Origin of the sequence: Neptunomonas japonica JAMM 1380 (genome assembly GCF_016592555.1) — a bacterium.
Taxonomy (GTDB): Bacteria; Pseudomonadota; Gammaproteobacteria; order Pseudomonadales; family Balneatricaceae; genus Neptunomonas; species Neptunomonas japonica_A.
Window position 1 is genome coordinate 460,171 of sequence record NZ_AP014546.1, and the last position, 56,696, is coordinate 516,866.

Genomic DNA, 56,696 nt, shown 5'->3' on the forward strand with positions numbered 1-56,696 from the left:
CACTTACCGTTAACAGACTCAGAGGATACATCAGCAATCATACCCTGCTGAATTCTACCTAGTTGCTCTACTGGTATAATGACTTCTACATGAAGAGGAGATAGTTGGGCTACGCGAACAATAGGCTGGTCATCTACATATTCACCCATTGTTTTAAAGCGCTCCATTATAACGCCAGTTATAGGACTTTTAATTGAGTGGCGTGCTAAGACTTCTTTTGCACGCACTAGCTCCAAGCGTGCTAGTTTTTGATTATCCATTGCTTGGCGTAGTTGAATCTGTGTGAGCTTTGTTTCGGTTTGAGTTTGATCCATGTCTTTATTTGAAATGACATTTTTTGAAAATAAATCTTCAATACGCTGGTACTGACGCTTACCGAAAGCTGCATTAGTACGGCGAAGGTCAATTTCAGCCGTGAGTGCTGCTTTTGTACGCGCTAATTCTAACGCTGCAGTATTGATTCCTGATTCTAATTTGGCAACGATATCCCCAGCTTCAACAAAATCACTTCTGTCTACAAATACAGTGCTTAGTACGCCAGGAACACTGCTACCTAAATCGGCTACCATGCTTGGGTTTATCACGCAGTCTAGTGGTTCTAGTATTTGAGGTGTATGAGTTTCATTCCCTAAAGTAATGCTGGAAAGTAATATACAGAAAGTAAACGTGAAAACCTGATAGCTATATCGGTGTAGCGTTTTAGTCATGCACTGCCTTCGGTTGAGCGTTAAACTGATTCTTTATCAGTATGTTATTAAGTATCGTATGGTTTGTGGATTAATCCAGCTTATCGGTTAGTTCATTAGTATTGGCTCTTATATTGATAGGCGACTTAATAAAAGTTGTTGAGTGCTGCGCGTCCATTGTTTCCATAAAGGTTCTGATCCGTGGTTTAGGCGAATGTAAACGCGGCCTCCAATGCCTGCTGTTTTTGTTCCTTCAGGTAGACTGAGGTCTAGCTGGAATATCTTTTGGGTTGCTGTTAAGCCGCTTTGGTCATTGGTATCGACAGTAATATAACCGCCTCCCAGTGCTCCTAACGCCGCGCTAGGTAGCTGTTTACTGCCGGCTGGCACTTCTCGTAGTAATGTTGCTTGTATAGGTGTACCAAGTTGGTCTGCTAGCATTACTTGGATGGAAATAGGTTTGTCACGTAACAAGCCTGCGCTTTTTTGAGTGATAGCCGCACGTATGGTTGGTTTTTTATCTTGTATGACATAACCCAGTATTTCACCGTGGCGTATAAATTTTCCGCGTAGCTCATGTGGATTGTGCAAAATAAAGCGACCATCAAGTGGACTACGCACTTGAAGGTTATTAATACGACTAGCGATTTCTTTTAGTTCAGCTGTCACCGCATTGATGTCATCAGTTACCATCGCTCCGCGGATTCGGCTACGTTGTTGTGCCGTAAACTGTTGTGTCTGTAGCTCGGATAAGCGTGCTTCTAGTGCTTTTTGCTGAGTAAGTAAGGTCTCGTCTTCTAATAATAAAAGCAGTTCACCTGATGAAACTTGACTGTTTGATGAAACTAACACTTCTTTTACAAAGCTGTCAGATGTACTGTGGATGTTGCCTTTCTCATTGAAAGTTATAACCCCTTGCGCTTGTGTTACCAGAGGCATAGGTACTATTAATGAACCAAAACATAATACTAGAATGGCTCCTAAAGCAACAAAACCTCGAATACGACGAGCTTCTAATCGCTGGCTAGTGGCTAAAAATAACAAGGTGAATATAAGCGGTTTGAGTAGCTGCATGAAAAGAGCCCAGCATGCCAAAATGACCCCAACGATAAGGAACTCTGTCGATAGGTATAAAGCAATGCTGACTAAAACAGTTAAACGATAGATAGGTGACGCAAGCCCGTAAAAAGCAAACCATGCGTGCTCCCCAGCGGCGGTTACAGGTGATCGAGTGTCAGATAGTCCTAGAATGTGTTTCTGCATGAGGTATAGGTAAAACCGGGCCGAACGTGAAGCAAGATTAGGGATTTCAATTTGATCTTCTAAGATGTAATAACCATCAAATTTTAGTAAAGGATTGCCATTGAAGAGTAGGGTAGACACGCTGCCAAGGATAGCGATATTTAGTGCAGCATCATGAATGGTGCCGGGTTCTGTTAGTAACCAAATGAATAACCCTAATGCCGCCAGTAGCATTTCTACAAAAATGCCGGCAGCCCCAACCATCACTCTTCTTTTCTTGTCACGAAAAGCTGATGCGGCGGATGCGTTTACATAAGGAACGGGCATGAAAACGAGTAAGGTGATGCCTGTTTCGTGCACCTCTCCCCCCCAGGCTTTAACAGCCATGCCATGTCCTAACTCATGAAGTATTTTGATCGCAGGGAATAAAATCCAGAATGACACAACTTCTGAGGTACTTAACGACTTTGCACCGATAGCGGCTGTAATTAGCTGGGCGTTAGCTACCGCTAAAATACTAGCCAGTAACATAATTCCAATCCATACATATAAGCCTGCACGGGAAAAAATTATGCGAGATAAAGGTGCTAAATGAGTCAGCATCTGGTCGGGATCAAAGATAGGGATGCGCAACGATAATGGATTATTGAGGGCTTTTTTTCGTGAATGCTGGGCTTGAGTGTAACGGTTAATAATGTCTTGGGCGCTGTGCGGAAGCCCATCGCGTAGTACTTCTGCGTTGTGTAATAGCGCTAAAATTTGCATTATGTCTTCAGGTTTTAGCGCTTGGTCTTGATGTTGAGGTGTGTTGGCTAAATGCAATATTTCTTGGATGCTGAAGTCGCCATTTAAGCGTCCTATGACCTGAAAGGCAGATGCATTGAAACGATTAAAGTTACCTGATGACTCATCATGCAAAATATACCAACGTTCGCCTCGGTAATATTGAACACGAATGCGTACATCTTTTCGTAAGCGTGGCTTCAGCTCTGCTATATGCTCCCAGAGTGATGGTGCTGGCTGGTCGAATGTAGGGTTAGCAGTCATCTGTTAAAAACCTAGAGACCACGCCCATAAGCGCAGTCTATCTTTAAGTGATTTAGTCCAGACGCTTAATATACTAGCGCGGCCTGTAATGATTTTTGCAATGCCTTGCATTCCTGGTCGCATACCGGGAGGGATGTCAGAAATTTCTGCTTCAACGTGAAAGTTATTGCTGCCGTGTGCAACAGAGGCAATAGGTAAGATACGTGAGATTTTTAATTGGATGAATTGCTCTGGTAGTCCTGTTAATCGTAGTTTTCCTAGCTGTTTTGAAGAGAGCGAGGCAATGTCGTGTTCATCAACTTGTAAAGCTACTTTGTAGCTATCTATTGGCACTATTTCAAATAAAAGCTGCCCTCGTTCAATGGGGGCTCCTAAAGCTCTATTCCAGTCGCCACTGACGAGTAGGCCATCAAAAGGGGCTAGTAACTGTGTATGTTGTAATTGCTTATTAACTTGATTTAGTTGAGCATCTGTTTGTGCAATACGGGCACTTAGCACGCTTCCTTGAGCCCTGTTTCGAGTGGCAAGAGCTTCTTGGTACTCTTTGGCATGTTTTGCGCGTTCAGTGAGCCATTTTTCTTGCTCAAGCAGTAAGTCTCGATTGTCCAATGTAGCGATAATTTGTCCTTGTGCAACACTGTCGCCCGCTCTAGCATTTGCCGTGGCAATATAACTGCTAAAAGGCGCAACAATGGATTGTTGGGTCGCTCCTTCAATCGTTGCTTTAGCCGAAACAATTTGTTCCGTTTGGATGAGCGTTAGTAGTATCGCAACAATAATGCTGACTATTATTGTTGCTTTGAAACGAAGATGACTAATGCTACCTAGCTTCTTGATATTTGCTTCTTTGCTTTTCCAAGAGCGTTGATCGTTATGCTGCCTGAGGTTAATTATGGGGGCTATATGCTCATTAATAGCGGTTATCTGATCAAAAAAAGTGTTGTCGAAACTGCTATTCTTTTCATTGAATAGAGTTAGCACGCCTATTTGTGTTTCACCGTATAATAATGGGGCAGAAAAAACGCAACCATTACTGTCGTTGAGCAGCTGTTGAGTATGAATGTGCGCTGATCCAGCTCCATTGTTGGTCTTGTTGGCTATAAATATGGGCTTGCTATATTCAATGCATTCCTCCATTGCGAACTCTATTTGGCTGATTCGATTGATGCGTCGATCAAATTGCAATTGATGAGATATGCTAATGATTTGAACCTGTAGGCCTTTTTTTAAACCTAGAATGACTCTTGAGCAATCAAAGTGATCAGCTAATAAATTACAGAAGTTATACCCGGAAACGGCAAGTGGTTCACTACGTGAAAACAGTTCAACAGAGCTTAAGGCAAGTGTCGAGGTGTGGTGACGGTCATTGTAGGCTTGCTCAAGCGCTTTTTCTGCCCAGACAGTGCCCCATTGCAGTAATTGTAAAACAGCTTGGCGCTGTTGGTCTGATCTGATTTCTAGTGCAAGCACCACGGCGCCAATGATTCTGTCTTTTTGTAGTAGGGGGTAGGCAACATAATCAAACACCTTGGCGTCGTCACTTACTTCTTTTTGAGCAATACCTGCTCCACCTTTAATGGCTTTTAAAGCAATGATTTGTTGAGTTGATGATACTTGGCTAGTAGAAGGCCATATTGCTAATGGTGTTGGGTGGTTGATAGCATTTTTTTCAGATAAATACACCGCGCCGCTATTTACATCAGAAATCATCCTGCACTGCCAGTCTAACCAGTGATCAACTTCATGAGGAGTTTTAGGCGGTGTAGGTGTGCCACTATTGTTTGAATTAGGCATCGCTTAACCAATAAGCTACAACAGCTGATGCATTGCCCTTAGAGGGTAATAAGTGGGTGATGTTTTTTGATAAATGTGATGATGTAATCACTATTTTTCTCACTGGGGTTACTTCTTGGAAGTTATGTTCTTCCTAGCGTGTTTACAGGCTTTTAAGTCTGTTTCTATCCATGTTTATAGAAAAATTATAGACCATGAATTACACATGTGAGGTGTTTATTAGTAAGTAGTTATTAATAAAAAAATAACGGGTTGATGAAAGATTTTCATTGTTATAAAAGATGAATATTAGCTTAATAATATGAGATTTTTTGATTTAATTTGTTTGAAAATAAAAAAACTACCAGGTTATCAAAGCTATGTAATGAAAAGTATCTATGTGATTATGTAAATAAGGAGGGCTTACCAGTGACCTAAGGCACCGGTAAGTAAAAGCTAAAACGTAAGTATATTTTCTGAGTATTGGAACTCTCTTGTGGCGTGTTCAACCCATTCATCTGGAATGCCTAGAATTTTTAGTGACCCTTGCCAAGCTGATTGTGCAATAAATTCTGCGACGGCAGAGCCTGCACCACCTTGTATTGCATGATCTTCAATACTGATAAAACTCTGATGTGTTTTCATCAAAATACTGAGTAGTTCCGTATCTAAAGGTTTCACGAAGCGCATATCTACCAGTGTATGTTGGCCTTTCTTAGCTAGTTCTTTTGCTTCAGGAAGTAGCGGGCCAAAGCTAAGTACTGCAGTGCCGGACGTTCCTGATACTAATAGCCTTGCTTTTCCTATTGGTAGGGTTTCATCGTTACAGATGGGTTCTGGGCAGGATCCGCTTCCGCGAGGGTATCTCACTGCAGCGGGCCCCTTGTATGCATAGCCAGTGTTAAGCATTAGCCACTGTTCTTGCTCATCTGCTGGGGTCATTATGACGAGACCAGGAATACAACGCATGGCGGCAATATCAAAACTGCCTGAGTGAGTTGCACCGTCTTCCCCAACTAACCCGGCACGATCCACGGCTAATAAAACGTCTAAAGACTGAATAGCAATATCATGTACTAGTTGGTCATAAGCACGCTGTAGAAAAGTAGAGTAGATGGCTACGACGGGCTTGATTCCTGTGCAGGCAAGACCTGCAGCAAAAGTTAGAGCATGCTGTTCTGCAATGGCTACGTCAAAATAGCGTTCTGGGAACGTCTGTGAAAACGCAATCAAGTCTGACCCTTCACGCATGGCAGGTGTAATACCTACCAATTTTTTATCTTGTTGCGCTTTATGTAGTAGCCAGCGACCAAAGTGGTTTGCAAAAGTAGCTTGCTTAGGTTTTTGGGGCGCAGTTATAGGCTCAAGTTTAGTGATGGCATGATAACCAACAGGGTCTGCTTCTGCGGGTAAAAAACCTTTGCCCTTAAGTGTGGTTATATGTAAAAACTGTGGCCCAGGTTTATTTAGAGCGTCTTTTAATGCGGGTAGTAAAGCCTCAAAGTCATGACCATCAATAGGTCCTTGATATTCAAAAGCCAGCGCCTCAAATAATGCTGCCGTTATTTTGCTGCGATTTCCTTTGGTTAGCTTAAGGTTTTTAGCTAAATAAGTGGCTAACCCACCCTCATTACGAGATATCGACATATCATTGTCGTTGAGGATAACTAATAAGTTGGCGTTTGTATGTGACGCATGATTAAGCGCTTCAAAAGCCATACCGGCTGTAAGGGCTCCGTCGCCAATAACCGCGACTGTTTTGCTTTGTATTCCATTCAATTGATCGGCGACCGCCATACCAAGTGCGGCGCTAATTGATGTGCTTGAATGCCCTGTGCCAAAGTCATCGTATGAGCTTTCCTCACGACGAGGAAAAGGCGCTAACCCATCCTTATGGCGAATAGTCAGCATTTGCTCACGACGGCCTGTAAGGATCTTATGTGGATAGCATTGATGCCCAACATCCCAAATCATGTGGTCGTTGGGTGTGTCTAGTAGATAATGTAACGCAATAGTTAGTTCTACTACACCCAAGCCTGCACCAAAATGTCCTCCTGTTTGCCCCACGCTATAAAGCAAGAATGCGCGTAATTGCTCAGCTACTTCTGATAGCTGCGTGTCAGATAGGCGGCGAAGATCCGCTGGAAAATTGATGCTGTCCAATAATGGAGTAACAGGACGTGCAGTAGGAATATTAGTAAACATCAGTGGGACCGGTTAACAATGTAGTCAGCCAATTCCCTTAGCAGTTTTCCTTGTTCGCCAAAGGGTTGCATGGCGTCTAGTGCTGCTCTGTGCAGGCTATCTAGTTTTGCTTTAGCGCCTTCCATGCCCAGAAGTGCAGGGTAGGTAGGCTTGTTTTGTTCCAAGTCTGATCCTTGCGGCTTACCGAGTGTTTGTGTGTCACCTTCAATATCGAGGATGTCATCTTTTACCTGAAAGGCCAGCCCAATAGCCTCTCCATAAGCGAGTAAGGCTGTTTTCGTTTCTAGGTTTTGGCACTCTGCCGATAAGTAGCCCAGTTCAATTGCAGCATTAATCAATGCTCCCGTCTTATGAGCATGCATCTGTTTTAGCTGCTCAAGTGCTAGCGGCTTATCCACATGGCTCAGGTCGAATGCTTGCCCGGCCACCATGCCTTTGTCTCCACTGGCTCTTGCTAATACAGAGATCATTTGCAATTTAGTGCTTGTATTCGCTGGGTTGTTTGTAGAGCTAAGCAGTTCAAATGCAAAGCATTGCAGGGCATCGCCGGCAAGAATAGCAGTGGCCTCATCAAAAGCGATGTGACAAGTAGGTTTGCCACGCCTTAACTCATCATCATCCATCGCTGGAAGGTCATCATGTACTAAGGAGTAACTATGAACGCATTCAATAGCGCATGCGGATGAATCTGCATGAGTTATATCGCCGTTAAGTAGCTGGTTAACCAAATAGACGAGTAATGGGCGCACTCTTTTTCCGCCATTAAATAATGCGTATCGCATGGCATCCTGCAAGAGAGGTTCTATACTGTTGTGCACGAGCGAGTTTTTGAGCTGCTCATCTACACGATGGTGATATGTCTTAATGGCGGTCTGCAATGCCACGGGATTATTCCTGTTCTATGTTGAAGGGCTCAGTTTTATGCTCATCGTTTTGGGATGTAAGTATATGGACCTTTTGTTCGGCTTGGTCGAGCATTGTCTGACATTCGCGAGTGAGTTTAATACCTTCTTCGAAGGCATTAAGGGAGGCTTCTAATGTTAAGTCGCCGTTCTCCATTTGAGTAACTAAGGACTCTAAGTCTGCTAGCGATTGTTCGAAATCAGGTGTTTTCTTTTTGCGAGGCATCATGAAATCCCATACTGGACGAGCCGTAAAATAATCGAATTGATACCGAATTTAAAACTAGAGGTAAATCAATTCATAAAACTGCCGACATACACTTATACTTAAAGTTATATCTGTAGAGTATACCAGTCATCTATTCTGGTATTATCCTCTAAAATATAACAGACAAACAGTCATTAGCTTGATGTAAAAGGAGATTTGTGTGGATATAGCGACACTCGTCGGGTTGGTAGGCAGCCTCGGTATTGTTATCGCTGCCATGATGTCGGGTGGTGATATCGGCACCTTTGTGAACGGACCTTCTATGCTTATTGTTATTGGGGGAACGATTTTAGTTGCCTTGATGAAGTTCACACTAAGTCAGTTTCTTGCAACAGGTAAGGTTGCAGCTAAAGCTTTTATGTTCAAGTCGGTGAGTCCTGAAGATATTATCAACGAAACTGTTGAGCTAGCTGATGCAGCACGTAAAGGCGGTTTGCTTTCTCTGGAAGACAAAACGGTTAGCACAGATTTTATGCAACGAGGTATTCAGCTACTGGTAGATGGTCATGACCCTGAAATAGTACGCACGCTGCTTAATAAAGAGATGAAGCTAACATCGGATCGACATGAGTTTGGCAGCGAAATATTCAAAGCGATGGGCGATGTTGCTCCCGGCATGGGGATGATTGGTACACTTGTAGGTCTTGTGCAGATGCTTTCAAATATGAGTGACCCTAAGTCGATCGGACCTGCGATGGCTGTGGCGCTTTTGACAACGTTATATGGTGCCATGATAGCAACGATGATCGTTCTGCCGATGGCTGATAAGTTGGGTGTGCGTAAAAATGAAGAAGAACTTAACCAAGCACTAACAATTGATGGTTTATTGGCGATTCAAGCGGGCCAGAATCCACGTGTTATCGAACAAATGCTCAGAAACTACCTGCCTGAGAAAAAACGGGTTGTGGCCAGTTAGAGGATTTGAGTTATGAGTGATGAAGAACAAGAGTGCCCCCCTTGCGTTGCCGGTTTGCCGGGGTGGGTTGCAACGTTTGCAGATTTGATGTCACTGCTGATGTGCTTCTTTGTACTACTCCTCTCTTTTTCAGAGATGGATGTGTTGAAGTTCAAGCAGCTAGCAGGCTCAATGCGTGAAGCGTTTGGTGTACAAAACGAGATCAAGGTAGAAGATATCCCTAAGGGGACCTCTATTATCGCTCAAGAGTTTAGTCCAGGGCGCCCTGAGCCGACTCCACTGAATGAGATTCGTCAGATGACGGTCAATAATGATATGAATACCTTAGATATTCGATCAGAAGTAGGCGAGGCTGAGAATCTAGATAAAAAAGAGAGCGAGGCTGAATTGTTGGAGAAAATACAACAGCAGCTAAAAGATGAAGCGCAAGAGCAAGCAGTAAAATTTGCGACAGCGCTAGCACAAGAAATTGGTGACGGTAGTGTTGAAGTAGAAACAGACGAGCGCAAAATCATTATTCGCGTTAAAGAGAAAGGCTCTTTTTCTTCAGGCTCCGCTGCTTTGAAGTTTGAGTACATCCCGGTAATGGCAAAAATACGTGATGTATTGCTTGATGTTGAAGGGGCTGTTTCTATCGAAGGGCACTCTGACAATGTGCCTTATTCTGGCAGATCATTCCAGTCTAATTGGGATCTATCGGCAGCTCGTGCTTTGGCCGTTGCCAATGAGCTATTTGATGATCCTCGTATTGATCAGTCTCAATACCAGATTATTGGGCATGCAGACAGTAAACCGTTGGTACCGAACAACTCGGCCGTAAATCGTGCAACTAACCGACGTGTAGAAATTGTTCTTCAAAAGGGCAAAGATAAAGAGCTACTCGAAAAAATTCAGGCAAGAGGTCTGGGAGATTCAGAAGGTGAACGTTTAGCGCCTAATGAGATTTTTTAGTGCTAGATTTGCTTAGATAAAAAAAACCGCCATATGGCGGTTTTTTTGCTCTAAGAATTACTTAGAGTTGTTTAGCATATGATCGATAGTTGCTGTTAGTTCAACATCTGTACAATCCATGCACGTACCCTTTGGTGGCATAGCGCCAATACCTGACTTAGCCGTCGCTAATAACGCATCAGCGCCTTTAGCTGCACGCGGAGCCCATGCTGCAGCGTCGCCTAGTTTTGGTGCGTTAGCAATACCAGAAGCGTGGCAAACGAAACATTTAGTTTTATATACTTCTTCGCCAGTACGTTCAGCGTTTGCAGCAGCAGGAAGCATCAATGCAGCAGCTGCTGCTAGAATCAAAGCTTTTTTCATAGTAATACCCTTATTGGTTCACTTGTCATTAGAAGTAAGATTATTAGTATAATGGACGGCAGTTTAGGTCGTTCATCCTACTTAAGTAAATAGATGAAGTGGTATTAATATGCCATGAATTGGTAGTCTGATGGAAGAAAGCTATGAATAACATGATAAATATCAAGCTTTAGGTGGAAACCATAATCTATGCTGCATAAGGCGATAGATGAGCGCCTTATGCTTGCGATAATAACTTTAGAGGCGCATCGCGTAACGAGCTTGGTTGCGTTGGCTTAACAAGGCTTTTTGTTCAGAGTTATTATCAGCCATAACTTCATGCATAGCTTTTTCAGTAATATCAAGCGGGGCTTTTAATAGTTTTTTTGCATCATTTATTGAATAGCCGCGTTTCAGTAATTGCTTCAGCTGAACGCCTATATGATGGTGTTCCATCGTTTGTTCCTCATTTAATTAACCATCACATAGTGCATGATAATTGTGACGCTTTTATGTCAGAGAGTTGCTCGAAAGTTATTCTTTTCTTAGTACGTACGCTTAATAAAGTCGATATGCTCTTTTGTAGTGCGTTAGCAGCATCGTTGTTTTTAATGTGAACTTTTATTGTGCAGCTTCGTATTTTTTTGTCGATACTATTTACTGATAAGTTATTGAAAAACTTAGGGATTTTAAAACTGGAATGGCTTGTGCAGTAATGGTTCTCATAAATCATCTGAAGGAGCATACAGTGAACACATTTAAAAAGACTTTATTAGGGGCGGCATGTGCTGTTGTTTTCTCGACTGCAGCTCAAGTTGCACAGGCTGAAGAAACTATTAAAGTGGGTATCTTACACTCGCTATCTGGCACGATGGCGATCAGTGAAACAACACTAAAAGATACTATGTTGATGCTGATTGATGAGCAAAATGCTAAAGGTGGGCTGCTTGGCAAAAAGTTAGAAGCGGTCGTTGTAGACCCTGCATCAAATTGGCCATTGTTCGCTGAAAAAGCGCGTGAGCTAGTCTCTAAAGAAAAAGTGGATGCTGTTTTTGGTTGCTGGACTTCCGTATCTCGTAAGTCGGTGTTGCCTGTTTTTGAAGAAACTAACAGCTTGCTGTTTTATCCAGTGCAGTATGAAGGCGAAGAGTCATCTAAAAATGTATTTTATACCGGTGCAGCGCCTAACCAGCAGGCGGTTCCGGCGGTTGATTATTTGATGGATCAAGGCGTTGAACGCTGGGTGCTCGCAGGTACCGATTATGTTTACCCACGTACCACTAACAAGATCCTTGAAGCTTACTTGAAAGCGAAAGGCGTTGCCGCTGAAGATATCATGGTTAATTACACCCCGTTTGGGCATTCAGATTGGCAGTCCATTGTTTCTGATATTAAAAAATTCGGGTCTACAGGTAAGAAAACCGCTGTAGTTTCAACGATTAATGGTGATGCTAACGTTCCTTTTTATAAAGAGCTAGGCTCACAAGGAGTAGCTGCTTCTGATATTCCGGTTGTTGCTTTCTCTGTGGGTGAAGAGGAACTATCGGGTATCGATACAGGCCCATTGGTAGGGCATTTGGCAGCATGGAACTACTTCATGAGTGTTGATAGCGAAGCTAATGATGAGTTTATTGATAGCTGGCAGACCTATATTAAGAATGAAGACCGTGTGACAAACGACCCAATGGAAGCACACTACCTTGGTTTCAAAATGTGGGTTGAGGCTGTGAAAAAATCAGGTACAACCGAACCCGCTATTGTGCAGGATTCTATTATCGGGGTGTCTGTACCCAACCTGACAGGTGGCTACGCTACCATGATGCCTAACCATCATATTACTAAGCCAGTATTGATTGGTGAGATTCAGGATGATGGTCAGTTTGAAGTTGTTTGGAATACCGCAGGTACGGTTGCCGGTGATGCGTGGTCTGATTTCTTGGAAGGTTCTAAAGATCTCATCTCTGATTGGAGAGCGCCGCTTTCTTGCGGTAACTACAACGTTAAAACCGCTAAGTGTTCTGGTCAGAATTTTTAATCTTGGCAATTTATTAGCCTGATTAAAGAGTGACCCAAAGAGCCTGCCAGATTGTGACTGGTAGGCTCCTTCTGTTGTACCTCGCGAGAGAATTTTTTATGAAGCCCTTTAGCTTTCGTGCGTCTTATCGATATTTTTTAAGTAGTCTATTTGTCATCCTTACCTTGTTTTCTGCGCCCGCTATAGCGGTAATTGATAGTTCGCTTGGAGGTGCAAGCGCGTTATTAATGAGCAAGGCATTTGATAATAAAAGCCGTGGGTTGGATCTGTTGGTGGAAACATCACACCCGCGCACCAGTGAAATTTTGCAGCTTTTGTCAGACAGCCAGCTTTATTACCATAAAAAAGATAAACGTTTATTTATCATCACTCACTACGTCACAGGAAAAGTTGCAAAAGACCTGCAAGGAAACGAGCAGGTTATTAAGAAAAAACGCGATTTTAAGAAGGTGACGCTGAATAACAAAATGCGAGGTCAAATTAATCGCATCCAAGCTGAGTTAGGGTTAAATGCCGATAACCCGCAGCAGCGTGAAGCAGCGGTGCGAGATCTGCTTAAAGATATTACGCCCGGTACAGTAGCAACGCTTAAAACACGTTTTTTAATCGAAGAAAGTAAAAATGTGCGTGAGATGATTAATATCGCATTGGCTATTAATGATCTTAAAAGTAGCGATGATGTTCTGTTGTCCAATGCGATAGAACAACTAGATGGCTCATTAGAGCAAGAATCACGCAGTGCTTTAGTGGCGTTTGTTTCTACAGCCCAAAGCCCGCTGCTTAAAAAGCAGGCACAAATTGCACTTAAAGGCATTGAAGATAAGGTGCAATACTACGGTTGGCTAGAGACTCTCTACTTTGGGTTGAGCTTAGGCTCCGTATTGGTGTTGGCAGGTATTGGCCTTGCGATCACTTTTGGTGTCATGGGCGTTATTAACATGGCACATGGTGAGCTGATTATGATTGGCGCTTATACCACCTACGTTATTCAGTTGTTGATGCCTGATCATATCGAGTGGTCAATTTTAGTGGCTATTCCTGCTGCGTTTGTTGTCTCTGGTTTGGTCGGTATTGCCATAGAGCGAGGTGTGATTCGTTTTCTTTATGGCCGCCCGCTAGAAACCTTGCTCGCTACTTTTGGTATAAGCCTGATTTTGCAGCAGGCGGTACGTTCGTTGTTCTCTCCGCTTAACCGTAGTGTAGAAACGCCCGATTGGATGAGCGGCCTTATCCAAATTAATCCGGTGTTTTCTTTAACGCTCAGTCGGCTATATATCATTCTGTTTTGCTTGGTGGTGTTTGTCGCCTTGTTGCTGGTGTTGAAAAAAACCGCATTGGGTTTACAGGTGCGTGCCGTCTCGCAAAACCGTGCAATGGCACGCTCTATGGGAATTCGTTCAAATAGAGTTGATGCACTCACCTTTGGGTTGGGTTCAGGTGTTGCTGGTATCGCCGGTGTGGCGCTATCTCAGTTAACCAACGTAGGGCCAAACATGGGGCAGGCTTATATTATCGACTCCTTCATGGTGGTTGTTTTTGGAGGAGTAGGAAACCTATGGGGGACGCTGGTTGCAGGGTTAAGTTTGGGGGTTGCTAATAAGGTGCTGGAACCTTGGGCCGGTGCTGTGCTTGCTAAGGTGTTGATGTTGATTTTCATTATTCTGTTTATTCAGAAACGCCCACGTGGGTTATTCCCGCAACGTGGCCGTGCGGCGGAGGGTTAGGTCATGGGAGTGTTGAATATAGTCAAGAACGACCGTGGCGGCCAGATTATGCTGGGCGTATTGCTGGTGATCACCATTCTGGTGCCACTGCTTAACCTATTTGTGCCCGAGACGAACCCACTGCATGTGCCAACCTATACCGTTACCTTGATGGGTAAATATCTAACGTTGGCGTTGTTAGCCGTTGCCGTTGATCTGGTGTGGGGCTATTTAGGAATCCTTACGTTAGGGCACGGTGCATTTTTTGCGCTGGGTGGCTATGCCATGGGTATGTATTTGATGCGTCAAATTGGTGATCGTGGAGTCTACGGCAACCCAGAGTTGCCCGACTTTATGGTGTTTCTGGATTGGCAGGAGCTGCCATGGTTCTGGCAAGGTTTTGATCAGTTCTGGTTTGCGGCCATTATGATTATGTTAGTGCCCGGCGTGTTGGCATTTATCTTTGGTTGGTTAGCGTTTCGCTCGCGTGTTTCGGGTGTGTATCTTTCCATTATCACGCAGGCGATGACCTATGCGCTGATGCTGGCATTTTATCGTAACGAAATGGGCTTTGGCGGTAACAACGGACTTACAGACTTTAAAGACTTGGTAGGCTTTTCGCTACAAGAAGATACCACGCGTATTGGGCTGTTTGTTCTATCGGCGGTGGCCTTGGCGGTTGGCTATCTTATATGCCGGCATTTAATGAACAGCCGTTTAGGGCGTGTTTGTATTGCTGTGCGTGACGCCGAGTCGCGAGCCCGTTTTATGGGTTATCGAGTAGAGAATGTAAAGCTGTGGATCTTTGTTATCTCTGCCATGTTGGCGGGTGTGGCTGGCGCACTGTATGTGCCGCAAGTCGGCATTATCAACCCCAATGAATTTTCACCGATTAACTCGATTGAGATTGTTGTGTGGGTTGCTGTGGGTGGCCGGGCTACCTTGTACGGTGCAGTTATTGGTGCATTGCTTATTAATTATGCAAAAACATACTTTACGGCTGAACTACCGGATGTGTGGTTGTTCGCCCTAGGGGGCATATTTGTCTTGGTAACACTGTTACTTCCTAAGGGGGTTACTGGGTTTGTGGCAGGGTTGAAGCAGCATAAGGAGGTGTCGGCATGAGTATTATTTCTGCCTTTGAGCAAGCGGTAGATCGTAACCATGTATATCCGTTTCTGGTGCCTAAACAGGCACCTAAGCTCGATGTGTCGCACAATGTGCTGCTTTATCTTGAAGATATTACGGTGAGCTTTGATGGTTTCAAGGCGATCAATAATCTTAATCTTTATATCAATGATGGAGAGCTGCGCTGCATTATCGGCCCTAATGGTGCGGGTAAAACGACGATGATGGATATCATTACCGGTAAAACGCAACCTGATAGCGGCTCTGCTTGGTTCGGGCAAACCATCAATTTACTAGAGATGGATGAGCCAGCCATTGCGCAAGCGGGTATTGGCCGAAAATTTCAAAAGCCCACTATCTTTGAAGAACTCACTGTGTGGGAGAACTTAGAGCTGGCGATGGCTGATGATCGCAATGTCTGGTCGATTTTGAATGCGCGTATTAATAGCGAACAGAGTTCTATGCTGTTGGAAACCATTGAATTGATAGGCTTGCAGGCAAATACCAAGATGTTGGCAGGTAAGCTATCGCATGGACAAAAGCAGTGGCTAGAGATTGGCATGCTACTGATGCAAAAACCCCGTTTGTTATTGGTGGATGAGCCGGTGGCTGGCATGACGCATCAGGAGATGGATCGCACCGCTGAATTGTTAAGTTCGCTGGCTGGACGCCATTCTGTTGTGGTGGTTGAACACGATATGGATTTTGTACGCAATCTAGCAGGTAAAGATCGTACCGTTACTGTGTTGCATCAGGGTAGCGTTCTGTCAGAAGGAAGCATGAACAAAGTACAGCAAGACCCTAAAGTGGTCGAAGTCTATCTGGGAGAGTGATTGATGCTGAAAATAGAGGGTTTGAATCAGTATTACGGCCAAAGCCACACGCTCTGGGATGTTGATCTGCATATACCAGAAGGGCAGTGCACCGTATTAATGGGCCGCAATGGCGTAGGTAAAACCACCTTGCTGCAATGCATTATGGGACATCAGGCTGTAAAAAGTGGCAGCATGATGTTGGATGGGGCTGATCTACTAAAGGCTTCAGTTGAGCAGCGCCCTCGTGTTGGGATTGGTTATGTACCGCAAGGGCGGCAGATTTTTCCTCTGCTTAGTGTTGAAGAAAATCTGCAAGTGGGTTTGCCAGTACGTGCACGCAATGATCGCAAAATCCCTGAATATATCTTCGAGTTGTTTCCGGTATTGGCTGAGATGATGCACCGCCGTGGTGGAGATCTATCTGGTGGACAACAGCAGCAGCTGGCTATCGGCAGGGCACTGGTGGTTAACCCAAAACTTCTGATATTGGATGAGCCTACCGAGGGTATTCAGCCCAATGTGGTGACCGAAATAGGCGATATAATTCGTAAGCTCAACCGTGAAATGGGGCTAACAGTATTGTTGGTGGAGCAAAAATTACCTTTTGCACGCAAAGTAGGCGATCGTTTCTGTATTCTTGATCGCGGCCGCCATGTGGCGGAAGGCGAAATGGAAGCGCTGGATGATAAACTCGTAGCGCAGTACCTCACCGTATGAATGCGCCAGCGAGTAGTCTCAATGTACCCGAATCGGCTATGGGTTGGAAAGCGAGGCTGCATTTGGGATATCAGCTGCGTCACGGTAAAGCGCGGTTAGTAGACCGCATGCAGCGTGGCCCACTTGCGGTACAGCGTCCTCTCTATCCTGAGGGGGCTCCCTGCCATACCTATCTGCTGCACCCTCCCGGTGGTGTTGTTGGAGGGGATCAACTAGATATCCGAGTACATACGCAGCAAGGTGCCCATGCGGTTATTACCACGCCCGGTGCCACAAAATTCTATCGCTCAGACGAGAAAATGGCCTACCAGTTTCAGACGCTGAGTGTTGAAAAAGACAGCACGCTAGAATGGTTACCGCAAGAGAATATCTGTTTTCCTGGGGCGCATGCACAGATACATAGCGATATTTATCTTGAGCAGGGAAGCCGCTTTATCGGCTGGGAGTTTCAATGCTTGGGACGACCTGCCAACAATGAAACCTTCAACCACGGAAGTATTGATGCCAAAACACGCGTTTATATTGACGGTGAAATTAGCCTGATAGATAACCTCACCACGCATGCGGATGCTCTGATAAAAAGCACTACAGGTTTACGTGGTCATGCCATGAGTGCCACGCTGATAGCAGGCACTATAGATAGTGATTATCTTGAAGTGGTGTGTGATGTTCTCGACAGCTTTGGTCCACAACTCGCTGTAGGGGCTACCTGTGTAGATGGCCTGCTGGTAGTGCGAATGCTCGGCAACAATACTGAAGATATCCAAAATGTACTGATTCCCGTATGGAAAACGCTACGTGAACAATGGCTGGAAATCCCTGCCTGCTCTCCAAGGATATGGGCTACTTAGGCCTTTCTTTTGACTGACCTCTTTTCGACATCATGAATATGCTTTTATGCACTGATTAGTCGCATCTAGTGGTGTCGTTATGCGCTTTTTTGGTGCTTTATCCTCAGTTTCTCCTGCCCTAAAACGCAGCAAACGCATGTTTACTGTGCTGGTACGTAACTTGCTATTTACCTGTGACACCCTTTTGGTTTCGATGTCGGAGGTATTGTCGAGCATGGAGTTAGTACCGCGTGAAAAAGATAAGTTGCTGTTATTTACCGCAGGCTTGTTGGCTGAACGGCGCAAAGCACGTGGCCTTAAGCTTAATTACCCTGAATCGGTGGCGTTTATTAGTGCGGCGATTCTTGAGGGGGCACGTGATGGACGTAGCGTGGCTGAGCTGATGGATTATGGGCGCACCTTATTATCGTTGGATGATGTGATGGAAGGTATCGCTGAGTTGATCCCAGAGGTGCAAGTAGAAGCCACATTTCCAGATGGCACCAAATTGGTGACAGTCCATGACCCTATTGTTTGAGTGTAAGCGTGCGGGAGGTTTGTATGATTCCAGGTGAGCTAGTAACCCCAGCGGGTGATATTGAAATAAATGCAGGTCGTGAGGTTTGTAGGGTACGGGTGGCTAATACCGGTGATCGCCCCATTCAAATTGGCTCTCATTATCATTTTTATGAGGCTAACAATGCATTGAGTTTTGAGCGCGAACAAACACGTGGTTTTCGTCTGAATATTCCGGCGGGTACGGCGGTACGTTTTGAGCCGGGGCAAACACGGACGGTTGAGTTGGTGGCCTATGCTGGCTCACGTATTGTCTATGGTTTTCAGGGCAAAGTGATGGGGCCACTGTGATGCCTCACTATAAACAGATAGCAGCGAGGAATAACTGATGGCGACTATTTCGCGGCGTGCTTATGCTGAGATGTTTGGCCCAACAACCGGAGATCGAGTTCGCTTGGCCGATACCGAGTTGTGGTTGCAGGTAGAGAAGGACCTAACTACCTACGGTGACGAGGTAAAGTTTGGTGGCGGTAAAGTGATCCGTGATGGCCAAGGGCAGAGCCAGCGCTGTAGCGCCGAGACGGTTGATCTGGTGATTACTAATGCCGTGATTGTTGATCATTGGGGCATTATTAAAGCCGATATCGGTATTAAGGCTGGGCGCATCACTGCGATAGGTAAAGCCGGTAATCCTGATGTGCAACCCAATGTTGATATTGTGATTGGTCCGGGCACGGAGGTGCTTGCGGGTGAAGGTTCGATAGTTACGGCGGGTGGTGTTGATTCACACATTCATTTCATCTGCCCGCAGCAGGTTGACGATGCATTGATGTCAGGCGTGACCACTATGCTGGGTGGCGGTACAGGCCCTGCAACGGGCACCAATGCGACAACATGCACGCCGGGGCCGTGGAATATTCATCGGATGCTGCAGGCTGTGGATAACTTGCCAATGAATATTGGCTTCCTTGGAAAAGGAAATAGCAGCCAGCCAGAAGCATTACGTGAGCAAATAGCCGCCGGTGCTATGGGGCTTAAGCTGCATGAGGACTGGGGAACAACCCCTGCATCGATTGATTGCTGCTTGACGGTTGCTGATGAGATGGATGTACAGGTAGCTATCCATACCGACACATTAAACGAGTCTGGTTTTTTAGAAGATACATTGGCGGCGATGGATGGCCGTGTGATTCATACCTATCACACTGAAGGTGCGGGTGGGGGACATGCCCCTGATATTATTAAGGCTGCGGGCTTTTCTAACGTGTTGCCATCGTCTACGAACCCAACACGCCCTTATACGGTTAATACGGTGGATGAACATCTGGATATGTTGATGGTTTGCCATCATCTTGATCCCAGTATTGCCGAAGATGTTGCGTTTGCGGAGTCCCGTATTCGCCGTGAAACGATCGCCGCAGAGGACATCCTGCATGACTTGGGCGCATTTTCAATGATCGCCTCTGACTCTCAGGCGATGGGGCGTGTCGGCGAGGTTATCACTCGTACTTGGCAAACCGCCCATAAAATGAAAGCTCAACGGGGAAGCCTTAAAGGTGACCCTGCTGAGCACGATAATGGGCGTATTAAACGCTATATCGCTAAGTACACCATTAACCCTGCACTCACACATGGGGTCTCGCATGAGGTGGGTTCGGTCGAGGTTGGCAAGTTGGCCGATTTAGTGTTGTGGAAACCTGCCTTTTTCGGCGTTAAACCCAGCGCTATTCTTAAGGGCGGTTTAATTGCTGCCGCGCCGATGGGCGACCCGAATGCCTCGATACCTACACCGCAGCCTGTGCACTATCGCCCCATGTTTGGCTCGATGGGTGGTGCCTGCCATGCGACTTCAATGTTGTTTTTATCACAAGCGGCGATTAAAGAAAAAGTGCCAGAAGCGTTGGGGCTACGCAGTTTAATTGGGACAGTAAAAGGCTGTCGCACGTTACAAAAAGCCGACATGGTTCATAACAGCTATCAGCCGGATATCAGTGTTGACTCCCAAACTTACGAAGTAAAAGCGGATGACGTTCTACTGACCTGTGAACCTGCAACCGAGCTGCCGATGGCGCAGCGTTACTTTCTGTTTTAGGGGTGCCAATGTTACAGCTAACGACGTTGTTAAAGTGTGTTAAGCCCCACCAAACCACATTAAGCCTACCAATTGATAAACGTATCAAAAGCCGCTTAAAAGTGAGGCTGGATGATGGGCGTGAAGCGGGTCTGTTTTTGCCACGCGGCTTGATACTGCGTGATGGCGATCAGGTAGAGAGTGAAGAGGGTGTCGTGGTGATGGTGTGTGCAGCAGATGAGCATGTCTCCACAGTGCATTGTGATGATCCTTTGCTGTTGACTCGCGTTGCTTATCACCTAGGTAATAGGCATGTGTCACTGCAGGTAGCCGCAGGCTTTGTGCGTTATCAGCACGACCATGTGCTTGACGATATGGTGCGAGGTTTAGGCGGTACGGTAGTGGTTGAACAGGCTCCATTTGAGCCAGAAGCCGGGGCATACCACAACAGCAGCCATGGTGGACACCACCATGTGCATGAACACTGAAAAGATAAAGGAGTAAAAGATGAAGGTAGTAACATCTAAAGCAGTGGCTCTAGCCGCTCTTGCAGGCGTAAGCGCATTTAGTTCGTTAGTTCAGGCGCACGATGAAACCACAAATACAAGTGTGCAGGCCTTGTTAGCTCACCAGCTTGCAGCTCCGGATCACGTACTTATGTTTGTCGCAGGTTTGGCATTGGTTGTTTCCGGTGTTGTTTATGGGCCGGGATTGTACCGTCGTATTCGACAAGATAAGCGATAAGCAAAGTGATAACACTGCCATGCTAGCTAATTTACGTTTGTATCAACTTATAAGCCCTTCCTTACCTGTGGGCGCTTTTACTTACTCTCAAGGTTTAGAGTGGGCGGTTGATGCACGTTGGGTAACGTCTGAAGCTGAGCTGGAATCCTGGGTGTCTGGCATGCTGCATCACAGTATAGCTACGTTGGAATTGCCTGTTTTGTTGCGCTTACGAAAAGCCTTTGTGCAGCAAGATGCGGATCAGGTGAATCATTGGTGCCGTTTTCTGCTGGCAAGCCGAGAAACCTCAGAGCTACGTAAAGAGGAGCGTCAACGTGGGCAGGCCTTGGCGGTGCTGTTACCTAATCTGGGCGTTGCCAGTGGTGTAGAGTTTGATGAAGCTATTAGATCTACACAGGTGGCGGGATTTGCGCTCGCCGCGCAGCATTTCAATATTGCATCGGAGGATGCGCTGGAAGGTTATCTGTGGAGTTGGCTGGAAAATGCAGTGATGGCAGGGGTTAAGTTGATTCCTTTGGGGCAAACTTCAGGCCAGAAATTGCTACTAAAGCTCAGTGAGCAAGTGCCGGAATTACTTGTCAGAGCTGTAGAAATTGAAGATCAGCAGATAGGTAGTTCTACACCGGCTCAGGCCATCGCGAGTAGCCGCCACGAAACACAGTATTCACGATTGTTCCGCTCCTGATAACGGGAGTCTTTATAGTTCTGGAGTTGATAATGAGTGATGACTACAAAGCCCCCCTACGTATAGGTGTGGGTGGCCCGGTTGGGTCGGGTAAAACAGCTTTACTTGAAGTCTTGTGTAAAGCGATGCGAGATCAATACAACATCGCTGTAGTGACTAACGATATTTACACGCAGGAAGATGCGAAAATTCTTACCCAGTCAGGTGCGTTGGAACCTGATCGTATTATTGGTGTTGAAACCGGAGGCTGCCCACATACGGCTATTCGCGAAGATGCCTCCATGAATTTGGCAGCGGTAGAAGAGTTAGCAAAGCGCCATAAAACGTTGGATGTGGTGTTTGTGGAGAGCGGTGGGGATAACTTAAGTGCTACTTTCAGCCCTGAACTCGCTGATCTGACTATTTATGTTATTGATGTGGCAGAAGGTGAAAAAATTCCGCGTAAAGGTGGCCCCGGTATTACCCGTTCAGATCTGTTAATCATTAATAAGATTGATTTGGCGCCTTACGTAGGGGCCGACTTGGGTGTAATGGAGAGTGATACACAACGTATGCGCCCAAATTCACCTTATGTGTTTTCAAATTTAAAAACAGGTGTGGGCTTACCTGAAATCATCCGTTTTGTGATTGATCAGGGTATGTTGGATACAGCTGGATAAGCTACGGCGGTGAAGTATCGTAGTAAAATTAAGCTGTTATAAACTTGGCCTATGTTGTTATGCCACTATTGGTAATATGATAGCGGGTATCAACAAAAGGCAGAGGGTAGCAAGGTAATGGAAACGGGTATTCTGATCGGTGGCTGTGAGAGCGGTAAGGTATTTTTGAACCCTCGTTATGCTAATCGCCATGGCTTGATTGCGGGTGCAACGGGTACAGGTAAAACTGTGACCTTGCAGTGCCTTGCCGAAGGCTTTTCTGATCTGGGCGTGCCGGTGTTTCTTGCCGATGTTAAGGGAGATTTATCTGGGCTTAGCCAAAAAGGAAGCCCTCATCCGAAGGTGGATGAGCGCGTTGAAAAAATCCAGATAGATAGCTTTATTCAACGGGGTTATCCGGTGGCGTTTTGGGATGTTTTTGGCGATCAAGGAACACCCGTTCGCGCGACGGTATCGGAGATGGGGCCGCAGTTACTCTCTCGTCTGCTAGACCTTAACGAAACCCAAGAAAGCATCCTGACGCTTATGTTTGAGTTTGCTGATGACGAAGGGCTGCTACTGGTTGATCTAAATGACCTACGTACCACATTAGAGTTTATTGCCGCACATGGTAAAGAGATCAGCACGCGTTTGTCTGTCTCTAAAGCGTCAGTTAATGCGATTTTACGCCGCTTGTTGATGTTAGAGAGAGAGGGCGGAGATCTGTTCTTTGGAGAGCCTGCGTTAGTGCTTGAAGACTTGATGCAAGTGAGCCGTGATGGCCGCGGTATGATTAATGTGCTGGCGTCAGATAAGCTGATTTTAAGCCCGCGTGTGTATTCTACTTTTCTGTTGTGGTTGTTGTCTGAGCTATTTGAAAACCTGCCAGAGGTGGGTGATGCAGATAAACCTAAGATGGTGTTCTTTTTTGATGAGGCGCATCTGCTTTTTAGCAACTCATCTAAAGTGTTGGTCGAAAAAGTTGAGCAAGTAGTACGTTTGATACGCTCAAAAGGGGTGGGTGTTTACTTTATTACTCAGAGCCCAAATGATCTTCCAGAAGGTGTTTTAGGCCAATTAGGTAACCGTGTGCAGCATGCATTACGGGCTTTCACACCTAAAGATCAGAAATCTGTTCGTGTTGCTGCGCAAACCTTCCGACCTAACCCTAAGTTGGATACGGCGGAAGTCATTACCAACATGGGTGTGGGTGAGGCCTTGGTGTCTGTGTTGTTAAAAGACGGTGTGCCGAGTATTGTTGAACGCACGCTGGTTCGTCCTCCCTGTTCACGTATGGGGCCTGCTACCGATGATGAGCGCCAAGCTGTTATTGATACCAGTAGTATGCACCGTCGTTATGCTGTGGCGTATGATCCGCGTTCGGCGCATGAAATATTGCTGGAGCGTACGGATGCACGTTTAAAAGCCGCAGAAGATGAAGAGGCGCGTGAAGCTCAAGAGAAAGCAGATGCCAAAAACAACCGCAAAAGCCGCTCCTCGGGAAGGAATCGACAGTCAGTGACTGAAGCACTATTAAAAAGTGTGGTGCGCAGCATTGGCAGCAGTGTTGGGCGTAGTGTCGGTAAAAGTTTATTGCGGGGTATTTTGGGCTCTTTCATGAAGTAAACCGCTTATGCGGATCGCCTTCGCTAATGCGCAGGCGATCCTCTGTTTTCTTATTCAAACTCCATCGCTTCAAACACCCTGCCTGCATTTTTTGCGGCGAGTTCTTCGAAGGTGGCTAGGTGCTTATAAGGTGTTTGGTCTATCTGGTAGGCATCCTCTAGGCTGCCTCCGTCCTCAATTAACACCGCTACTTTACCTCGAATATACTCTAGGTAGCCGCGTGTCCATTGGTCAACTGTTGCAAAGTCGGTAGGGCCGCCGTGCCCTGGGATTATGATTTTATCTTGGGCGAACGCTGTAAACGTTGAGTTCCATGTTTCTAGCCACGAGGCGGTGTCTGTATCAGGAAAGATGGGGAGTAGGCGCACATGAAAGGCAATATCTCCCGCGATCAGCACATTACGTTGTGGAATATAAATTGAGATGTCGCCGGGAGAGTGGGCGGGCCCAAAGTGAATTAGCTCGGCGCTGATACCGCCCAAGTCCAGTATCATTTTATCGTCAAAGGTTTGGTCTATTGCTACAAGGCTAGACCCCTCAGCACGCTCCTTAAGGATTTTCTGCAGGCTCGATAAACCATCAAGCCCATGCGATTCAATCTCTTCAACGGCTTCGCTATGGGCTATTAAAACAGCTCCTTGCTCTTTCCAGTAGTTGTTACCTAGCATGGCGTGCGATTGTCCGTTTTCATCAACAACATACTTAACGGGTTTATCCGTATGTTGCTTTATCTCATCATGAAGGGCTTTGGCGAGTAAGTAAGAGGCACTGCCATTGACGACCAAAACGGCATCTTCGCCAATCACGAACGACAGGTTGTTATTGTGGCCTGCGTTCTCAAAACTGTAGTACTGGGTTTGGCCTATGGCTGACCAAACGTTATCAGCCACCTTTACGGGTTTGTCGTAAAGCAGTGATTCAGGGTAGCGATCCGCTTGAGTTTCTGTGCCAGCAATACTGCTGGCGGTGATGAGTAGGCCTAAGCTCAGGTGTAAGCTCAAGGATTTGACTGTTTGCAACATAACGAAAGCCTTTTGATTTTATTATTTAACAGGTTGTACATTAGTTTTTGCTAATAATTGGGTTAAATAAGGTAAAAGGCAAGCGTTTTGATAAATCCTAGACCTAATGTAGATGTTGTTTAGTCTATAAGCTTCGTTGAAAAACGCTTGATAGTGAGATCCATCAGTTCTTGGTATCTGGGTTTTAGATACTTCCAGTTGAATGCATCAATAGCAGGTGCTGTGGGGAGTGCGTTGTTCTCTTTATGTATGGCAAGTTGCTTAAGCATGCTGACAAGAGCTTTTGTTTCTTGGTTATCAGCCTTTTGTTGGTCTTGCGAGCAGTAGCGATACTGCTCACTGAATAGTTCTTGATAAGCTAACCGATTGGGTACTACAGGGAGTGCGCCTGCTGCTACGCCTTCAAGTACTGCGATACCTTGGAAGTCATGTAAGGCGGTTGATAGTACAACATCGGCGTCTTGTAATAGCTGGCGGTATTCTACGGCGGATTCTATAAAGCCACAGTGTCTCAGTAACGAAGGGAATTGTGCTTTTATGTTGTCAAAGGCCTCTGGGTAGCGCCGAAACTGCTGACCGACAATGGATAAGGAGACCTTGATGTTCTCGTTATGAAGTGTTTTTAGTGCACCATAAAGAAGCTCCGGGCCTTTATCAAATTCCCAGCGGTGGTTCCAAACAATGTGTAGAGGGCCTGTGTGCTGTTGTGTTGTTACATAGCAATCATCGTTAAGTGGTACTGCTAATACGCTGGAGTTTTGTTGAAGGTGTGCTGTTAATCCTGCGGGTACTTGATCGGGTAGTTTTTTGAGGAGGGCGCTGGCTCCTTCAATAAACGTGTTCCGGTTGTAGTGGGTGTTAAAGGCAATATGGTCCGCGGCCAGTGCTGAGTATAAGTTTAATATCTTAGGCTCAACGCTCCTAAACTCTTTGCCTGATTCTGGGTAAGCAAATTGATTCTCATGAAAATATAATAGTGTTGGGATTTGGCCGAGCGTAGGGACAAACCCTCTGAGACTGGATAGGTCGGTCATCGAGGTAGCGATGATCAGGTCATAAGGTTGCTGCAACAGATGAGCGGACTCTCCAAATGCCCAGCTGAGACTATTGCCTCGTAAGCGCCATGAAAAATACCTTGCAGGTAAGCTCAGCACTGTCCATTGGTGCTCAGGAAAGTGGCTGACGAGGCCTTTACGCCAGTATTGGTGGCTGTCAGCGTCATAGGCTGATAAAAGAAGAATACGCATTATAACTTAACCAAGGACACGCCTTTTACTTGAGCAAAGAGCTGATCACCAATAGTGAGTGCTAGCTGGTCTTTAGAGCGGCGCGTGATACGTGCCAAAATTTGGCTATGTTGGCCCAGCTGTAAGCGCACATTGCATTGCGCGGTACTGGCTTGATCAATTTCTAGGATAGTCACAGGCAGGATGTTAACAATAGTTGTGTCGTTAGCGGGTGTGCGTGTCAGGCTAATGTGGCTGGCACTCAGGTGAATGCGTTTGCGGGTGCCTATGGCTCCAATACTTCCAGGAACCGTGACGGTTCCACCATCAACGCTGAATTCGGTTAGGTCATAGTCTTCATCATAGTGACTAACGACAGCATCGATGAGCGAGCCTGCATTGCTAAAACGAGCCAGTGGTGCGCTAAGGTCGAGTAACATCTCTTTTAATGGGCCTTGAGCGCTGACCTTTCCCTTTTCGAGTAACACGATATGGTCTGCCATGCTTTTTACTTCAGAAAGCGCATGTGTCACATACACAATAGGGATGGATAGGCGTTCATGTAACTGCTCGAGGTAGGGAATGATTTCTGCTTTGGTGCTGTAATCCAAGGCAGAGAGTGGCTCATCCATTAAGAGTATCTCAGGGTTGGAGAGGAGCGCCCGGCCAATGGCGACCCGCTGTTTTTCGCCACCGGATAATTTATCAGGCATACGCTGTAACAGGTGCGAGATCCCGAGTAACTGGCTGATCTCATCTAATGACAGCAGCCCTTCCTGTTGAGTACGTCTTTGCCCGAACAATAAATTTTTGGTGACATTTAGATGAGGGAATAGGCTAGGTTCTTGAAAAACATACCCCACCTTGCGCCGATGGGCCGGAAGGTAATATCCTGCTTCTTGCCAAACATCATCGTTAATTCGTAGCTGTGCGTGCTCTGCTTTGTGCAACCCGGCAATGCATCTTAACAGCGTGGTTTTGCCACAGCCAGAGGGGCCAAAAAGTACGGTAACACCGCTCGCCGGAATTTTGATATCGACATCCAGCGTGAAATGCTCAAGCGGTGTTTGGAAGCAAACGTGTAGTTGCTTGTTCATAGACCACCTGCTTTTCGGCTATTGCGCTCTAGCAGTGTCATGCTCAGGATGACAATAAAAGAGAAGCACAGCATGCTACCGGCAATTAGATGAGCTTGCGCCCACTCCAGCGATTCAACATAGTCGTAGATAGCGATGGACAGTACTTTGGTTTCGCCAGGGATATTGCCACCAATCATCAGTACTACACCAAACTCACCCAAGGTATGTACAAACGACATGATCGAGCCGGTGAGGAGTCCATTCCTTGAAAGAGGCAAAACGACAGAGAAGAAAGTGTCCAGTGGTGATGCACGTAATGTGGCGGCCACCTCTAAGGGGCGGTTGCCGATTGACTCAAACGTATTGCGCAACGGTTGCACCATAAACGGCAGTGAAAATATGACTGATCCTATGACTAATCCACTGAAGGTGAAAGTAAGTGGCCCGCCAAAAAGTGAAGAGAGAACGTTACCTAAAGGGCTATCTGGTCCTAGTGTAATGAGTAGATAGAAGCCTAAAACGGTAGGGGGCAATACCAAGGGCATACTGACCAAGGTTGCTATCATATCTTTAAATAGACCGCGTGAGCGCGCAAGCCACCACGCCAAAGGTATCCCTATTATAAGTAATATGATGGTGGTTAGGGTGGCGAGTTTTAATGTCAGTAAAATGGCATCTAACATCGGTTATTTAATCATCTTGTAATATAGCCATATCGTTGGATAACTGATTTTGCTTCATCGCTACTTAAAAATCGATAAAAAGCATTTGCGGCCGGGTTATTAATGCCATGCTTGAGCAATATGGCACCCTGCTGAATAGGTGAATAAAGTGATTGAGGAACCTGCCACGTGAATCCTCGTTTGTCTAATACGATTTGTGCACGTGCAACAAAAGCAGCGTTGACGTTGCCGCTTGCTGCAAATTGATAGGTCTGAGCAATATTGTCGCCCCGAATGAGTTTCCATGAGCTGTGTGTGGTCTTGAGATTATCTAATACTTCTTGAGCTGCTTTACCATAAGGAGCAGTTTTAGCATTAGCTATAGCGAGGCGTTTGACAGTATCGCTGTTTAGAATATCCATTCCATCAACTACACCTGAAAGATCGCGGCTCCATAGTACAAGCTGCCCTGTGGCATAGGTGAATGGTGGGGTGTTTGTATAACCTTCAGTATAGAGCTTATGTGGGCGCTCCATATCCGCCGCTAACAAGAGATCAAACGGGGCGCCATGGCGTATTTGGATGTAGAGCTTTCCGGTAGATCCTGAACTGATTTGCACATCGTGTTTGGTCCTTTGTGTAAAAGCAGCTGAGAGTGCTTGAGCGGCAGCTGTAAAGTTAGAGGCTACGGCGATACGTACATTTGCGGCGAGTACAGAACTAGATATAGCACTCAGTAGTAGTGTGATAACAAGTGCTTTCATAGTCTGGCCTTCAGTGTAAAGATCCTTAATATAATCACTTGAACAATAAAATCCACTTATGTGCTGCGTTCAGTGTACTTTATTGAGAACATCAATCTACTTACGGTCACTTTTTTGTCATAAAGGTGTGAGACATTGGGGCTACGAATTACTTTGTTGCACTGCAACAAAGTTGTTGACAGGGAGCTAAAACTGTATAGAATGATCATCATTGTGCAGTGCACCATTACTTATTAATTAATTCGGGGATATACCATGACTAACACTATCGATATGCAGAAACCACTTGAAGCTGTTAAAACTCTTATGACTCTTCAGGCTGCTACAATCAATCAGTCTGTTGAACTGCAGAAAAAAGCAGGCGAAGATCTAGCTTCTTTCTTCAAAACTGAAGTAGAAAAAGCTAAAGAACTTAAGACTCCAGAAGATGTTGTTAAATTCAACGTTGCTGCTAACACTGCTTTGTTCGAAATGCTAAAAACTCAGGGCGAAGCTTTTACTGCTCTAGCAACTTCTGCTAGCAAGAATGCAATGGAAGAAATGCAGAAAATGGCTAAGTAATTAGCGATTTTTAAAAAAGACCGGCTTAGGCCGGTTTTTTTGTATCTACAGATAGGCTTTTTTTATTCCTTATTTTCGTTATGGCTTTCACTGTAACGTATGGTATTTCTTCCTGACTGCTTAGCCGAATAGAGTGAGTCGTCCAAACGTTTGAGCATGGAATGATAGTTTTCATCTTTGCCAAATTCAGCGACACCGGCACTCAATGTGATTTGCTTTCCGGTTAAAAAACGTTGTTGAGCTAAGTGCTCACGGATTTTGTTGGCGAGCTTAAGCGCTCCTGCTAGGTTAGTTTTAGGACACACGAGTAAAAATTCTTCGCCTCCCCAGCGGCCTAATAAGTCCGCATCTCGGGTAGCACGTTCCATTTCACTACTGACACGCATTAATACCTCATCACCCATCTGGTGCCCATATACATCGTTGATCTCTTTAAAGTAGTCAAGATCAAATAACACCATGGAGAAGGGCTCTTGATAACGTTTTGATGATGCAATGACTCTTTGTATTTCTTGGTCGAGTAAATAACGATTAGGGAGTTGTGTTAGTTGATCAGTCATGGCTTGCTTAGAAAGTTTTTGATTTAGTTCTTCTAGTTTTTTGTTGTACTCAGTAATGACGCGATAGCGGTAAAGTACTAAAAAAATCAGCACTGAAATAGCCGCTAAAGTGCTCCATATCAGGTTGTAGTCGAACCCTTTTTCATACTTGATACCAATCCAATGGTTTTGGATTTTTCGTTTATCTTCTTCAGAGATGCTTTGTATAGCCTTGTTAAGAATAGGCACCCATTCAGGCCAGTCTTTGCGTACACCTATTGCCAAGTCAAAATCGATAGGCAGTGTGCTAGAAATTTTTATATTAACGTAATGTTCTTTACTGACATTGTGTGCGATGACTTCGAGAGAGTCGATATAACCAAATACCTTCTTTTCACTAAGTTTACGTAAACCTTCTTTAATAGAGGCCACATCAATAATATTTAATTGAGGGTAGTGTTGCTTTACTAAGCTTGCGGCGGCGCTGTTTTTAATAATCGCTATGGGGTTATCTGTAATACTGCTGAGATCAGAGATAAAAAACTGGTCTTGGCGGGTGGCCAGCACTATGGGAGATGTGAGTACTGGGTGTGTAAAGGTCAGAAATTCAGTACGTGCTTGCGTTGGTGTTATTGCCGTAATAATGTCACAGGACTTCTCTTTCATAAAAGTGATTGATTCACTCCACTCAGAGGTAGGTACAAGAGTGAAGTTCGTAGAAAGCCGTTCACTAATGATGGCCATAAGGTCGGCCGTAACGCCCTGATATTTTTGCTCTGTATTGATAGATGTGAATGGTAACCAATTGGGGCCTACACACATACGAATATGAGGTGCTTGATCAACTACATATCTTTCATAGGCGGAGAGTGTAAGTTCGTTTCTGTTTCTCTCTATTGCTGATACGGTCTGAGCACTAAACCATTTAGTTTGTATGTGTGTTTTCTCATGTGGGCTGAGTGTGGACAGTGCTTTATTTAAGATTGAAATAGCGGCGGGCCAATCTTTTCTTACACCGAAAACCAAATCTAATTTCTGGGGTAGATGAAAAGCAATATGCAGGTATGGCATGCCTAGTTTGTTAGCTAGATATAGTGTTGCTCCGTTGCCAAAGGTTGCATCAGCAGCACCTGTGGATATGGCAGAAAAAAGCTCTTCAACGGTATCGACATAAAGAATATGTGAGTTTTTGTACTGCTCAGCTAATTTGATGTCAGCAAGGTTACCTTTTTGGATAACCAGTGTTTTGTTTTGCAGATCTTCTGGTTTTTCTATGGCGTGCGGGTTGCCCGTAGAGACAAAAACAGATTTTTGTAATGTTAAGTAAGGGGTACTAAAATTGAGGTAGGATGCCCTCTCTGTAGCTGCCGTTCCTGTACTAAGGCCATCAATCTCGTGAGATTTAGCTTTGGATTGCATCTCGCTCCATTTGCCGGCTGCTAATGTGAACTTAGCACCGGTGAGCTTGTTAATCCTTTCCAGTATTTCTGCATCATACCCAGACATTTTCCCACTAGGTGATACGATGACGTAAGGCTCCCATGATTGGTCCGTACCAAGAACTATGGTGGGGTGCTCGCTTATAAAAGATTTTTCTTCAGTGGATAATGTGACTTTTGTGGTTTGGGCGAAGCTATTTACAGCGAATACAAATAACACGCACGCTGCCCATAGGCAGGAGAGTAATGTATTCCTGAATCCTTTCATAAGCGGTGTATTACTCATTTGAAACCAATTTTTATTATTATTCGTTATGTATAACTGTAGTGTAGTTTGAAGATTAGATGAAATAGATTGTTGTAATAATGCAGGGCTTTAAAAACGCATCCGCACCTCGATTCACGAATTGCGTTTTTAAGAATAGGTCGAAATAAAAGTGCTAAGCGTTGCGTGGGTTGCTCGCTTCTACGGCTGGGTATGCACTTTTTTCTACAAGAAATCCCGATAAATGTGGGTATACAGAAAGGTCGCATAACTCTCGAAAGTTAACCCAATCCAGGAGACAGAATAGACAAATGGAAGGGTAATCCCATTCAGGTAATTGCCCATCGATTAAGGCTTGTTCTAATAATGGCATTGTCCTTTCAATACGTTCTTTTTGTAGATTAAGAATAAGAGCGTCCGCTTCGGTGTCTATATTTGAGCGAGCCGCCATTAACAAAACGACAAAAGAGTCATTCGCTGCATCAATCAGAGTTAGTAAGTTTTCCTGATCCCAGCTAAGGGGTTTAGTTGTTTGCTTTTCGGTTAAGTAACGATGAATCGCACGTGAGTCGTAAACCTTCTGTTGTGCATCAACTAGCACTGGAACTTTCATCGCAGGGGTGTAGGTAGCTAATGCTTCACGACCTTCAGGAGAATAAATATTCAGGTTAATAAACTCGTAATCTTGGCCTTCCAAAAACAGACGGATACGACGCGCATAAGGTGACATTCCTGAACCAATAAGTTTCATATTTTCTCCAAAATGAAGCTTTGACAATGATAGTGAGCTGTACGGTTAATAACTTCTCTTTTCACTTATAACCTAAAAATGGCATTTCTGGAACGCTCATTCTAAAACACAGCTAATAAAAGAGCGTACAGCTGCTTCTACATTGTTACTTGAGCCAGCCTCCTGTTGCTTGCAGTGGCTGGGAGCTATCAGCTGCGGTTAGCCATACGACCAGTGCTTGGCGTTGTGATATATCGAGTTTCGATAAAGGTATGTTTACACTTTGTGCAGGAAGCTGTACTTGCTCCTTTTGAACGGCCACAAAGTTGTGGAGCATATTCTTGCCTTTATTTTCGCCTGAAGTCACTTGTGAACGTTGATCAAACGTCATCAATACAAGGTGTGCAGTTACATCGGCAGGCGCACTATTACTATCACCTTTATAGTTAATAGAAACCTGCTGGTTATCGTTTACATTGACGGATAAATGGCCCCCTTTTCTAGCAGGAGCGGTGGGCAGGTCTTGCCCTAAGAAAAAACCGCGCCACTCTTTCCCGTCCACAACCCAACCAGGTGTATAGATGCTGTTAATAGCTCCTGCTTTTTTAAGTCGATATTGGCGTTCGGTAAATAGGGGTTGGGCATACGTATCTTTCCAGCCAATGTAATCCCAATAATCCACATGGAATGCCACGGGGAGGCGTTTAGTCCATAATTCTGGGTCTTTGAGTAATGTGCTTAAATTACGATCAGCGGGAGGGCAGCTAGAGCAACCTTCTGATGTGTATAACTCAATAAGTTGCGGCACATCGCCTGATTGCTCAAAAAGCTGTGAAGCAGAAGCGCTGATAGGAAGTGCCGCACTGGCCATGAGAATAAGGCCAGCATAAATGGAAGGGTGAGTCATAGTGTGCTCTCGCGGTTGTATCAACAAATTAAAGCATATTTTTATATATGCCTTAAGACAGGCGATAAACAAGAGAGTTCAGCTAGGCACTGATATCTATTGTGCTTATTTGAATTGTTCATTCATTCTTTCAGTCGTCTAAACCCAAATGCTTGTTGAACGATTTGATAAAATGAAGGCCCACAGGCGGATTGGAGTAAATCTAGCTAATGCTTGTCATATTGGGAGGTATGAAAAGCGCACGGCAGAAACCGTACGCTTTTTTTCATTTAATGCTTTGGTTGCATACAGTTCGCGTAATAAGTCACGGTTGCTGGCCAGTCGGAAAAAATACCTAGAATACCTACCTGATTAGCTAACACATCTAACACCTGCATAGTGTTGCCATCATTATTGATAACGGCATGCTTTGAGTTAGCCGCTTTGGGGTTATCACCATTCATTGTTTGGTAATACCAGCCGCCGCCGTTAGCGAGCGGGCCTGAGCGCTCGAGTGTCCATGTTATAATCTCTAGCCCTTCAGCTTTAGCTGCTTTTGCATAGGCAGAAGGGGTAATAGCTCCATCCTCTATATCAAGTAGCATCCATAGGGGCGGTGCGATAATTTTCACGCCCTCATTCACCAACTGCTGCATAGACGGGTTCCATGTGGTAGGAATGCGATGGTTGAAGCTTTTATCGTTATATCGACCATCTAAAAAAGCCGCTTGCTGAGCAAAACGGGGCTCGTTTTTAATCCAGTATTGTAGATCAGCAAGATTAAATGACTGCGGAAAAACATCAGAGGCAGGAACGCCGGCTTCTTTATATTCGCTCATCATTTTCTGGGCATAATCGTGCTGTGAAAAGCCATTAAATGGCATCTCAACACTTGGAGATTTCAATTCGGGTGTCATTTTTACGTTGAGTTTCTTAAAGAGTGCGATGCTGTCCTTGTGTGTCATTAAGGTGCCATTAGTGGCGTATAGGTCTGTTCGCCAAGCAGCGGTGCCGTTCATAAACTCTTGTGCTGAGCTGGCGTTAGGGTTGGATGCATCCATTTTGCCTTTAAGCGTTTTGAACTCAGCTAAGGTTATATCACTGGTACAACATTGGGCTGTGGCTGGGCTGGTTAATGTACCGTCAGCAGCAAATACGGCGGGTTGAAAAGGAACCGAGCACTTGTTAGCCAAAGAGGTATCAAGAATATTAGTAGTGGTTTGCAGGTCGCACTGTGAGTGACGGCATACAAGTTCTTGGTCCTGCGTAAAAGTGACATCGCACTCAATAATACCGGCGCCCATACGTGCTGCTGCCTCGTAAGACTCTTTAGTATGCTCTGGAAATTGCATGGCAGCACCACGATGTCCAATAGAGAAGTCGGTTCGCTTGAATGGGCCTTCTGAGCAGCTTTTAAGCGTCTCCTTTAGTGCGCTATCAGCCATCTTGTTGACTAAAAAATAAGGTCGTGGCCCGAGCTGTATATTTTGTTGCTCTTTTCCATCTGCGCTCAGATCGGTAGCCGCCATGGCGGTTCCGTATAAGGTGGATAATAAAACTGCAGTAATTAAGGTTTTAATAGTTAATACGATCGTAGAGCGCTGCATAGCTACCTCCTGAATTGTTCCGTCACTCACAGGTATGAGAGTGACAGAACTTTACAGGATGATTATTGCAGTTATGTGCTTGTTTGTTACTGTGTTACTTCACTTAGAAAATCAGTAAAGCGTTGCCATGATTTTTTGTCAGCATATTCTCTGTAACGGTCAGAGTTAAATACGGTAAATGCATGTGATGCGCCACTGTAAGTAATCATCTCGTGGTCAACTCCGTTGCTTTCAAGGTCAGTCGCCAAGGCAGCAAAACTGTTCATTGTTATGGCGGTATCTGCGCTGCCATGCATGATCAGCAGTTTGCCCTGCGTTTGGCTATAGTTTTGGCCTTTAGGAGTGGACAGCCCCCCATGAAATGTTACGAATCCTTTGGCTTTTGTACCTGATCGGGCCATTTCTAAAACCGCCGCACCACCAAAACAATAGCCCATAAAAACCGTGTTATTTGTATTGGCGCCTTGTGCTTTTGCAGTATCCAATGCACGGCTTAACAAATTTCTCATTTTTGTGCGGTCTTTGTAGAGCTCACCCGTATGTTGGCGTTTGTCTTGCATTTTTGTAGGGCGTATTCCGGCGCCAAATAAGTCAGCTGCAAATACAGAATATCCTATTTTAGCGAGCATGTTAGCGCGTGTTACTTCGTAGTCTGTTAGTCCGTCCCAGTCGTGGATAAGTAGAACCAGAGGCGCATTTGTAGAGGGGCTAATGTAATACCCCTGATAAGGCTGACCGTTCAATTCATAATTTAAGTGTTGTCCTGCTGCGTTAGCAGAGCATGAGATAATTAAGCTCAGTAGAGCTAAAAAGTAGGTTTTCATGATAGACCTCCATTACTTGATCTTTTTAGATAAGAAGGGTCTCGTTACTGCAGAGGTTTTCGTGCTAAGAATTGAGTGTAATACGACTGAGACCGGAATAACTAGCTATTTTGTGTCTCTATTTGATGAGATCTAAGGATGAATTAGTCTGTACAAGGTATTAAATATAGAGGGGTAGTATTCGTATGAAACAGTTAAAGTTTTTGTTGTTGGCTAGTGTAGTGATGCTATTTGTAACCCCCGTTGATGCATTGCTTCTTCAGCCGAAAATGATAAATGTGCACGGCACTTCTTATAAAGTGCATGTTCCACAAGGTTATATTCTTGAGGTGCTAACAACCGATATTGATCGTCCTAGGATGTTAACTTTCCACCCAGATGGCAGTTTGTTTGCAGGGTCTCGATCAGGCAATGTTTATCGATTAGCGCCGCCATATGGCACAGTTGAAACACTAAAGTCTCGTTTTAGATACCCACATAGCGTGGCTTTTAGAGGTGAGCAGATATATATAGCGAGCGAGGAGGGGCTTTATCAGGGTCAGTATTCATCAGCGGACTCTTTACGGATTCATGGGTTAAAAAAGGTAATTGAGTTACCTATTGGTGGACATAGTAGCCGGACGGTAAAAATAGGCCCGGATCAGCGCATTTATGTGAGTTTAGGTATCTCCGGAAACTGCAGTAATGAATATTTAGGCCCAAGTTACGCTATGCAGAACAAGCGGGGAGGTATGATGGTACTCAATGAATCGGGCACACCTCAATGGGAGACTTATTCGAGTGGCTTACGTAATCCTGTAGGTTTTGATTGGTCGCCTTATGATGGGGAGCTTTATGCCAGTAATAATGGTCCGGACCATTGGGGATTTGAGCAACCGCCTGAGCAGTTTGCGCATTTAACCAAGGGTTCTTTTCACGGCATGCCATGGTATCAATATGATGGTGCTCAGGTAAAACGAGATAATTGTATAAGTAGAATGCCTCCTCGTGATTTGAATGAGGTCAAAATACCGGTGACTACGTTTCCTGCCCGTAATGCACCCATGGCGGTAGCGTTTGTTCCTATGAGTGGTGAGGTAAATGAACAGCAGAATGAGTTTTCAGGTAATGCGCTGGTGGCGCTACACGGGTCATGGGCAACTCAGTCCGCTGGTAACAAAGCGAGCCGGCGCCCTCCTAAAATAGTGATGGTGCGTTTTAACAAGGGTAAACCTAGTGCTGTGGAGGATGTACTGACAGGGTTTCAACTCAATGATGGTTCACGTTGGGCTCGGCCCGTGGGGGTGGCAGTTGGGCCGGATGGAGCTATTTATATGAGCAGTGATGGAGTGCCTTCTGCGTTATTTAGATTGCGCAGAATGTAGGCTGCAAAAGCTTAGACTATGGGGGCTTTGCTTATAGGGAAAGCTGAGCGACTGAGTTTCCTCAGTCGCTGTTTATACTAGACTTCCCCGCTACGTATACGTTCACTACGCGCACGTAAGTACTCAATGGTTAATAGTAATAAGCCAGAAATAACTACGAGCAACACGGCGACTGCCAGAATCGTCGGGTTGATTTGCTCTCTTAGCCCAGAGAACATCTGACGAGGAATAGTACGTTGTTCTGGACCTGCTAAGAACAAGATAACGACGACTTCATCAAATGATGTGACAAAGGCAAACAATGCTCCAGATATAACGCCAGGGCGAATCAAGGGCATTATGATTTTGAAAAAAGTATAAACAGGTGGAGCTCCTAAGCCTAATGATGCTCGCATGAGTGAGTAATCAAAGCCAGATAACGAAGCATTTACAGTAATGATAACAAACGGTGTGCCGAGCGCGGCATGCGCAATAATGACGCCCAAGTAGCTCCCCGAAAGACCAAGTTGCGTATAGAAAAAATACATTCCTGCCGCGGTAATGATTAATGGAACAATCATAGGAGATAGTAGCATCGCCATGATCAGTCGTTGAAAAGGCATCACGGGGTTAGATAATCCAATCGCTGCAAATGTGCCTAAAAAAGTTGCCAGTATGGTTGCACATAAGCCAATAAAGAAACTGTTCTTGATGGCTAGTAACCACTTATCATCATTGAAAATTTCGGCATACCATTTTAACGAATATGCGTCAGGGTCAAAGGTAAGCATCCCTTCAGTAAAAGTGAAGTAGGGCTCGGCATTGAACGATAGCGGGATAATAACCAGTATCGGTATCATCAAAAATGCTAGCACTAGCCAAGCAGTAATACGTAATCCGTGCATGCCTGCTTTTTGCCAGAAAGAGAAGTATTTTGGAAATTTCATGGCATTACCCCAGCTTAATATTGCTGACACCAACCAAACGGTCGTAGAGCCAGTAAAGGGCGAGAATTAAGGCGAGTAACAAGGAGCCAAGCGCAGCGGCTAATTCCCAGTTGTTAGACGACTGCATGTGGAAAGCAATAATATTACTGATCATCTGTCCATCGGTTCCACCTACCAAGGCGGGCGTAATGTAGTAACCGATAGAGATGATGAAGACGAGCAAAGCACCCGCGCTGAGCCCAGGCACTGTCATGGGTAAATAGATACGAATGAAAGCAGGAATAGGCTTAGCACCCAGAGACATCGCTGCTCTGAAATAGCTTGGGTCAATGCCTTTCATCACGCTGTAAAGCGGTAAAATCATGAAAGGAAGTAGAATATGAGTCATGGAAATAACGGTTGCTGATTGGGTATACAGCATTTCAAAGGGTTCAGTGATTGCATGAATCGACTGCAAAAAGGTGTTGACCACCCCGTTGGTTTGCAGCAACGCAATCCATGACGTTGTACGTACCAATAATGAGGTCCAAAACGGTAACAAGACAAATACCATGAGTGTATTGGCTGTTTTAGATGATGCAGTAGCAAGGTAATAGGATAGTGGGAATCCGATAATAGCCGTTAAAAAGGTGATCATCAGGGCTATTTTTAAACTTTTTAAATAGAGCCTGATATAAACCTGAGTATCACGGGCAACTATTTCACCGATGCTGTTACGGTCTAAATCGAGGGCGGTAAGATAAGAGTTGGCAGTGAAGAGTGCTCCAGAGGATTTCATCACCCTCCAGATTTCTACTTCTTTCCAATGAGGCTTGCTAGCAAATAGGCGTGCAGCCCCTTCGATTTTGAGTAGCTCGGTATCAAGTTTTTTGAACTTACGTGCTGTTGATTTAATGACACTCGAGGTGCCAGGCATCGCACGGTTAATCTCTTCGCCTAATTTGCCTGATTTACGTTTGAGCGCAAGTTGCTGTAGTTCGACTGCAAAGCGATTAAGTACGGCATCGTCAGGGCGATTATCACCTTTCTCATCCCAGCTCGAGAGTGCCTCTAGTGTGTCAGGTATTAATTGAGCAACCGTAGGATGGTAAACACTTCGGTATAGCATGGTGCCTATTGGAGCAATAAAGGCAATCATGACAAATATGAGTAACGGTGTAACAAAGGCGAATGCGATAAGTTTACGCCGGCGTTGCATTTTTCTACTTTGCGCCATCTCCTCGTCGGTCAGTGTAGACCGTGCTCGAGGTGCGTCATTGCTAAGTTCAGCTTGAGACATAGAAGCAGCCCTTTTTTAGAAGACGACGGGACATACGAGACCCGAAAATAGTCAGGTAGCCTCAACTAGCAGAAAGTACTTCTGCTAGTTGAGTGATCCATAAATAATAATGTTAACGGGTGGCTTAGTTAAGCAACCACTCGTTGAACTTCTCGCCTAAAGACTCACCATAATCAGCCCAGAACTCACCTGAAGCTTGCAGGCCTTCATCCAGATGCGCCGAAGGCAGTTTAGGAATGATCGCAGGATCAACATAAGTATATGAAGACTGACGCGTCGGGCCGTAAGCTACATCTTGCATGCCACTTTCAGGTTTTGAACTAGTAGCAAAACGGATAAAGTCTTCTGCTAAGGCTTTGTTTTTGGTGCCTTTCACAATGGCCCATACATCTAAGTCGTAGATATGCGCATCCCAGACCATTTCGAAGGGTTTTTTGTCACTCTGAATAGCATCAAAAATACGGCCATTAGCAGACTGAACCATCACTGCACCACCATCATTCAATAGTTGTGGGGCTTGTGACCAGCTATCAAACCAAACAAGATCATCTTTGATGGTGTCTAACTTGGCAAAAGCACGTTTCTGTCCTTCTGCAGTAGCAAGTACATCGTACACTTTCTCTTTAGCGACACCGTCGGCAATGAGTGCCCATTCCATATTAACCTGCGGGCGTTTACGTAAAGCGCGTTTGCCCGGGAATTGTGATGTATTGAAAAAGTCACCTATGGTGCTTGGCTGGCCACCCTTGATGGTGTCATTGTTATAAGAATACAAAACAGTCCAAACAATGTTACCTACACCGCATTCGTTAGATAGTGCTTGGGGAGAGAAGTCTTCACTGGCAGCAACGCCATCATCTCCAGGCGGTAATGTATCGTGAGGGAATACTTCTAACAGTCCTTCAGAACAGGCTCTTTCAAGATCAATTACTTCTATATCAACAACATCCCAAAGAATGTTGCCACTTTCTACTTGAGCCTTGATCTCAGCGATACCACCTGAGTAATTTTCAAACAGAATCTTGTGTCCTGTCTTAGCCATATAAGGGTCGAGCATATGCTTTTGTTGTGCTGCGCCGTATGCTCCACCGAATGATACAGCAGTGAACTGATCGGCCATTACAGGGGCTGCTGCTGTGCATAGCGCGAGCGCCGCGCCGAATCGTTTGAGTGCTTTCATTTTTATTTTTCCTCTTACGTTTTCTTGCAGTTTATTGCTCTTTATTATGTGTATTTTTCGTTAAACAGAACGATCTAATGCTAATCCTCCAGATGTGGACCAAGTGAGGGTTGTTATAGCACCACGTTGCAGAACAGGGGCGTCTTGATCGTTCAGTGTTTTGACCATTAGCTCAGTACCTGAGCTAAGTTTAAAGAAGTAACGAATGGAGTCTCCAACATAAAGGCGGGTAGTAAAGTTAGCTTGAATGCTGTTTTCCATTGAATGCTCGCTAGCAATAAATAGATTTTCAGGGCGAATGGTCAGCATGCATGGAGCGCCTTCCGGTGGGCAGTTATCATTGCCCGTTGTTGCGAGTGTGCCATCGAAAAGTTCCACTTGCGCTAAGCCGTTTTCAATTCGTTTGACGGTGCCAGGGATGCGATTGTTTTCGCCAATGAAGTTAGCAACAAATGAGTTCGCGGGTTGCTCGTAAAGTACTTCAGGTGCTGCACACTGCTCTACGATACCGTCGTTGAAAACAGCAACTCTGTCAGACATGGTAAGTGCTTCTGTCTGGTCATGCGTAACATAAATAGCCGTGAATCCAAGATCTTCATGTAGACGTTTTATTTCGAACTGCATCTGCTCACGCAGGTTTTTATCGAGAGCACCTAAAGGCTCATCCATTAAAACAATGCTTGGTTCAAAAATCAGTGAGCGGGCAAGAGCAACGCGTTGTTTTTGACCGCCGGATAGTTGCCCAGGGTAACGTTTAGTAAAAGTAACCAGCTCAACTAAGGCCAGGGATTCTTTGACTCGGCGTTCGATCTCAGCATTTGGAATTTTACGAACTTTTAACGGGTAGGCTAAGTTTTCGTAAATAGTCATGTGTGGAAACAAAGCGTAATGCTGAAATACCATTCCAATATTACGATGATAAGGGGCAATATTTGTAACGGGTTCTCCGTTCACTAAAATACTACCGCTGGTGACATCTTCAAACCCAGCTAGCATCATTAAGCAGGTTGTTTTTCCTGAACCCGAAGGGCCCAGTAAAGTCACAAACTCGCCTTTCTTAATATCAAGGTTAAAATCCTTAACGACCAGGTTTCTTTGATCATAGCTTTTCTTTACGTTAACAAAGCGTACGTATTGGTCGTCGGCAGTGGATGAGCTGCCAGAAATGGAAGAGTCTGTCATCTGGGCGTATTCTCCATTTTTGTTATTATTTTTGAGTTAATACCACAACACAAAAAATCTATCTGAGAGAGTGTTTCCATGAAAAATCATGTTGAACTGATTTAGTTTGGAGTTCAAGTGTTGCTTGTACCCATCCTAAAGCCGTACCTTCATAATCTATGAACTTGTACGGATTCTTAATGATTTCATAGAATGAAATAGACATGGTGAGACCTTTTTTATTTTTATTATCAAACTGTTAAGTGATAATTATTTTATATAACTATGTTTTATCAGTTGTTTGAATATAGATCAATTTTTTTTGTTCTTTATAGACCCAGATACTTCATGGGATGGGTCCAGAAGAGGAAAAAGAGATCAGGTTAATTTAAGTAGCACAATGAACACGTGAGTTAGTATAGAAGAGAACGGGAATAAGAAAGGCATCATAAGCCGATATCATTGATCTCTGGTATCGGCTACATGGCCATAGGCTTAAAGATGGCTTACGTCGATTCCAGGGACTGGTTAGATTGAGTAATGCTTTAGGTAACCCCATTGCTTCCCGCTTAACGTCTGCAATTTTTTTGTTGTATAGAAATCAACGAACCAATCTAGGTTTGAAACCAAAAAAACTCAACAACGAACTCACATATATAAGAGCTGTGTTTCATAAGCGGATAGCGCTAGAGCAATTGAACTATGTAAATCTGCTAGAGAAAGTCTGATGGTTATGTGCCATAGTGGTAGCGTAGTTGAGCGATCAGAATCGTATCATCCTGATGTTTGTACACAATTCGATGCTCATCATTGACACGTCGCGACCAGTACCCTGATAAGCCATGCTTTAAAGGCTCAGGCTTTCCTATGCCTTCATTTGGGCTTTTTTGAATATCTTTAATTAGCCAATTGATACGTTTTAGTATTTTCTTATTGGTAGTTTGCCAATAGAGATATTGTTCCCAGGCTTGAGTCGAGAACGTTAACTTCATTCAAGAAGTTCTCTTTCTGTTCCCTTGCCTGTTTCCAGTTCGGCTATAGACTCTAATAGGTTTCTAGCGTTGGTTGGAGACCTGAGTAAATATGTAGTCTCTTCCATTGCGTTATAGTCTTCTAAAGATATCATTATGACGGGCGCTTCATTTTTGCGAGTGATAATTATAGGCGCATGATCATTACAGACATTTGCCATAGTGCTCGCTAAATTTGCTCTAGCTGCTGTGTAGCTTATTACATTCATGTTGGATTCCTTCTCATGTACGTTAATCTGTACATGCTAGCTTGCTGGTACATAAGACTCAATTTGATAGGATTGCAAGTATCGGGATGGTTTCTGTACATCCAGTCATTATTAAACACTAAATATAAAAAGTCCTGTAAAAAAATTGTTTATTATTAGTGGTGAGGTGGCGGTCTTCGGACTCATGTGCCGTGCCTTTTGTTGTGCCAGTACATACCGCAACGCTAAGGTTTTATGGGTTTTTATCAGAGCCGTTAAACCACTATGCAGAGCTATGTTTTCGACACATGCACGTAACCGTGCTTGGTTTTTCTGGCGTCTTTATATGAAATTGTGCATTATCGGAATATCAGGAAGGCATATGCCAGACCCTGTTCGAGCTAATACCAAAACGCATGTTTATTTTCAACGGAGGAAAATGGCTGGTGAAATTAAAAACTCCCATTAAGAGAAATGAGTCTGAATCGAAATACATAAAAAACTACAGAGTGTTTTTCTAATTGATAGTGTGCATTCATATAATGGGCTGAATCTATTATGATTTTAAATAAATGTGTGATGGTGTTGTTATTATTAGTGCCGTGCTTGAATGCATTCGCTGACGGTATTAAAGTCCATGCTTTTGGGATAAATTTTTTGATACCTTCAGAATATGTTTTTAATATTAATTCGATTGATGGTGCACCACATTTCTATTCAGATACGTTGACAAAGGATTCGATTTATTTCGGGGAAGTCAAAGATTGTGATTATTGTGCCAAAGTAAATGAAGATGGTTTTGAAAAAGAAAAATTGGGTTGTTTAGGGAATGCTGAGGCATTTAATTATCGTAGAAATTCTTATTTTAGTGAGGATCTTTATTATGGGTATTTATTCTATAATAAATATCATTATATGATAATTCCGGATGAGACTACTGATAGCAATTTTTGGGAAAAGTATATTGACCACAAATCGTGTGAATTAAGTTCCGCCATTATAGGTGAGAGAAGTGCTGCAAAGTGATGGCTTAGGTTTTTGATTGATGGTCCCGCTTCTAATAAAGAAATATGAACAGTATCCAGTGTTGCAGTTTCGATATCATTTTAGCTTTAACAGTTTAGCTGTAACGGCACGTGCAGGCGTTCTTAATGTCAGGTACGCAACATCTGTAAAAACGGGTTCTTCTGGTGGTAGCGTATTTCGAACTCATTTTCCTGCACTGTTCTTTTTGATAGATATATTGTAGCTCGTGCTGATGGGTATAGGAGCATCATAAATTAAGGTATCATTTTGGTTGAGGTGTCTATTTATATAGATTACTTTTAGTGCTTTGAATGGAATTTACATAAAAGGAATTTGAGTTGGAGTCGTTTGTCAGATTTTCACGAAATGTGGTTACTATAATTCTTGCAACAGGGGTGTTAACAAACGCTATCTACATTTTTGGGCAAGGTTATTCTAGAGGCTTTGTTAGTGGTTTAGGGTTTGATTATATTCTTTTTACTACAAGTTGGGATGAAGCTCCTTTTTGGGCATATGAGGCTAGCAGGATGATGGGGCTTTATGTGGTTCAAATTTTTTTGGACGTAGGGTGGATTCTTTATCTGTATATAAGTTTAAGTGTTTTGCTAGTTATTATCACTTTTAGAGTTATATCTACTTACTTATCTAAAACTAATAAGTCTTTTGATAAAGATAAAATTAGAAATAGCATTAATCCCGAAGTAGGTTTTTTTATATTGTCTTTTTCATATTCATATCTTGTTACTGTAGCCGTGTTTTTTGTTCCAATAATAGTCTCTGTATGGGTTCTTTTTCCGTACTTTGCAGAGAAATACGGCGCTTCAGTTGCTTTTGATAGATACTCTCAGTATGAAAAATCTTTATGTGATACTAAGTATGGGTGGAGCGGATGTATTCATATAGATTCTAAATATTTTCCAGATTATACGGGGCAAGACAAAATTCTAGGAAGGGTTGTTCTGAAGAATGATCAATATTGGGGAGTACTGACAGAAAATGGCCCTATGACTATCAGTGCTCCGGACTCTATTTTTTATGAGTCTATACCTTTAAAGAAAACTGAGGATTGATATTTAAAATTTCTTTTTCTGCTTTAGCAATGAGATTAAACCACCTAAGCCAAATACCCCTGGTGCTAGATATTGAAGAAATTTTGATACCTCAGTGAGTAGGTATTGCTGAAACATTACGTGTGCGTTGCCTCCATTCATTGCCGGTAATATTTGACCGGCTTTGTTATGGAAGTACAACCAGGATAACAAGGCAATAGTGAACCCTACCCAATAGGGAAATTTACTAACGGCATCTAATAGTGATGTTTTCTTTGACGACACGATAACAATTCCTTTTGTTGCGAATAGTTATCATTATAATTTAGAGCTTATTAATTATCTACGGCTCTTGTCCGGTATGCGCTCCTATCGGCACAACTTTTCCCTTATCCGTTTCGCTAGTCGGTATCTGTGCCTGCTCTGTCGTATTCGCTCGCGACCTATTTTAAGTCAGGGCTAATTTGACCGATTTCCGGGGTTATAGTGTCCAACGTTAACCAAAATGTATAAGTCGGATACCCTTTGAAAATCGCTTTTAGTATAAGCGATGAAGGGGCTGTTCCTTTGTCTTCTATGCTCTCTAATGTTCTTTGAGAAATGCCTAGTTTATCTGGAAAGGCTTTCCTGCCCATTCTTTCTGAATCACGAATCTATGTCCTGACTTTCTAAACGGTGCTATTAAGTACAATCCGATGAATTGAAGTAGTAATGCAAGGTTTGCTTAGACAGTGTATGTTTTGCTACTTCGTGGGACTAGTGCTGATCATAATGAATGCTGTTTGGGGCTGTTTGGGGCTGTTTGGGGCTGTTTGGTTTTGCATAACAACCAAATTATTATCAAGATTGAATATGGATTTATTTATGGTTTTTAGTAATGTGTCTTTTCAGAAAGTGATCTTGATTATTGAAAGCTCTGAGGTTTGAAGTAATCTAATTAATGGCTAGGTTGTCAGGGAGATAACATGAAGGTATCTAGGCTGGTTGTTGGTCTTTTTTTTATATTTTTAGGCTATAGCACTAACAATTTTCAATTTGTAAATGTCAATATGATGAGTGTGATTTTATGTATTCTTGGAGTGTTCATAATTTTTTATTCATCTAGAGGGAATAACGATAGTACAACTGGTGACGGTGATATCGGTCACAGCAGTAGTTACAGCAGTGATAGCGGTGGTGATGATGGCGGAGACTGATTAAATAGAGCTGTAGTTTTGGTTGTTTGATGATTGGTAGTGTTGTCTATGTCCTGACTTTTTAAACGATGCCATTAAGTACAATCCATTGAATGAATTCAGAATTATAGGGTAAGGTTTGCTACAACTGTATTTTTGTTCTATAAACTAATCCGTGTGAAATCCTATAAGGACGTAGGGGGACTGATAATTATTATGAGGATGTATTCTTCATAAATAATAGAGTGTCATATGTTCTAAACCAACGGAGAGGTTTATAAATTGAAACTTATTATTACATTGATTGGTATCGTTCTTTTTCTTGTGTATCCGGTCAAGTTCTCAGCTGAGAAATTAGGAGCAGACAACACTGGGTTTGGAAGGTGTTTTTTTGCCGTTATTGCTTCAGTATTTATTGGCACCTTTGCTGAAAGCGTTGGTAGCTCTGATTTAATTCAATTCGTTATCACGTTGGCTGGTACTGCGGTTGTTTTTTCATTCCTATTAGGCGCAAAGTTCGTTCAAAGCATTATTATCGCGCTACTTTCGACACTGATTCAATTTGGCATAATCTTTGGATTGATTGGTTTGGGTGTCTTGTCCTGGGCTGCTTAAATGATACAAAAAGTACTACCACTTGTTTGTACTATATTGATGATAGTCTCGTTATCACTAATCCCAGCTTTGACTATTTCAGCTTTGTTTTCACTAAAAAGAAATAAAAGTAAGTTTCTCAGGTGTGTTCAACTGCCTGGCTGGGCGTTAAACAGTCGTCGAATTTACGTATTCAAAAACGAAGCAAGAGGATGATTTTTTAGATTGCTTCTTTGCTTTTTATTAATAAGCATTCTTTTAATTATAGGCCTGTACTTAGATTGAGCTGCTAGGCAACTGGGGTGATGTTCGTTAGTTGTTTCGACACTTTTTCGACACATGCAGTAATTCTTAAACGCCAGACATGAAAAAGGCCTGTAAAAACAGGCCCTTGTCATTGTATTTTGGTGGAGGTGGCGGGTTTCGAACCCGCGTCCGCCAATCCGCCGCCATAAGGTCTACATGCATAGACACCTCTATTAAGTTAACCCACCACGGCCCGAGGGTCAGGGCGTTTAGGGCGAGCCTTTTTAGTTTTAACCGTTCAGCTTAAGGCGAAGCATCCGGGCGGTTCTGTCTCAAATGACACCGCGAACCTCTAAGTTACAGACACCTTTGAGTGCGGCGCTAGCGGCCCTTAGGCTGCTAGAGCGTAGTTATCGTCGTTAGCAACTATAACTGTGCAGTAATTGATTTACGTGATTCACTACACTCACGGCATGCACTTAAGGTTTTGTAATCAGCGTCGAAGCCATGTCACCCCCAAGTAGCGAGGATTATAGCGGTTTGAGTATATGAAAAGAAAGAAGTTTCGCAGTTGTTTTAGCGTTCTGCCATTATGCGTTGTTTTTGGCGATCCCAGTCTCTGTTTTTTTCTGTCTCACGTTTGTCATGCAGCTTTTTACCTTTTACTAAGGCAATTTCGCATTTTACACGACCGCTTTTCCAGTACAGACCTAATGCAACGCAGCTATAGCCTTTTGCTTCAACTTCTTCAGTGAGCCTGTCTATCTGGCGGCGGTGTAATAATAGTTTACGGTCACGGCGCGGCTCAGTAACAAAGTGAGTGCATGCTTGTGATAAAGGGGAGATGTTAGCGCCCACAAGCCACGCTTCGCCATCCTTGATCAGGACGTATGAGTCGACGAGCTGTCCACGGCCATCTCGAAGGCTTTTTACTTCCCAGCCGGCAAGTGAAACGCCTGCTTCAAGTTTATCTTCGATATGGTATTCATATCGAGCACGTTTGTTGAGGCAGATGGTGCTACTCGTATTTTTTTGTTTCTTCTGTTTAGCCATAGTGCGCGATTATAGCGATGGAGAGGGTGAGTAGGAAGCTGCTTAGCCTTTATTTATTGATTATTTAATGGAGAAATTTTGTGAATTTGCTGCGACTAAAGTTGTCAACGCCGCAAAGAAAGGGAACAATGCGCGTTTATTTACACTAATAGCAAAGAAAATATACTCGAGAAACGTATGCAAGAAAAATTATCAATTCATGGTGCTTGGTCAAACCGTTGGGTTTTTATCTTGGCAGCAACTGGATCAGCCGTTGGTTTAGGTAATATTTGGAAGTTCCCATACATCACCGGTGAGAATGGTGGGGGCGCTTTTGTACTGGTTTATCTCGTGTGTATTTTGATGGTAGGTATTCCTATCATGGTGTCTGAAGTATTGATCGGGCGCCGTGGTAGACAAAGCCCCATTAACTCGATGAAAGACTTAGCCGTTGAATCGGAGCTCACAACCAAGTGGTCCTTAGCGGGCTGGATGGGCGCACTGGCGGGTGTCATGATTTTCTCTTTTTATTCAGTCGTTGCCGGTTGGGTACTCTATTACGTGGCCGGGATGGCCAATGGCGACTTTATTGATATTGGTAGCGAGATGGCGGGTAAGCGCTTTGAAACGTTATTAGGAGACTTTGAAACGCTATTAATTTGGCACAGTGTCTTCGTTATCATGGTCATGGCTGTTGTTGCTGGCGGTGTGAATAAAGGTTTGGAGCGTGCAACGCGTATTATGATGCCTGCGTTATTCGTGCTGCTCTTTATTCTATTGGCCTATTCAATGACCTCAGGTGCATTTGGTCAAGGCTTTGACTTCTTGTTTCATTTTGACCCTTCTCAGCTCACCTGGGATTCTGTGCTTGTGGCACTGGGGCACTCTTTCTTTACCTTGTCGTTGGGTATGGGATCAATCATGGCATATGGCTCATATATGCCTAAAAAAGCGAGCATTGGTGGTACGGTTGTGATGATCGCGCTACTAGATACGCTGGTTGCTTTAGTGGCTGGTTTAGCTATTTTTCCTATCGTATTTGCCAATCAGTTGGACCCTGGGGCTGGTCCTGGTCTGATGTTTATTACCTTGCCTGTTGCTTTTGGACAGATGCCAGGAGGGCATATCTTTGGCTTCTTGTTCTTTGTGCTTATTGCTGTTGCTGCATGGACATCCGCTATCTCTTTGATGGAGCCTGCGGTTGCGTGGATGGTCGAGAAGTTTAAAATTAAGCGCCTTCCTGCTTGTACTGCATTAGGTGTTTTAGTGTGGGCGTTGGGTGTGGCGTGCTTAGGCTCGTTCAACTTTATGTCTGATTTCAAAGTGGCAGGAATGACTTTCTTTGATCTGATGGACTTTGCAACGGCTAATATTATGTTGCCGTTAGGTGGCTTGTTTATCGCTATTTTTGCGGGTTGGAAAGTTAAACAGTATGCATTACAGGATGAGCTGGCTATGCAGCGTTTTTGGTTTTCTGCATGGTATTTTGCTATTCGTTACGTCGCTCCGGTGGCGGTTGCAGCAATTTTCGCTCTAAATTTGTACAATAAGTTTGCCGTGTAGAGTGGAAAGTTAAAACATGACGCAAGTTAATCGCAGTGCATTGGTACTGCATAGCGCTCAGCAAATGTTCGATATAGTGAATGATGTGTTGGCATATCCGGACTTTTTGCCCTGGTGTGCTAAGACTGAGCTTCTCTTTGAAGATGAGCAGCAGATGGAAGCTACGCTTTATTTAGCAAAAGCGGGCTTGAAGTATAGTTTTACAACGCATAACAACTTGGCTCGGCCTACAAAAATAGAGCTTGAACTTGTAGAGGGTCCCTTCTCACAATTATCCGGGTATTGGACTTTTGAAGCGTTAAGTGATGAAGCGTGTAAAGTGAGCTTGAGCTTAGGGTTTGAGTTTGAAGGTAAGTTGAAAAATCTAGCTATGAGTAAAGTTTTTAACCAAGTGGCGACTACCTTGGTTGATGCTTTTGTGCAACGGGCTGATGCAATTTATGGGTAATATCATGATTAATGTAGAAGTTGCTTATGCTTTGCCGACCGAGCAAAAAATTATTGCGCTTAAGGTTGAGGAAGGCACTACAGCTTCCGATGCAGTAAAACTGTCGAAAATGGGTGAGGTTTATCCGCAAATTGATATCGATTCAGGCCCAATGGGGATTTTTGGTAAGGCGATAAAAGACCCAAAGGTTACCGTTTTAAAAGAGGGAGATAGAGTTGAGATCTACCGCCCGCTGATAGCCGATCCAAAAGAGGCCAGAGCAAAACGGGCAGCAAAAATCAAAGCACAACAAGATACTCAGTGATAATTATTGCTGAGCCGCTGCTGCAGAAGGTTTGTAATCACCCGACAAGTTAGTTAATTGCCCGTTGGTGAAGAATAGTGAAAGATGCTCTTGTGTTCTGGTTTCTCCACCTTTTTTAAAGGTGTAAATATAGTCCCAACGTTCGCCGTTAAAAGTATCAACAACCAGCGGTGTGCCTAGTACATAGCGGACTTGCTTATGGTTCATGCCAGGCTTGAGTTGGTCGACCATCTCTTGGGTAATGATGTTCCCTTGTGGGATATCAATTTTGTAAACGCCAGGGAATCCTGAGCAGCCGGATAACAAAGTTACGGCGATAATGCTAATTAGAAACTTTCGCATCTGTAAATGACTTCCACTTTTACGTGTAAATAAAGATAATAGAGTCTAACATCCAGTTGTTGGAATCAATAGAGTAAAGATCATGTCCGTCGAAAATCAAGAATTAAGGAAGGCAGGCCTTAAAGTTACTTTGCCACGCGTTAAGATATATCAGATTCTCGAAAAAGCAGGTGAGGGTGATCATTTTAGCGCGGAAGATATCTATAAACTGCTGATGGAGATTGGCGAAGATGTTGGTTTGGCAACAGTTTATCGTGTGCTAACTCAATTTGAAGCAGCAGGCTTGGTGACTCGTCACCACTTTGAAGGCGGGCATTCTGTATTTGAATTAGCAAGTGCAGAAGAGCATGATCATATAGTTTGTGTGAAATGTGGCAAGGTGCGAGAGTTTGTTGATCAGAAGTTGATTGATCGTCAGTACGAAATTGCTAAAGATTTAGGTTTTACTATTACAGATCGTACGCTTTACCTTTACGGTGTCTGTGCAAACGGTTGCACTGCTAAATAGATTAAATTGTATTAAAGGGCCGACTTTTCGTCGGCTTTTTGGCTTTTTCGTTAGCTGTACTACCTATTTGCTAGACTCCTAGCATCTCTTTAGCATGATCGAGAGAGCGCTTAGTTACATCAATCCCACCTAGCATACGTGCAATTTCTTGAACTCTATCTTTTTTTACTAGTGTATTTATGTGCGTATGTGTGTGCTCTTTACCGGCACGTTTGCTAACAAACAGGTGTTGATGCCCTTGTGAAGCAACTTGCGGCTGATGCGTTACACACATTATTTGTGCTCGCTCTCCTAGCTGGCGAAGCATTCTCCCGACAACTTCCGCTATAGCGCCACCAATACCAACATCCACTTCATCAAAGATGAGCGTAGGCGTTGTTGAGCTTTGCGCGGTGATAACTTGAATGGCGAGACTGATGCGAGATAGCTCGCCGCCTGAGGCTATTTTTGCTAAAGGGCGAGCCGGTTGGCCTTTATTGGTGGCGATTAAAAATTCAATATCTTCCAAGCCGCTTGCTTGCGGGGCGTCTGTTTCTGTAAGGGTCGCTATGAAGTTGGCTGAGGTCATGCCCAGTAAATACAGCTGTTCATTAATTTGTTTGTTTATCTGTGTGGCTGCTTTTCTGCGTGCAGCACTGAGTTTCGTTGCCGCACGGGTGTATTCAGAGCGAATTTTTTCCACATCAATGCTGAGTTGTTCAAGCGTCTCGTCTGTACTTTGTAAAGTATCGAGCTCTGTTCTTAGTTGCACATGAAACGCAGGTAATGTTTCGGGTGATACACGGTGCTTGCGAGCGATATCATAAATGCATGAGAGGCGCTCTTCTGTTTCTGTTAAGCGCTCTGGGCTGATTTCGATACGATCCAAGTAGTGACGAAGTTCTTGGGTGGCTTCATCAATTTGTATTTGAGCACTGCTCAAGAGTTCTGTCGCTTGGGTAACGGCAGGTGCTTGATCGTTTAATTCTGCTAGTAGTTGTAATGCGTGATGCAAGAGTTGATTGCAGCTCTCTTGTTCTCCTTCGCAAGTGACTTCAAGAATTTTATACCCATTTTGTAAAGTGCTGCCCGCTTGGCTTAGTGTTTTCTGTTCTTGTTCTAGGGTCGCTAGTTCGCCTTCAAACATGCCTAACTGGTCTAGTTCGTTTAACTGGTAACTAAGGAGTTGAACTTTAGCTTGGTGTTCCTCGTCTTGATTAAGCAAAGCCTCAAGGTGCTTCTGTTGTTTCTGCCATTGCTGGAAAAGGTTCTTCACTTTTGTAGCTTGAATGACCTGTGCTGCAAATTGGTCGACGAGTTCGCGGTGATGGTCTTTCTTTAAAAGGCGTTGGTGTTCATGCTGCCCATGAATGGCTATGAGGTGTTCACCAAACTCTTTGAGTGCATTAAGTGGGCAGGGTTGGCCGTTGATATAGCTACGAGAACGGCCTTCTCGGGTAATTACACGTCGGATAATACATTCGTTGTCTTGATCAAGGTCTTGGTCTTTGAGCCATGCCTTAGCATCGTGAAGTGCATCAATATTAAAGCTGGCAATAATCTCTGCGCGATCTGCTCCATGTCTAACACTACCGCTATCGGCTCTGTAGCCAAGTGTTAATCCTAATGCATCTAGCATGATGGATTTCCCAGCACCGGTTTCACCGCTAATTACTGTCATTCCTTGCTTTAGTTCAAGGTCTAGCGATTCGACAATAGCGTAGTTGCGAATGGTCAGTTGCGTCAGCATTTTGATTATTCCATGCATGTGTATTTATACAGTACTTTATTTATAGGCGATTTTTGCGTCAGGTGCAATCGTGTCAAATCAATCGTATTGAAAAAAAGTCGAATTAGGGTTGAATTTACAGCTTGGGGCCCCATAAAGACCGCATTCTAGTTTTTTAGTATTTTATGGCTGCTTGAGTTGGAGAGCCCCATGGCGAATGACCAGACGACACAAAATGAAACAGTTGAATCTGCAGATGTAGATAACGTAAACCTTGATACATCAAATGCTGATGAATCAGATGCGGCAGTCGATGCTAAGGATGAGCAAGCTGGCGAAGTTGCAGATAACGTAGAAAAGCAGCTATCTGAAGCGCAGGCAGAGATTTCGGCCCTTAAAGAGCAGGTTTTGCGCTCAGCTGCTGATGTGCAGAATGCTCGCCGTAGAGCCGAAAAAGATGTTGAGAAAGCTCACAAGTTTGCGCTTGATAAATTTGTGAATGAAATGCTGCCTATCGTAGATAGCTTAGAACGCGCACTAGAAACCAGCAGTGCTGATGATGAAGCAACGAAAGCCTTGCGCGATGGCGTTGAAATGACGCTTGGTATGTATATCGCAGGCTTAGCTAAATTTAATGTTGATCGTATTGATCCGCAAGGCGAAGCATTTGACCCGGTTTCACATCAGGCTATGTCAATGGTTGATGCGCCGGATGCGCAACCTAATACAGTGATTGCGGTTATGCAGAAAGGCTATAGCCTAAATGGTCGTTTGATTCGCCCTGCCATGGTCATTGTGTCAAAAAGTTAAAAAAACCATATTAAATGCCTTGAAATTGTACAAAACGTATCCATATAAAGGGCATACAGATTTTAACAGATTTACAGCTCATTAAATTGAGCAATGAATAGCGGAGAAAGAAAGATGGGCAAAATTATCGGTATAGATCTAGGTACTACCAACTCTTGTGTGGCAGTGCTGGATGGCGACAAAACACGTGTTATTGAGAACGCTGAGGGTGATCGTACAACCCCTTCTATTATTGCCTATACAGAAGATGAAATTTTGGTAGGTCAGTCTGCAAAGCGCCAGGCTGTAACTAACCCGCATAACACACTATATGCTATTAAGCGTCTCATTGGCCGTCGTTTTAAAGATGACGTTGTTCAGAAAGATATCAGCATGGTTCCATACAAAATCGTTGAAGCTGATAATGGCGATGCTTGGGTTCAGGTACGAGATGACAAGATGGCTCCGCCACAGATCTCTGCTGAAATCCTGAAGAAAATGAAGAAAACAGCTGAAGACTATCTGGGCGAAGAAGTAACAGGCGCAGTTATTACTGTTCCAGCTTACTTTAACGATTCTCAGCGTCAGGCAACTAAAGATGCTGGTAAAATCGCAGGTCTAGACGTTAAGCGTATTATTAACGAGCCAACAGCAGCAGCACTTGCTTATGGTATGGACCAGTCTAAAGGTGATAAAACAATCGCTGTTTATGACTTAGGTGGTGGTACGTTCGATATCTCTATCATCGAAATTGCTGATGTAGATGGTGAGCACCAGTTTGAAGTATTGGCGACTAACGGTGATACTTTCCTTGGTGGTGAAGATTTCGATATGCGCCTAATCGAGTATTTGGCAGCTGAGTTCAAGAAAGAGTCAGGTATCGATCTACATAACGACCCTCTAGCTCTACAGCGTCTAAAAGAAGGTGCTGAAAAAGCTAAAGTTGAGCTCTCTACTGCTCAGAGTACTGATGTTAACTTGCCATACATCACTGCTGATGCAACCGGTCCTAAGCACCTTAACGTTAAAATTACGCGTGCTAAGTTAGAGTCTTTAGTAGAAGAGCTGGTGACTAACTCTATCAACCCATGCCGTACTGCTTTGAAAGATGCAGGCCTAAGCGCTTCTGACATCGATGAAGTTATCTTAGTGGGTGGTCAGACACGTATGCCTATGGTTCAGCAAGTTGTTGCTGATTTCTTTGGTAAAGAAGCACGTAAAGATGTTAACCCAGATGAAGCAGTAGCCGTGGGCGCAGCGATTCAGGGTGCGGTATTGTCTGGTGATGTAAAAGACGTTCTATTGTTGGATGTTACACCACTGACGTTGGGTATCGAGACTATGGGTGGCGTAGCTACTGCATTGATCGAAAAGAACACAACTATCCCAACTAAGAAATCGCAGATCTTCTCTACAGCTGATGATAACCAGAATGCAGTAACTATCCATGTTGTGCAGGGTGAGCGTAAACAGGCTACACAGAATAAATCACTAGGTCGTTTTGACTTGGCTGATATCCCACCTGCTCCACGCGGTGTACCTCAGGTTGAAGTAACATTCGACTTGGATGCTAACGGTATCCTAAACGTGTCTGCTAAAGACAAGGCAACAGGTAAAGAGCAGTCAATTATCATTAAGGCTTCTTCTGGTCTGAGTGATGAAGAGATCGAACAGATGGTTCGTGATGCAGAAGCTAACGCTGATGCTGATAAGCTGTTTGAAGAGCTGACTCAAGCGCGTAACCAGGGTGATGCAATGGTTCACTCTGCGAAGAAAACACTGAAAGAAGGTGGCGATAAAGCAACTGAAGAAGAGAAAACAGCTATTGAAGCTGCGATCGCTGATTTAGAAGAGTCACTAAAAGCTGATGATAAAGCTGATATCGAAGCTAAAACTGAAGCTCTAACTGCTGTTATCTCTGCACTCGCTGAGAAAATGTATGCAGATGCTGCTCAGCAAGGCGAAGGTGCTGAACAGCCAAGTGCGGAAGCAGAATCTCCTGCTGATGACGCTGTTGATGCTGAGTTTGAAGAAGTTAAGGATGACAAGAAGTAAACACTTCTTGCCCTTGTAAATACTGAAGTGTGACAGCGCGGGCGTTAGCCCGCGTTGTTGTGTCCGGCTCCCGGCGGGAGCTAACCGCTGCAAGAGAATTAACCCGGATATGTCTAAGCAAGATTATTATGAAATTCTAGGTGTTGACCGCAACTCCAACGATCGGGATATCAAAAAAGCCTTTCGCCGTCAGGCGATGAAGCACCACCCAGATCGTAATCCTGATGACGCAACTGCTGAAGAAAAATTCAAAGAGCTAAATGAAGCTTACGAAGTACTTTCTGATGCACAGAAAAAAGCAGCTTATGACCAGTATGGCCATGCCGGTGTTGATCCAAATATGCGTGGCGGTGGCGGTGGTTTTGATGGCGGCTTCTCTGATGTATTTGGTGATGTGTTTGGCGATATTTTCGGCGGAGGTGGCGGTGGTCGCCGTAGCTCCGTTCAGCGCGGTGCAGATCTACGTTACACCATGGAGTTGTCGTTAGAAGAAGCAGTTCGTGGCGTTGAGAAAACTATTAAAGTACCTACGTTGGTTCCTTGTGAGCCGTGTGATGGTAGTGGTGCTAAAAAGGGCACGTCGGCTAAAACATGTGGTACCTGTGGCGGTGTTGGTCAGGTGCGTATGCAGCAGGGATTCTTCTCTGTACAGCAGACTTGTCCTACATGTCGCGGTGAAGGGAAGGTTATCAGTGATCCTTGTAACAGCTGTCATGGTCAAGGACGTGTTGAGAAGACTAAGACGCTATCTGTTAAAATTCCGGCCGGAGTGGATACGGGCGATCGTATTCGTTTGTCAGGTGAGGGTGAAGCAGGTGGTCACGGTGGTCCAGCCGGCGACCTATACGTTCAGGTCAGTGTGCGTGAGCATGCGATCTTTGAACGTGATGGTCGACATCTTTACTGCGAAGTGCCAATTAGCTTTATTGATGCTGCTTTAGGTGGTGAGCTAGAAGTGCCGACCCTAGATGGCCGTGTAAAACTGAAAGTGCCGTCAGAAACGCAAACTGGAAAGTTGTTCCGCCTACGTGGTAAAGGAGTAGCTCCGGTGCGTGGTGGTGGTGCTGGTGATTTGATGGTAAAAGTGGTTGTAGAAACCCCTGTTAATCTCAATAGCCGTCAAAAAGAGCTGTTACGTGAGTTTCAGGAAGCGACTAAAGATGGGCAGAAGAAGCACAGCCCAAAGAGGCATTCCTTCTTTGATTCTGTGAAAAAGTTCTTCGAAGATTGATGTGTAATCGGGCCGCTTAGCGGCCCGAGTTGTCTGGAGTATTGAATGACGAT

General features: G+C 44.2%; 59 protein-coding genes and 1 other RNA gene (2 of these 60 only partly in view). 31 read left to right on the plus strand and 29 right to left on the minus strand.

All coding sequences use genetic code 11. The features are described from left to right. The 6 genes from NEJAP_RS02050 to NEJAP_RS02075 form a co-directional block, all read right to left on the minus strand. Positions 1–707 carry the 5' portion of an efflux RND transporter periplasmic adaptor subunit gene (locus NEJAP_RS02050; protein WP_201349070.1) on the minus strand. It extends 784 nt beyond the left edge of the window, so only the first 707 of its 1,491 coding nucleotides appear in the window; its start codon is at positions 705–707; the stop codon falls past the left edge of the window. A gap of 108 nt (positions 708–815) precedes the next feature. After that, complete coding sequence (locus NEJAP_RS02055; RefSeq protein ID WP_201349071.1) at positions 816–2,975, minus strand: hypothetical protein; 2,160 nt, start codon at positions 2,973–2,975, stop codon at positions 816–818. A 3-nt stretch (positions 2,976–2,978) separates the two neighbouring features. Further along, a complete protein-coding gene (locus NEJAP_RS02060) occupies positions 2,979–4,769 on the minus strand; it encodes an efflux RND transporter periplasmic adaptor subunit (protein ID WP_201349072.1) in 1,791 nt (596 codons plus the stop codon). Between the two features lie 435 nt (positions 4,770–5,204). After that, complete coding sequence (locus tag NEJAP_RS02065) at positions 5,205–6,953, minus strand: 1-deoxy-D-xylulose-5-phosphate synthase (RefSeq protein WP_201349073.1); 1,749 nt, start codon at positions 6,951–6,953, stop codon at positions 5,205–5,207. Continuing rightward, positions 6,953–7,837 (minus strand): polyprenyl synthetase family protein, encoded by an 885-nt coding sequence (locus NEJAP_RS02070; protein ID WP_201349074.1) that lies wholly within the window; start codon positions 7,835–7,837, stop codon positions 6,953–6,955. The genes NEJAP_RS02065 and NEJAP_RS02070 overlap by 1 nt, the downstream gene beginning before the upstream one ends. Positions 7,838–7,841: 4 nt before the next feature. Beyond that, positions 7,842–8,081: an exodeoxyribonuclease VII small subunit gene (locus NEJAP_RS02075; protein WP_201350426.1), complete on the minus strand. Its 240-nt coding sequence runs from the start codon at positions 8,079–8,081 to the stop codon at positions 7,842–7,844. A 202-nt stretch (positions 8,082–8,283) separates the two neighbouring features. Here NEJAP_RS02075 and pomA point away from each other — a divergent pair, with 202 nt between their 5' ends. Further along, positions 8,284–9,039 carry a flagellar motor protein PomA gene (pomA, locus tag NEJAP_RS02080; protein WP_201349075.1) on the plus strand — a complete coding sequence of 252 codons (756 nt, stop codon included), beginning with the start codon at positions 8,284–8,286 and terminating at the stop codon, positions 9,037–9,039. Between the two features lie 12 nt (positions 9,040–9,051). Then, positions 9,052–9,990 (plus strand): flagellar motor protein MotB, encoded by a 939-nt coding sequence (locus NEJAP_RS02085; protein ID WP_201349076.1) that lies wholly within the window; start codon positions 9,052–9,054, stop codon positions 9,988–9,990. 57 nt (positions 9,991–10,047) lie between these two features. Here the strand turns inward: NEJAP_RS02085 and NEJAP_RS02090 are convergent, their stop codons facing one another. Further along, positions 10,048–10,353 (minus strand): c-type cytochrome, encoded by a 306-nt coding sequence (locus tag NEJAP_RS02090; protein WP_201349077.1) that lies wholly within the window; start codon positions 10,351–10,353, stop codon positions 10,048–10,050. Between the two features lie 237 nt (positions 10,354–10,590). Next, positions 10,591–10,788: a hypothetical protein gene (locus tag NEJAP_RS02095; RefSeq protein ID WP_201349078.1), complete on the minus strand. Its 198-nt coding sequence runs from the start codon at positions 10,786–10,788 to the stop codon at positions 10,591–10,593. A gap of 292 nt (positions 10,789–11,080) precedes the next feature. Here NEJAP_RS02095 and urtA point away from each other — a divergent pair, with 292 nt between their 5' ends. The 14 genes from urtA (at position 11,081) to NEJAP_RS02165 (ending at position 23,840) form a co-directional block, all read left to right on the plus strand. Next, positions 11,081–12,367, plus strand: a complete 1,287-nt coding sequence (gene urtA / locus NEJAP_RS02100) for an urea ABC transporter substrate-binding protein (protein ID WP_236591033.1) — start codon at positions 11,081–11,083, stop codon at positions 12,365–12,367. Positions 12,368–12,465: 98 nt separating this feature from the next. Further along, positions 12,466–14,091 (plus strand): urea ABC transporter permease subunit UrtB, encoded by a 1,626-nt coding sequence (urtB, locus tag NEJAP_RS02105; RefSeq protein ID WP_236591034.1) that lies wholly within the window; start codon positions 12,466–12,468, stop codon positions 14,089–14,091. A gap of 3 nt (positions 14,092–14,094) precedes the next feature. Further along, entirely contained in the window at positions 14,095–15,195 is a 1,101-nt protein-coding gene (urtC, locus tag NEJAP_RS02110) for an urea ABC transporter permease subunit UrtC (protein ID WP_201349079.1), read from the plus strand. Then, positions 15,192–16,031, plus strand: coding sequence for an urea ABC transporter ATP-binding protein UrtD (urtD, locus tag NEJAP_RS02115; protein ID WP_201349080.1), 840 nt, complete (start codon positions 15,192–15,194; stop codon positions 16,029–16,031). Before urtC ends, urtD begins: the two co-directional genes overlap by 4 nt. A gap of 3 nt (positions 16,032–16,034) precedes the next feature. Next, a complete protein-coding gene (gene urtE / locus NEJAP_RS02120; RefSeq protein WP_201349081.1) occupies positions 16,035–16,730 on the plus strand; it encodes an urea ABC transporter ATP-binding subunit UrtE in 696 nt (231 codons plus the stop codon). Continuing rightward, complete coding sequence (locus tag NEJAP_RS02125) at positions 16,727–17,581, plus strand: urease accessory protein UreD (RefSeq protein ID WP_201349082.1); 855 nt, start codon at positions 16,727–16,729, stop codon at positions 17,579–17,581. Before urtE ends, NEJAP_RS02125 begins: the two co-directional genes overlap by 4 nt. Positions 17,582–17,795: 214 nt before the next feature. After that, positions 17,796–18,098, plus strand: coding sequence for an urease subunit gamma (ureA, locus tag NEJAP_RS02130; protein WP_201350429.1), 303 nt, complete (start codon positions 17,796–17,798; stop codon positions 18,096–18,098). 23 nt (positions 18,099–18,121) lie between these two features. Beyond that, complete coding sequence (locus tag NEJAP_RS02135) at positions 18,122–18,427, plus strand: urease subunit beta (protein ID WP_201349083.1); 306 nt, start codon at positions 18,122–18,124, stop codon at positions 18,425–18,427. Between the two features lie 37 nt (positions 18,428–18,464). Continuing rightward, on the plus strand, positions 18,465–20,168 hold the full coding sequence (ureC, locus tag NEJAP_RS02140; protein ID WP_201349084.1) for an urease subunit alpha: 1,704 nt from the start codon (positions 18,465–18,467) through the stop codon (positions 20,166–20,168). Between the two features lie 8 nt (positions 20,169–20,176). Continuing rightward, the gene (gene ureE / locus NEJAP_RS02145) at positions 20,177–20,635 is read left to right on the plus strand and encodes an urease accessory protein UreE (protein WP_201349085.1); all 459 of its coding nucleotides are present in this window, start codon (positions 20,177–20,179) and stop codon (positions 20,633–20,635) included. Positions 20,636–20,654: 19 nt separating this feature from the next. Beyond that, positions 20,655–20,891, plus strand: a complete 237-nt coding sequence (locus tag NEJAP_RS02150) for a hypothetical protein (protein ID WP_201349086.1) — start codon at positions 20,655–20,657, stop codon at positions 20,889–20,891. Next, positions 20,848–21,576 carry an urease accessory protein UreF gene (locus NEJAP_RS02155; RefSeq protein WP_236591035.1) on the plus strand — a complete coding sequence of 243 codons (729 nt, stop codon included), beginning with the start codon at positions 20,848–20,850 and terminating at the stop codon, positions 21,574–21,576. The genes NEJAP_RS02150 and NEJAP_RS02155 overlap by 44 nt, the downstream gene beginning before the upstream one ends. Before the next feature lie 32 nt (positions 21,577–21,608). Then, positions 21,609–22,235, plus strand: coding sequence for an urease accessory protein UreG (gene ureG, locus NEJAP_RS02160; RefSeq protein WP_201349087.1), 627 nt, complete (start codon positions 21,609–21,611; stop codon positions 22,233–22,235). 117 nt (positions 22,236–22,352) lie between these two features. Then, the gene (locus NEJAP_RS02165; RefSeq protein ID WP_201349088.1) at positions 22,353–23,840 is read left to right on the plus strand and encodes a helicase HerA-like domain-containing protein; all 1,488 of its coding nucleotides are present in this window, start codon (positions 22,353–22,355) and stop codon (positions 23,838–23,840) included. Positions 23,841–23,890: 50 nt separating this feature from the next. On the opposite strand, the gene NEJAP_RS02170 is transcribed toward NEJAP_RS02165, so the two are convergent. The 5 genes from NEJAP_RS02170 to modA form a co-directional block, all read right to left on the minus strand. Further along, positions 23,891–24,862, minus strand: coding sequence for an MBL fold metallo-hydrolase (locus NEJAP_RS02170; RefSeq protein WP_201349089.1), 972 nt, complete (start codon positions 24,860–24,862; stop codon positions 23,891–23,893). 119 nt (positions 24,863–24,981) lie between these two features. Beyond that, entirely contained in the window at positions 24,982–26,109 is a 1,128-nt protein-coding gene (locus NEJAP_RS02175; protein ID WP_201349090.1) for a tRNA-queuosine alpha-mannosyltransferase domain-containing protein, read from the minus strand. Next, the gene (gene modC / locus NEJAP_RS02180) at positions 26,109–27,185 is read right to left on the minus strand and encodes a molybdenum ABC transporter ATP-binding protein (RefSeq protein WP_201349091.1); all 1,077 of its coding nucleotides are present in this window, start codon (positions 27,183–27,185) and stop codon (positions 26,109–26,111) included. The genes NEJAP_RS02175 and modC overlap by 1 nt, the downstream gene beginning before the upstream one ends. After that, a complete protein-coding gene (gene modB / locus NEJAP_RS02185) occupies positions 27,182–27,850 on the minus strand; it encodes a molybdate ABC transporter permease subunit (RefSeq protein ID WP_201349092.1) in 669 nt (222 codons plus the stop codon). The genes modC and modB overlap by 4 nt, the downstream gene beginning before the upstream one ends. An 11-nt stretch (positions 27,851–27,861) precedes the next feature. Then, positions 27,862–28,593: a molybdate ABC transporter substrate-binding protein gene (gene modA, locus NEJAP_RS02190; RefSeq protein WP_201349093.1), complete on the minus strand. Its 732-nt coding sequence runs from the start codon at positions 28,591–28,593 to the stop codon at positions 27,862–27,864. A gap of 255 nt (positions 28,594–28,848) precedes the next feature. On the opposite strand from modA, the gene NEJAP_RS02195 reads away from it, so the two are divergent. Next, complete coding sequence (locus tag NEJAP_RS02195) at positions 28,849–29,154, plus strand: hypothetical protein (protein ID WP_201349094.1); 306 nt, start codon at positions 28,849–28,851, stop codon at positions 29,152–29,154. 62 nt (positions 29,155–29,216) lie between these two features. Here the strand turns inward: NEJAP_RS02195 and NEJAP_RS02200 are convergent, their stop codons facing one another. The 5 genes from NEJAP_RS02200 to NEJAP_RS02220 all read right to left on the minus strand — a co-directional run bounded on the left by NEJAP_RS02200 (position 29,217) and on the right by NEJAP_RS02220 (position 35,444). Beyond that, positions 29,217–31,352, minus strand: coding sequence for a diguanylate cyclase (locus NEJAP_RS02200; RefSeq protein WP_201349095.1), 2,136 nt, complete (start codon positions 31,350–31,352; stop codon positions 29,217–29,219). A 220-nt stretch (positions 31,353–31,572) separates the two neighbouring features. Further along, a complete protein-coding gene (locus NEJAP_RS02205; protein WP_201349096.1) occupies positions 31,573–32,148 on the minus strand; it encodes a glutathione S-transferase family protein in 576 nt (191 codons plus the stop codon). Positions 32,149–32,293: 145 nt separating this feature from the next. Next, positions 32,294–33,034 carry a DUF1223 domain-containing protein gene (locus NEJAP_RS02210; protein WP_201349097.1) on the minus strand — a complete coding sequence of 247 codons (741 nt, stop codon included), beginning with the start codon at positions 33,032–33,034 and terminating at the stop codon, positions 32,294–32,296. Positions 33,035–33,303: 269 nt separating this feature from the next. Continuing rightward, positions 33,304–34,620, minus strand: a complete 1,317-nt coding sequence (locus tag NEJAP_RS02215) for a glycerophosphodiester phosphodiesterase family protein (RefSeq protein WP_201349098.1) — start codon at positions 34,618–34,620, stop codon at positions 33,304–33,306. Positions 34,621–34,706: 86 nt separating this feature from the next. After that, positions 34,707–35,444, minus strand: coding sequence for a dienelactone hydrolase family protein (locus NEJAP_RS02220; RefSeq protein WP_201349099.1), 738 nt, complete (start codon positions 35,442–35,444; stop codon positions 34,707–34,709). Positions 35,445–35,629: 185 nt separating this feature from the next. On the opposite strand from NEJAP_RS02220, the gene NEJAP_RS02225 reads away from it, so the two are divergent. After that, positions 35,630–36,808 carry a PQQ-dependent sugar dehydrogenase gene (locus tag NEJAP_RS02225; RefSeq protein ID WP_201349100.1) on the plus strand — a complete coding sequence of 393 codons (1,179 nt, stop codon included), beginning with the start codon at positions 35,630–35,632 and terminating at the stop codon, positions 36,806–36,808. A gap of 77 nt (positions 36,809–36,885) precedes the next feature. Here the strand turns inward: NEJAP_RS02225 and NEJAP_RS02230 are convergent, their stop codons facing one another. From NEJAP_RS02230 to NEJAP_RS02245, 4 genes are all read right to left on the minus strand, one after another. Further along, positions 36,886–37,734, minus strand: coding sequence for an ABC transporter permease (locus tag NEJAP_RS02230; RefSeq protein ID WP_201349101.1), 849 nt, complete (start codon positions 37,732–37,734; stop codon positions 36,886–36,888). A 4-nt stretch (positions 37,735–37,738) separates the two neighbouring features. Continuing rightward, positions 37,739–39,013, minus strand: coding sequence for an ABC transporter permease (locus tag NEJAP_RS02235; protein ID WP_201349102.1), 1,275 nt, complete (start codon positions 39,011–39,013; stop codon positions 37,739–37,741). Positions 39,014–39,137: 124 nt separating this feature from the next. Beyond that, positions 39,138–40,193: an ABC transporter substrate-binding protein gene (locus NEJAP_RS02240; RefSeq protein WP_201349103.1), complete on the minus strand. Its 1,056-nt coding sequence runs from the start codon at positions 40,191–40,193 to the stop codon at positions 39,138–39,140. 60 nt (positions 40,194–40,253) lie between these two features. Then, positions 40,254–41,375, minus strand: coding sequence for an ABC transporter ATP-binding protein (locus NEJAP_RS02245; protein WP_201349104.1), 1,122 nt, complete (start codon positions 41,373–41,375; stop codon positions 40,254–40,256). Positions 41,376–41,815: 440 nt separating this feature from the next. Between NEJAP_RS02245 and NEJAP_RS19515 the strand changes: the two genes are divergently transcribed. Beyond that, complete coding sequence (locus NEJAP_RS19515; protein ID WP_419197857.1) at positions 41,816–42,082, plus strand: phage integrase; 267 nt, start codon at positions 41,816–41,818, stop codon at positions 42,080–42,082. A 3-nt stretch (positions 42,083–42,085) separates the two neighbouring features. On the opposite strand, the gene NEJAP_RS02250 is transcribed toward NEJAP_RS19515, so the two are convergent. Next, positions 42,086–42,346, minus strand: a complete 261-nt coding sequence (locus NEJAP_RS02250; RefSeq protein WP_201349105.1) for a Txe/YoeB family addiction module toxin — start codon at positions 42,344–42,346, stop codon at positions 42,086–42,088. Further along, positions 42,343–42,594 carry a type II toxin-antitoxin system Phd/YefM family antitoxin gene (locus NEJAP_RS02255; RefSeq protein WP_201349106.1) on the minus strand — a complete coding sequence of 84 codons (252 nt, stop codon included), beginning with the start codon at positions 42,592–42,594 and terminating at the stop codon, positions 42,343–42,345. The genes NEJAP_RS02250 and NEJAP_RS02255 overlap by 4 nt, the downstream gene beginning before the upstream one ends. 537 nt (positions 42,595–43,131) lie before the next feature. On the opposite strand from NEJAP_RS02255, the gene NEJAP_RS02260 reads away from it, so the two are divergent. After that, positions 43,132–43,599 carry a hypothetical protein gene (locus NEJAP_RS02260; protein WP_201349107.1) on the plus strand — a complete coding sequence of 156 codons (468 nt, stop codon included), beginning with the start codon at positions 43,132–43,134 and terminating at the stop codon, positions 43,597–43,599. A gap of 338 nt (positions 43,600–43,937) precedes the next feature. Continuing rightward, complete coding sequence (locus tag NEJAP_RS02265) at positions 43,938–44,669, plus strand: hypothetical protein (protein ID WP_201349108.1); 732 nt, start codon at positions 43,938–43,940, stop codon at positions 44,667–44,669. A 3-nt stretch (positions 44,670–44,672) separates the two neighbouring features. Here NEJAP_RS02265 and NEJAP_RS02270 read toward each other — a convergent pair whose 3' ends face one another. Continuing rightward, positions 44,673–44,933, minus strand: a complete 261-nt coding sequence (locus NEJAP_RS02270; RefSeq protein ID WP_201349109.1) for a hypothetical protein — start codon at positions 44,931–44,933, stop codon at positions 44,673–44,675. Positions 44,934–45,613: 680 nt separating this feature from the next. Here NEJAP_RS02270 and NEJAP_RS02275 point away from each other — a divergent pair. Beyond that, positions 45,614–45,844, plus strand: coding sequence for a hypothetical protein (locus NEJAP_RS02275; protein ID WP_201349110.1), 231 nt, complete (start codon positions 45,614–45,616; stop codon positions 45,842–45,844). 261 nt (positions 45,845–46,105) lie between these two features. Then, positions 46,106–46,438, plus strand: coding sequence for a hypothetical protein (locus tag NEJAP_RS02280; protein WP_201349111.1), 333 nt, complete (start codon positions 46,106–46,108; stop codon positions 46,436–46,438). Positions 46,439–46,822: 384 nt separating this feature from the next. Here the strand turns inward: NEJAP_RS02280 and ssrA are convergent. After that, positions 46,823–47,181: a transfer-messenger RNA gene (gene ssrA, locus NEJAP_RS02285) on the minus strand. Positions 47,182–47,239: 58 nt separating this feature from the next. Then, a complete protein-coding gene (gene smpB, locus NEJAP_RS02290; protein ID WP_201349112.1) occupies positions 47,240–47,716 on the minus strand; it encodes an SsrA-binding protein SmpB in 477 nt (158 codons plus the stop codon). 177 nt (positions 47,717–47,893) lie between these two features. Here smpB and NEJAP_RS02295 point away from each other — a divergent pair, with 177 nt between their 5' ends. Genes NEJAP_RS02295 through NEJAP_RS02305 form a run of 3 tightly spaced genes read left to right on the plus strand, consistent with a single transcriptional unit; the run spans position 47,894 to position 50,010 of the window. Then, positions 47,894–49,258 (plus strand): sodium-dependent transporter, encoded by a 1,365-nt coding sequence (locus NEJAP_RS02295; protein WP_201349113.1) that lies wholly within the window; start codon positions 47,894–47,896, stop codon positions 49,256–49,258. 16 nt (positions 49,259–49,274) lie between these two features. Next, entirely contained in the window at positions 49,275–49,706 is a 432-nt protein-coding gene (locus NEJAP_RS02300; protein ID WP_201349114.1) for a type II toxin-antitoxin system RatA family toxin, read from the plus strand. Positions 49,707–49,710: 4 nt separating this feature from the next. Then, positions 49,711–50,010, plus strand: a complete 300-nt coding sequence (locus NEJAP_RS02305) for an RnfH family protein (RefSeq protein ID WP_201349115.1) — start codon at positions 49,711–49,713, stop codon at positions 50,008–50,010. Positions 50,011–50,013: 3 nt separating this feature from the next. Here the strand turns inward: NEJAP_RS02305 and NEJAP_RS02310 are convergent, their stop codons facing one another. Then, complete coding sequence (locus NEJAP_RS02310) at positions 50,014–50,352, minus strand: outer membrane protein assembly factor BamE (protein ID WP_201349116.1); 339 nt, start codon at positions 50,350–50,352, stop codon at positions 50,014–50,016. Between the two features lie 82 nt (positions 50,353–50,434). Between NEJAP_RS02310 and fur the strand changes: the two genes are divergently transcribed. After that, the gene (gene fur / locus NEJAP_RS02315; RefSeq protein ID WP_201349117.1) at positions 50,435–50,860 is read left to right on the plus strand and encodes a ferric iron uptake transcriptional regulator; all 426 of its coding nucleotides are present in this window, start codon (positions 50,435–50,437) and stop codon (positions 50,858–50,860) included. A 70-nt stretch (positions 50,861–50,930) separates the two neighbouring features. On the opposite strand, the gene recN is transcribed toward fur, so the two are convergent. After that, entirely contained in the window at positions 50,931–52,589 is a 1,659-nt protein-coding gene (recN, locus tag NEJAP_RS02320; RefSeq protein ID WP_201349118.1) for a DNA repair protein RecN, read from the minus strand. Between the two features lie 189 nt (positions 52,590–52,778). Between recN and grpE the strand changes: the two genes are divergently transcribed. From grpE to cysE, 4 genes are all read left to right on the plus strand, one after another. Continuing rightward, on the plus strand, positions 52,779–53,378 hold the full coding sequence (gene grpE / locus NEJAP_RS02325) for a nucleotide exchange factor GrpE (RefSeq protein WP_201349119.1): 600 nt from the start codon (positions 52,779–52,781) through the stop codon (positions 53,376–53,378). 114 nt (positions 53,379–53,492) lie between these two features. Further along, entirely contained in the window at positions 53,493–55,412 is a 1,920-nt protein-coding gene (gene dnaK / locus NEJAP_RS02330) for a molecular chaperone DnaK (protein ID WP_028467991.1), read from the plus strand. Between the two features lie 109 nt (positions 55,413–55,521). Further along, entirely contained in the window at positions 55,522–56,643 is a 1,122-nt protein-coding gene (gene dnaJ, locus NEJAP_RS02335) for a molecular chaperone DnaJ (RefSeq protein ID WP_201349120.1), read from the plus strand. 45 nt (positions 56,644–56,688) lie between these two features. Continuing rightward, a protein-coding gene (cysE, locus tag NEJAP_RS02340; RefSeq protein ID WP_201349121.1) for a serine O-acetyltransferase crosses the window boundary here: on the plus strand, positions 56,689–56,696 show its 5' end (the start). It continues 829 nt past the right edge of the window; 8 of the gene's 837 nt are visible here — the first part of the coding sequence; the start codon lies at positions 56,689–56,691; the stop codon falls past the right edge of the window.

Bases quoted from the DNA above. Each gene is read 5' to 3' on its own strand.
- ureA (WP_201350429.1), top strand. From the start codon at position 17,796: ATGGAGTTAGTACCGCGTGAAAAAGATAAGTTGCTGTTATTTACCGCA.
- NEJAP_RS02085 (WP_201349076.1), top strand. From the start codon at position 9,052: ATGAGTGATGAAGAACAAGAGTGCCCCCCTTGCGTTGCCGGTTTGCCG.
- NEJAP_RS02215 (WP_201349098.1), bottom strand. From the start codon at position 34,620: ATGCAGCGCTCTACGATCGTATTAACTATTAAAACCTTAATTACTGCA.
- NEJAP_RS02205 (WP_201349096.1), bottom strand. From the start codon at position 32,148: ATGAAACTTATTGGTTCAGGAATGTCACCTTATGCGCGTCGTATCCGT.
- NEJAP_RS02230 (WP_201349101.1), bottom strand. From the start codon at position 37,734: ATGAAATTTCCAAAATACTTCTCTTTCTGGCAAAAAGCAGGCATGCAC.
- NEJAP_RS02175 (WP_201349090.1), bottom strand. From the start codon at position 26,109: ATGCGTATTCTTCTTTTATCAGCCTATGACGCTGACAGCCACCAATAC.
- NEJAP_RS02225 (WP_201349100.1), top strand. From the start codon at position 35,630: ATGAAACAGTTAAAGTTTTTGTTGTTGGCTAGTGTAGTGATGCTATTT.
- urtC (WP_201349079.1), top strand. From the start codon at position 14,095: ATGGGAGTGTTGAATATAGTCAAGAACGACCGTGGCGGCCAGATTATG.
- modC (WP_201349091.1), bottom strand. From the start codon at position 27,185: ATGAACAAGCAACTACACGTTTGCTTCCAAACACCGCTTGAGCATTTC.
- NEJAP_RS02165 (WP_201349088.1), top strand. From the start codon at position 22,353: ATGGAAACGGGTATTCTGATCGGTGGCTGTGAGAGCGGTAAGGTATTT.
- NEJAP_RS02260 (WP_201349107.1), top strand. From the start codon at position 43,132: ATGATTTTAAATAAATGTGTGATGGTGTTGTTATTATTAGTGCCGTGC.
- NEJAP_RS02135 (WP_201349083.1), top strand. From the start codon at position 18,122: ATGATTCCAGGTGAGCTAGTAACCCCAGCGGGTGATATTGAAATAAAT.
- grpE (WP_201349119.1), top strand. From the start codon at position 52,779: ATGGCGAATGACCAGACGACACAAAATGAAACAGTTGAATCTGCAGAT.
- NEJAP_RS02150 (WP_201349086.1), top strand. From the start codon at position 20,655: ATGAAGGTAGTAACATCTAAAGCAGTGGCTCTAGCCGCTCTTGCAGGC.
- ureG (WP_201349087.1), top strand. From the start codon at position 21,609: ATGAGTGATGACTACAAAGCCCCCCTACGTATAGGTGTGGGTGGCCCG.
- urtE (WP_201349081.1), top strand. From the start codon at position 16,035: ATGCTGAAAATAGAGGGTTTGAATCAGTATTACGGCCAAAGCCACACG.
- ureE (WP_201349085.1), top strand. From the start codon at position 20,177: ATGTTACAGCTAACGACGTTGTTAAAGTGTGTTAAGCCCCACCAAACC.
- fur (WP_201349117.1), top strand. From the start codon at position 50,435: ATGTCCGTCGAAAATCAAGAATTAAGGAAGGCAGGCCTTAAAGTTACT.
- urtD (WP_201349080.1), top strand. From the start codon at position 15,192: ATGAGTATTATTTCTGCCTTTGAGCAAGCGGTAGATCGTAACCATGTA.
- modA (WP_201349093.1), bottom strand. From the start codon at position 28,593: ATGAAAGCACTTGTTATCACACTACTACTGAGTGCTATATCTAGTTCT.
- modB (WP_201349092.1), bottom strand. From the start codon at position 27,850: ATGTTAGATGCCATTTTACTGACATTAAAACTCGCCACCCTAACCACC.
- NEJAP_RS02210 (WP_201349097.1), bottom strand. From the start codon at position 33,034: ATGACTCACCCTTCCATTTATGCTGGCCTTATTCTCATGGCCAGTGCG.
- NEJAP_RS02170 (WP_201349089.1), bottom strand. From the start codon at position 24,862: ATGTTGCAAACAGTCAAATCCTTGAGCTTACACCTGAGCTTAGGCCTA.
- NEJAP_RS02275 (WP_201349110.1), top strand. From the start codon at position 45,614: ATGAAGGTATCTAGGCTGGTTGTTGGTCTTTTTTTTATATTTTTAGGC.
- ureC (WP_201349084.1), top strand. From the start codon at position 18,465: ATGGCGACTATTTCGCGGCGTGCTTATGCTGAGATGTTTGGCCCAACA.
- NEJAP_RS02125 (WP_201349082.1), top strand. From the start codon at position 16,727: ATGAATGCGCCAGCGAGTAGTCTCAATGTACCCGAATCGGCTATGGGT.
- NEJAP_RS02295 (WP_201349113.1), top strand. From the start codon at position 47,894: ATGCAAGAAAAATTATCAATTCATGGTGCTTGGTCAAACCGTTGGGTT.
- NEJAP_RS02220 (WP_201349099.1), bottom strand. From the start codon at position 35,444: ATGAAAACCTACTTTTTAGCTCTACTGAGCTTAATTATCTCATGCTCT.
- recN (WP_201349118.1), bottom strand. From the start codon at position 52,589: ATGCTGACGCAACTGACCATTCGCAACTACGCTATTGTCGAATCGCTA.
- NEJAP_RS02300 (WP_201349114.1), top strand. From the start codon at position 49,275: ATGACGCAAGTTAATCGCAGTGCATTGGTACTGCATAGCGCTCAGCAA.
- NEJAP_RS02090 (WP_201349077.1), bottom strand. From the start codon at position 10,353: ATGAAAAAAGCTTTGATTCTAGCAGCAGCTGCTGCATTGATGCTTCCT.
- NEJAP_RS02305 (WP_201349115.1), top strand. From the start codon at position 49,711: ATGATTAATGTAGAAGTTGCTTATGCTTTGCCGACCGAGCAAAAAATT.
- NEJAP_RS02095 (WP_201349078.1), bottom strand. From the start codon at position 10,788: ATGGAACACCATCATATAGGCGTTCAGCTGAAGCAATTACTGAAACGC.
- NEJAP_RS02065 (WP_201349073.1), bottom strand. From the start codon at position 6,953: ATGTTTACTAATATTCCTACTGCACGTCCTGTTACTCCATTATTGGAC.
- NEJAP_RS02240 (WP_201349103.1), bottom strand. From the start codon at position 40,193: ATGAAAGCACTCAAACGATTCGGCGCGGCGCTCGCGCTATGCACAGCA.
- dnaJ (WP_201349120.1), top strand. From the start codon at position 55,522: ATGTCTAAGCAAGATTATTATGAAATTCTAGGTGTTGACCGCAACTCC.
- urtB (WP_236591034.1), top strand. From the start codon at position 12,466: ATGAAGCCCTTTAGCTTTCGTGCGTCTTATCGATATTTTTTAAGTAGT.
- NEJAP_RS02235 (WP_201349102.1), bottom strand. From the start codon at position 39,013: ATGTCTCAAGCTGAACTTAGCAATGACGCACCTCGAGCACGGTCTACA.
- NEJAP_RS02060 (WP_201349072.1), bottom strand. From the start codon at position 4,769: ATGCCTAATTCAAACAATAGTGGCACACCTACACCGCCTAAAACTCCT.
- NEJAP_RS02250 (WP_201349105.1), bottom strand. From the start codon at position 42,346: ATGAAGTTAACGTTCTCGACTCAAGCCTGGGAACAATATCTCTATTGG.
- NEJAP_RS02310 (WP_201349116.1), bottom strand. From the start codon at position 50,352: ATGCGAAAGTTTCTAATTAGCATTATCGCCGTAACTTTGTTATCCGGC.
- NEJAP_RS02155 (WP_236591035.1), top strand. From the start codon at position 20,848: ATGGGCCGGGATTGTACCGTCGTATTCGACAAGATAAGCGATAAGCAA.
- NEJAP_RS02255 (WP_201349106.1), bottom strand. From the start codon at position 42,594: ATGAATGTAATAAGCTACACAGCAGCTAGAGCAAATTTAGCGAGCACT.
- NEJAP_RS02055 (WP_201349071.1), bottom strand. From the start codon at position 2,975: ATGACTGCTAACCCTACATTCGACCAGCCAGCACCATCACTCTGGGAG.
- NEJAP_RS02075 (WP_201350426.1), bottom strand. From the start codon at position 8,081: ATGCCTCGCAAAAAGAAAACACCTGATTTCGAACAATCGCTAGCAGAC.
- dnaK (WP_028467991.1), top strand. From the start codon at position 53,493: ATGGGCAAAATTATCGGTATAGATCTAGGTACTACCAACTCTTGTGTG.
- NEJAP_RS02245 (WP_201349104.1), bottom strand. From the start codon at position 41,375: ATGACAGACTCTTCCATTTCTGGCAGCTCATCCACTGCCGACGACCAA.
- NEJAP_RS02195 (WP_201349094.1), top strand. From the start codon at position 28,849: ATGACTAACACTATCGATATGCAGAAACCACTTGAAGCTGTTAAAACT.
- smpB (WP_201349112.1), bottom strand. From the start codon at position 47,716: ATGGCTAAACAGAAGAAACAAAAAAATACGAGTAGCACCATCTGCCTC.